The 57,671-nt window shown below is 59.3% G+C and carries 49 protein-coding genes and 1 tRNA gene (2 of these 50 cut by a window edge); 24 read left to right on the forward strand and 26 right to left on the reverse strand.

The features are described 5' to 3' along the window. Nucleotides 1-1,111: the 5' portion of a hypothetical protein gene (locus Q0601_RS12515; RefSeq protein WP_305290174.1), read on the reverse strand. The gene continues 134 nt to the left of window position 1, outside the view; only the first 1,111 of its 1,245 coding nucleotides appear in the window; the start codon lies at nt 1,109-1,111; the stop codon falls past the left edge of the window. Nucleotides 1,112-1,311: 200 nt separating this feature from the next. On the opposite strand from Q0601_RS12515, the gene Q0601_RS12520 reads away from it, so the two are divergent. Together Q0601_RS12520 and Q0601_RS12525 are read left to right on the forward strand one after the other, a co-directional pair. After that, complete coding sequence (locus tag Q0601_RS12520; RefSeq protein ID WP_305290175.1) at nt 1,312-2,133, forward strand: ABC transporter permease; 822 nt, start codon at nt 1,312-1,314, stop codon at nt 2,131-2,133. 93 nt (nt 2,134-2,226) lie between these two features. After that, a complete protein-coding gene (locus Q0601_RS12525; protein ID WP_305290176.1) occupies nt 2,227-3,033 on the forward strand; it encodes an FkbM family methyltransferase in 807 nt (268 codons plus the stop codon). Nucleotides 3,034-3,050: 17 nt separating this feature from the next. On the opposite strand, the gene Q0601_RS12530 is transcribed toward Q0601_RS12525, so the two are convergent. Together Q0601_RS12530 and Q0601_RS12535 are read right to left on the reverse strand one after the other, a co-directional pair. Beyond that, the gene (locus tag Q0601_RS12530) at nt 3,051-3,773 is read right to left on the reverse strand and encodes a class I SAM-dependent methyltransferase (RefSeq protein ID WP_305290177.1); all 723 of its coding nucleotides are present in this window, start codon (nt 3,771-3,773) and stop codon (nt 3,051-3,053) included. Nucleotides 3,774-3,910: 137 nt separating this feature from the next. Continuing rightward, nucleotides 3,911-5,890, reverse strand: coding sequence for a polysaccharide pyruvyl transferase family protein (locus Q0601_RS12535; protein WP_305290178.1), 1,980 nt, complete (start codon nt 5,888-5,890; stop codon nt 3,911-3,913). A gap of 414 nt (nt 5,891-6,304) precedes the next feature. Between Q0601_RS12535 and Q0601_RS12540 the strand changes: the two genes are divergently transcribed. The 5 genes from Q0601_RS12540 (at nt 6,305) to Q0601_RS12560 (ending at nt 13,006) form a co-directional block, all read left to right on the forward strand. Continuing rightward, a complete protein-coding gene (locus tag Q0601_RS12540; RefSeq protein ID WP_305290179.1) occupies nt 6,305-6,700 on the forward strand; it encodes a hypothetical protein in 396 nt (131 codons plus the stop codon). Between the two features lie 176 nt (nt 6,701-6,876). Next, nucleotides 6,877-8,604, forward strand: coding sequence for a type I secretion system permease/ATPase (locus Q0601_RS12545; protein ID WP_305290180.1), 1,728 nt, complete (start codon nt 6,877-6,879; stop codon nt 8,602-8,604). Further along, entirely contained in the window at nt 8,601-9,920 is a 1,320-nt protein-coding gene (locus Q0601_RS12550; RefSeq protein WP_305290181.1) for an HlyD family type I secretion periplasmic adaptor subunit, read from the forward strand. The genes Q0601_RS12545 and Q0601_RS12550 overlap by 4 nt, the downstream gene beginning before the upstream one ends. Nucleotides 9,921-9,923: 3 nt before the next feature. After that, nucleotides 9,924-11,981 (forward strand): autotransporter outer membrane beta-barrel domain-containing protein, encoded by a 2,058-nt coding sequence (locus Q0601_RS12555; RefSeq protein WP_305290182.1) that lies wholly within the window; start codon nt 9,924-9,926, stop codon nt 11,979-11,981. 197 nt (nt 11,982-12,178) lie between these two features. After that, nucleotides 12,179-13,006, forward strand: a complete 828-nt coding sequence (locus tag Q0601_RS12560; RefSeq protein ID WP_305290183.1) for a sulfotransferase family protein — start codon at nt 12,179-12,181, stop codon at nt 13,004-13,006. A 136-nt stretch (nt 13,007-13,142) separates the two neighbouring features. Here the strand turns inward: Q0601_RS12560 and Q0601_RS12565 are convergent, their stop codons facing one another. From Q0601_RS12565 to Q0601_RS12610, 10 genes are all read right to left on the reverse strand, one after another. After that, a complete protein-coding gene (locus Q0601_RS12565) occupies nt 13,143-14,540 on the reverse strand; it encodes a sulfotransferase family protein (protein ID WP_305290184.1) in 1,398 nt (465 codons plus the stop codon). 160 nt (nt 14,541-14,700) lie between these two features. Then, nucleotides 14,701-15,636, reverse strand: a complete 936-nt coding sequence (locus tag Q0601_RS12570; protein ID WP_305290185.1) for an NAD-dependent epimerase/dehydratase family protein — start codon at nt 15,634-15,636, stop codon at nt 14,701-14,703. Then, entirely contained in the window at nt 15,633-19,508 is a 3,876-nt protein-coding gene (locus Q0601_RS12575) for a glycosyltransferase (protein ID WP_305290186.1), read from the reverse strand. The genes Q0601_RS12570 and Q0601_RS12575 overlap by 4 nt, the downstream gene beginning before the upstream one ends. A gap of 144 nt (nt 19,509-19,652) precedes the next feature. Continuing rightward, nucleotides 19,653-20,573 carry a glycosyltransferase family 2 protein gene (locus Q0601_RS12580; protein ID WP_305290187.1) on the reverse strand — a complete coding sequence of 307 codons (921 nt, stop codon included), beginning with the start codon at nt 20,571-20,573 and terminating at the stop codon, nt 19,653-19,655. 4 nt (nt 20,574-20,577) lie between these two features. After that, entirely contained in the window at nt 20,578-22,725 is a 2,148-nt protein-coding gene (locus Q0601_RS12585) for a glycosyltransferase WbsX family protein (RefSeq protein ID WP_305290189.1), read from the reverse strand. A gap of 25 nt (nt 22,726-22,750) precedes the next feature. After that, nucleotides 22,751-23,641: a glucose-1-phosphate thymidylyltransferase RfbA gene (gene rfbA, locus Q0601_RS12590; RefSeq protein WP_305290190.1), complete on the reverse strand. Its 891-nt coding sequence runs from the start codon at nt 23,639-23,641 to the stop codon at nt 22,751-22,753. Continuing rightward, a complete protein-coding gene (gene rfbD, locus Q0601_RS12595) occupies nt 23,638-24,489 on the reverse strand; it encodes a dTDP-4-dehydrorhamnose reductase (protein WP_305290191.1) in 852 nt (283 codons plus the stop codon). Before rfbD ends, rfbA begins: the two co-directional genes overlap by 4 nt. Nucleotides 24,490-24,535: 46 nt before the next feature. After that, nucleotides 24,536-25,585, reverse strand: coding sequence for a dTDP-glucose 4,6-dehydratase (gene rfbB, locus Q0601_RS12600; RefSeq protein WP_305290192.1), 1,050 nt, complete (start codon nt 25,583-25,585; stop codon nt 24,536-24,538). Then, nucleotides 25,582-26,154 carry a dTDP-4-dehydrorhamnose 3,5-epimerase gene (gene rfbC, locus Q0601_RS12605; RefSeq protein WP_305290193.1) on the reverse strand — a complete coding sequence of 191 codons (573 nt, stop codon included), beginning with the start codon at nt 26,152-26,154 and terminating at the stop codon, nt 25,582-25,584. The genes rfbB and rfbC overlap by 4 nt, the downstream gene beginning before the upstream one ends. Beyond that, nucleotides 26,144-26,314: a hypothetical protein gene (locus Q0601_RS12610; RefSeq protein WP_305290194.1), complete on the reverse strand. Its 171-nt coding sequence runs from the start codon at nt 26,312-26,314 to the stop codon at nt 26,144-26,146. Before Q0601_RS12610 ends, rfbC begins: the two co-directional genes overlap by 11 nt. Before the next feature lie 276 nt (nt 26,315-26,590). Here Q0601_RS12610 and Q0601_RS12615 point away from each other — a divergent pair, with 276 nt between their 5' ends. Next, nucleotides 26,591-27,463, forward strand: a complete 873-nt coding sequence (locus Q0601_RS12615) for a helix-turn-helix domain-containing protein (protein WP_305290195.1) — start codon at nt 26,591-26,593, stop codon at nt 27,461-27,463. Nucleotides 27,464-27,717: 254 nt separating this feature from the next. On the opposite strand, the gene Q0601_RS12620 is transcribed toward Q0601_RS12615, so the two are convergent. Next, nucleotides 27,718-28,530, reverse strand: coding sequence for an IclR family transcriptional regulator (locus Q0601_RS12620; protein ID WP_305290196.1), 813 nt, complete (start codon nt 28,528-28,530; stop codon nt 27,718-27,720). A 213-nt stretch (nt 28,531-28,743) separates the two neighbouring features. On the opposite strand from Q0601_RS12620, the gene Q0601_RS12625 reads away from it, so the two are divergent. The 10 genes from Q0601_RS12625 to Q0601_RS12670 all read left to right on the forward strand — a co-directional run bounded on the left by Q0601_RS12625 (nt 28,744) and on the right by Q0601_RS12670 (nt 39,701). Then, a complete protein-coding gene (locus Q0601_RS12625; RefSeq protein ID WP_305290197.1) occupies nt 28,744-29,985 on the forward strand; it encodes an extracellular solute-binding protein in 1,242 nt (413 codons plus the stop codon). Between the two features lie 96 nt (nt 29,986-30,081). Then, complete coding sequence (locus tag Q0601_RS12630) at nt 30,082-30,987, forward strand: carbohydrate ABC transporter permease (protein ID WP_305290198.1); 906 nt, start codon at nt 30,082-30,084, stop codon at nt 30,985-30,987. Nucleotide 30,988: 1 nt separating this feature from the next. Next, nucleotides 30,989-31,816, forward strand: a complete 828-nt coding sequence (locus tag Q0601_RS12635; RefSeq protein ID WP_305290199.1) for a carbohydrate ABC transporter permease — start codon at nt 30,989-30,991, stop codon at nt 31,814-31,816. A 40-nt stretch (nt 31,817-31,856) separates the two neighbouring features. Further along, entirely contained in the window at nt 31,857-33,002 is a 1,146-nt protein-coding gene (locus Q0601_RS12640) for an ABC transporter ATP-binding protein (RefSeq protein ID WP_305290200.1), read from the forward strand. Nucleotides 33,003-33,060: 58 nt separating this feature from the next. Beyond that, on the forward strand, nt 33,061-34,263 hold the full coding sequence (locus Q0601_RS12645; protein ID WP_305290201.1) for a CaiB/BaiF CoA transferase family protein: 1,203 nt from the start codon (nt 33,061-33,063) through the stop codon (nt 34,261-34,263). Further along, entirely contained in the window at nt 34,260-35,411 is a 1,152-nt protein-coding gene (locus tag Q0601_RS12650; RefSeq protein WP_305290202.1) for an extracellular solute-binding protein, read from the forward strand. Before Q0601_RS12645 ends, Q0601_RS12650 begins: the two co-directional genes overlap by 4 nt. Nucleotides 35,412-35,424: 13 nt before the next feature. Beyond that, a complete protein-coding gene (locus Q0601_RS12655; RefSeq protein WP_305290203.1) occupies nt 35,425-36,195 on the forward strand; it encodes an enoyl-CoA hydratase/isomerase family protein in 771 nt (256 codons plus the stop codon). 11 nt (nt 36,196-36,206) lie between these two features. Next, nucleotides 36,207-37,379 carry a fumarylacetoacetate hydrolase family protein gene (locus tag Q0601_RS12660; RefSeq protein ID WP_305290204.1) on the forward strand — a complete coding sequence of 391 codons (1,173 nt, stop codon included), beginning with the start codon at nt 36,207-36,209 and terminating at the stop codon, nt 37,377-37,379. Next, nucleotides 37,379-38,140, forward strand: a complete 762-nt coding sequence (locus tag Q0601_RS12665) for an SDR family oxidoreductase (RefSeq protein ID WP_305290205.1) — start codon at nt 37,379-37,381, stop codon at nt 38,138-38,140. Before Q0601_RS12660 ends, Q0601_RS12665 begins: the two co-directional genes overlap by 1 nt. A 43-nt stretch (nt 38,141-38,183) precedes the next feature. Then, nucleotides 38,184-39,701 carry an aldehyde dehydrogenase (NADP(+)) gene (locus Q0601_RS12670; protein ID WP_305290206.1) on the forward strand — a complete coding sequence of 506 codons (1,518 nt, stop codon included), beginning with the start codon at nt 38,184-38,186 and terminating at the stop codon, nt 39,699-39,701. 166 nt (nt 39,702-39,867) lie between these two features. Here Q0601_RS12670 and Q0601_RS12675 read toward each other — a convergent pair whose 3' ends face one another. The 8 genes from Q0601_RS12675 to Q0601_RS12710 form a co-directional block, all read right to left on the reverse strand. Next, nucleotides 39,868-41,406: a sugar ABC transporter ATP-binding protein gene (locus tag Q0601_RS12675; RefSeq protein ID WP_305290207.1), complete on the reverse strand. Its 1,539-nt coding sequence runs from the start codon at nt 41,404-41,406 to the stop codon at nt 39,868-39,870. Between the two features lie 10 nt (nt 41,407-41,416). Beyond that, nucleotides 41,417-42,397: a sugar ABC transporter substrate-binding protein gene (locus tag Q0601_RS12680; RefSeq protein ID WP_305290208.1), complete on the reverse strand. Its 981-nt coding sequence runs from the start codon at nt 42,395-42,397 to the stop codon at nt 41,417-41,419. Nucleotides 42,398-42,421: 24 nt separating this feature from the next. Beyond that, nucleotides 42,422-43,372, reverse strand: a complete 951-nt coding sequence (locus Q0601_RS12685; protein WP_305290209.1) for an ABC transporter permease — start codon at nt 43,370-43,372, stop codon at nt 42,422-42,424. A 133-nt stretch (nt 43,373-43,505) separates the two neighbouring features. After that, complete coding sequence (locus Q0601_RS12690; protein WP_305290210.1) at nt 43,506-43,655, reverse strand: hypothetical protein; 150 nt, start codon at nt 43,653-43,655, stop codon at nt 43,506-43,508. A gap of 14 nt (nt 43,656-43,669) precedes the next feature. Beyond that, complete coding sequence (locus Q0601_RS12695) at nt 43,670-44,422, reverse strand: SDR family NAD(P)-dependent oxidoreductase (protein WP_305290211.1); 753 nt, start codon at nt 44,420-44,422, stop codon at nt 43,670-43,672. Then, complete coding sequence (locus tag Q0601_RS12700) at nt 44,419-45,597, reverse strand: aldose 1-epimerase family protein (protein WP_305290212.1); 1,179 nt, start codon at nt 45,595-45,597, stop codon at nt 44,419-44,421. The genes Q0601_RS12695 and Q0601_RS12700 overlap by 4 nt, the downstream gene beginning before the upstream one ends. Nucleotides 45,598-45,662: 65 nt before the next feature. Next, complete coding sequence (locus Q0601_RS12705) at nt 45,663-46,577, reverse strand: sugar phosphate isomerase/epimerase family protein (RefSeq protein ID WP_305290213.1); 915 nt, start codon at nt 46,575-46,577, stop codon at nt 45,663-45,665. Between the two features lie 20 nt (nt 46,578-46,597). Continuing rightward, complete coding sequence (locus tag Q0601_RS12710; protein WP_305290214.1) at nt 46,598-47,683, reverse strand: Gfo/Idh/MocA family protein; 1,086 nt, start codon at nt 47,681-47,683, stop codon at nt 46,598-46,600. 211 nt (nt 47,684-47,894) lie between these two features. Between Q0601_RS12710 and Q0601_RS12715 the strand changes: the two genes are divergently transcribed. Further along, entirely contained in the window at nt 47,895-48,902 is a 1,008-nt protein-coding gene (locus Q0601_RS12715) for a LacI family DNA-binding transcriptional regulator (RefSeq protein WP_305290215.1), read from the forward strand. A gap of 48 nt (nt 48,903-48,950) precedes the next feature. Here the strand turns inward: Q0601_RS12715 and Q0601_RS12720 are convergent, their stop codons facing one another. Beyond that, nucleotides 48,951-50,024 (reverse strand): tartrate dehydrogenase, encoded by a 1,074-nt coding sequence (locus Q0601_RS12720; RefSeq protein ID WP_305290216.1) that lies wholly within the window; start codon nt 50,022-50,024, stop codon nt 48,951-48,953. A 110-nt stretch (nt 50,025-50,134) separates the two neighbouring features. After that, nucleotides 50,135-51,205 (reverse strand): tartrate dehydrogenase, encoded by a 1,071-nt coding sequence (locus tag Q0601_RS12725; protein ID WP_305290217.1) that lies wholly within the window; start codon nt 51,203-51,205, stop codon nt 50,135-50,137. Between the two features lie 103 nt (nt 51,206-51,308). Between Q0601_RS12725 and Q0601_RS12730 the strand changes: the two genes are divergently transcribed. Further along, nucleotides 51,309-52,211 carry a LysR family transcriptional regulator gene (locus Q0601_RS12730; protein WP_305290218.1) on the forward strand — a complete coding sequence of 301 codons (903 nt, stop codon included), beginning with the start codon at nt 51,309-51,311 and terminating at the stop codon, nt 52,209-52,211. Here the strand turns inward: Q0601_RS12730 and Q0601_RS12735 are convergent. Further along, a complete protein-coding gene (locus Q0601_RS12735; protein ID WP_305290219.1) occupies nt 52,150-53,115 on the reverse strand; it encodes a LysR family transcriptional regulator in 966 nt (321 codons plus the stop codon). The genes Q0601_RS12730 and Q0601_RS12735 overlap by 62 nt on opposite strands. 200 nt (nt 53,116-53,315) lie before the next feature. Here Q0601_RS12735 and Q0601_RS12740 point away from each other — a divergent pair, with 200 nt between their 5' ends. Next, nucleotides 53,316-54,479, forward strand: a complete 1,164-nt coding sequence (locus tag Q0601_RS12740; protein ID WP_305290221.1) for a mandelate racemase/muconate lactonizing enzyme family protein — start codon at nt 53,316-53,318, stop codon at nt 54,477-54,479. A gap of 287 nt (nt 54,480-54,766) precedes the next feature. Here Q0601_RS12740 and Q0601_RS12745 read toward each other — a convergent pair. Continuing rightward, nucleotides 54,767-54,840 (reverse strand) — tRNA-Cys (locus tag Q0601_RS12745). 126 nt (nt 54,841-54,966) lie between these two features. On the opposite strand from Q0601_RS12745, the gene Q0601_RS12750 reads away from it, so the two are divergent. The 3 genes from Q0601_RS12750 to Q0601_RS12760 all read left to right on the forward strand — a co-directional run. After that, nucleotides 54,967-55,620: a protein-L-isoaspartate O-methyltransferase family protein gene (locus Q0601_RS12750; RefSeq protein WP_305290222.1), complete on the forward strand. Its 654-nt coding sequence runs from the start codon at nt 54,967-54,969 to the stop codon at nt 55,618-55,620. Next, a complete protein-coding gene (locus Q0601_RS12755) occupies nt 55,617-57,026 on the forward strand; it encodes a TolC family outer membrane protein (RefSeq protein WP_370656131.1) in 1,410 nt (469 codons plus the stop codon). The genes Q0601_RS12750 and Q0601_RS12755 overlap by 4 nt, the downstream gene beginning before the upstream one ends. Before the next feature lie 267 nt (nt 57,027-57,293). After that, nucleotides 57,294-57,671, forward strand: partial view of a hypothetical protein gene (locus Q0601_RS12760; protein ID WP_305290223.1) — the 5' portion only. 120 nt of this gene lie beyond the right edge of the window; the window shows 378 of its 498 coding nt (coding positions 1-378); its start codon is at nt 57,294-57,296; its stop codon lies beyond the right edge, outside the window.

Genomic DNA, 57,671 nt, shown 5'->3' on the forward strand with positions numbered 1-57,671 from the left:
AAGCGGCGAGATAGCGCGACTGGCGCGATGCCTCTGCCCGCGCGGTGTCATAGGCGGCCAGCGCGGCGGTATAGGTGCTTTCCGCGAATTCACGATCGACGGCAAGCGATTCATATTGCCCGACGACATCCGAAAGTGCCTCTCCGGTGGCGGTTTCCGAGCCGAATTTCTGCCGTTCGGCACCGATCTGTTCGCGGATCACGTCGATGCGCAACTGGGTTTGCTCGATCCGCGGATCGGTCGGCTGGGCATTGGCCTGCAAGAGGCCGATCTGCACGAGCGCCTCGGCAAGCTGTTGTTGCAGCGAGGTGACGACCCCCACCTGGCTTTGTACATCCGCGGTCGGATCGACCATCTGATGGCGGTTGCGAAAGGTGGTCACTGCCTGACGCGCAGTCTTGAGACGTTCCAGTGCCTCTTCAAGATCAACCCGGGCATAGCGCAGCGCATCCTCGCGCGCGACGTCATTCAATTCATTGATCAGAAGCGTGCTTTCGTCGTAGATCGCCTGGGTTATCGCCTGGGCATCCCGGGGATCGAAAGCCAGAACCCGAAGATCAAGCATCCCGTTATCGTAATAGACGCGGACCTTACGCTCCCATTCTTCCAGCAAATTCTCGAGGGACTCGCCGCCGGTATAGGAAAAGACCGGATCATTCTGTGCCTTGGACCATATCTGCCGCAAATTCAGCTTTTTATCGACCCTTGCCACAAGGTCGTGGCTTTGGATGAACTTGTACAAAATATCCGTATCGCTGCCGGAGTTATCGGTGATTCCGGCCAACGAGGTCAATCCGCCCAGCACTTCGCCCGAGGCGATCGGGCTGGTTTCACTGCGCACCGAGAAGCCCAGATATGAGGCATATTGGTCGGATGCCTGCGCCCACAGATACCATGCAGAGACCGCGATTGGCAGAATAACCCCCAGCACGAAGCTGAACAGGATCACGAAATGCCGGCGGTGCAGCCTGGCTTTGCGGGCGGTGGGCTGAATCGGCGGGTTGTTGGGCTGCGCAGGCGCAGCTGCAGGTGCCTTTTGGGCCGCCAGTTTCATTTCGCGCCGCTTCTGCACATTACCGGGAACCGGCTTACCGCTTTGGCCCTCTTTCACCTTTGCCCCTTTGCGCTGCTTTTCGCCCATAACGTCCCGGGAAGGTGGCGATTTCCTTCATGAACGTTCAGATCCGGCATGGAACGGTACTCGACGGGTGGTTGATCTCTGAACTGGCCTCATACATAACCTATCGTAACAGTTCCAGCACCGATACATCACATGATGTCGAATTTTTGAGCCAATAAGCCGCGATCCAGATGCCCAGCACCAGCACATCGGCACAAGAGAACCTGCTGCGGCCGGTCCACAAGCAGCGCAGTTTTGCCAGTTTCCGTGCCATCGGGGCGCTGATCCTGCGGGAGATGTCAACGACCAACGGCCGGACGGCGCACGGCTATCTGTGGGCCGTGGCCGAGCCCGTCGGGGGCATCATCCTGCTGACCATGATCTTCTCGATCGGTTTCAGATCACCGCCGATCGGGACCAATTTCGCGATTTTCTATGCGACCGGGCTTGTTCCCTTCATGGCCTATATGAGCATCTCGGGGAAGGTGGCCATGTCGATTCAGTATTCGAAGGCGCTTCTGGCTTATCCGGCGGTGACCTTCATGGATGCGCTTCTGGCAAGAGTCATTTTCAACTCGGTGACGCAGATCCTGGTGGCCTATCTTATTTTCACAGGGGTCTATCTCACGCAAGAGACCAGAACCGACCCGCAAATAACCGGCATCGCGCTGTCGATGCTGATGGCCTTTACCACGGCGGTCGGTATCGGTGTGATAAACTGCTTTCTGTTCGCGGCCTTCGCCTGGTGGCAATTCGTCTGGTCGATCCTGACCCGGCCTTTGTTCCTGATCTCTGGCCTGTTCTTCATCTTTGACAATGTTCCACAGCCATTTCAGGACTATCTGTGGTTCAATCCGCTGATTCATGTTGTGGGGCAGATGCGCAAATCCTTCTACCCGTCTTATGTGGGGGATTATGTCAGCCCCATCTATGTCTTCGGATTGGGGCTGACACTGATTGCCTTGGGCTTGGCGCTTCTGATCCGTTACCACCGGGATCTGTTGCATAGCTGATCGTTCCGGCAGAACTCGCGGGGGCGCGGCTTCCTTATTGATCTCGGGCAGCATGGCCGCTTAGAAGCAATCGTCATGCAGGAGAATTGACAGATGACGAACGCACCGCAAATGGCCGCGCGGATGGGGAACCAGATATATCTGAACTTCGGTTCTCAGAAAGCGGGTGAGTTTATAGCCTTTGCGTCGGGAAGCTGGCCGGGCCTGCAGAATATGAGATTTGATACCGACCCGGATCCGGATCTGAAGCGGGTCGTGTTCGATGATAAGACATGGGTGGTCCCCAAAAGCATATTCTGGAGCCATCTGCACAGAATGACACTTGGCTATCACGATTTTATCCTGGGAAAATACTCTTTCCCCGAGTTTTGCGAGATCGAAGCGGGCGATGTGGTCCTGGATTGTGGCTCTTTCATCGGCGGGCTGGCGAGTTCCGCCGCCGGCAAGGCAAGCCGCGTCATCGCGGTGGAACCGTCCCCCATCAATTACAAGGCCGCAAATCGGAATCTGAACGGTCTGGGCAATGTGACGCTGTTGCAATGCGGATTGTGGAATGCCTGCGGTACCCAGCAGTTCAACATCAGCGAAACGGCGATTGATGACGGTCTTCTGGTGCCGGACAAGGGTGAAATCGTCAGAACCGTCACTGTGCAGACGCAGACCGTGGCCGCGCTTGCGAGGTCAAACGACATTACGGTCTTCGATTTCCAGAAGATCGAAGCGGAAGGAGTGGAGCTTGAAATCCTGCTAGGCGAGGGCGGGCTGCTTGCCGACAAGATCGCGGTGGATTGTGCCCCGGAACGCAATGGTGAATCTCCTGGGGAAGACGTGACGGCCCTGCTTCAGCAGCATGGTTTCGAGACCCGCAAGAAAGGGATTGTCGTTTTTGGCAGGCGATAGCGAGGACATGATCATATTCATTGCAGCACGCATCCATAGACATCCTGATGATTGACCCAGCCACGATCCTGAAAATAGATCGGCGACAATCTGGTCTCGGCAAGAGCCGTGAAGATCGTTAGCGGAGATGTAAGGGCAATTCCGTATGTCTCGGAATGCGGATAAGGAGAGAAGGCGAAATCACCGGAGGCATATTCAGAAAGTACCTTTCGCACTCCTTCATCCGAGAGATTGTAGGTTTTCTCGCCTGCCGCCATGCGATCATGAACATAATTTCCATGTGCGGTAAAAACCAGCACCCCCGGATCACTGAGATGATCTCGCAGGTAGGACAGAACCCGAATTGCCTCGTCCCGTGGCAGATGAGTGAATAGAGAGCCGACCCAGATCAAATCGAATTTACCGCCCAATGGCGTATTTAAAGACGGATCCAGAACGCGGGCATCGACGCCAAGGATATCTGACGCTGAAGCGACCGCGTTCTTGTCGATGTCCATGCCTTTCATCTCTGCGTGCGGGAACGCAGCCTGCAACCAGCGAAGAACACGCCCATACCCACAAGCATAGTCTAGAACTCTGTGGTTGCTGCCAATTTCGACCTTCGCCGCCGAGAGAACCTGCAACACCGCTTTCAAAGCGTTCTTGCCGGTATTCAGGTAGGTTGCACGATTGCCTTTGGCCATTCCGTCACGTTCGGAAATTTCCTCGTTCACAGCCACACTATTGATATCGATGATCACAGCCCGTTCTCCCTTCTCGTTTCAAGGTTCCGATACCGGTGCCTTAAAAGCAAGTCCCAGGGATTGCGGGGTTTGGCGCATGGCAAAGCCATGGCCCGGTACGGGAAAATTCAGGCCAGGCGTGCGGAGAATGGAGGTTACAGCTTTGTTTCCCAAATTGATCTGGGATTGTAATGGACATCCCGGAACCGGCGAAAAACCGTGTCATACGTATGCATGCGGCTGAACAGTTCCGAAAGGATGGCCGAGATCGCGTGCTTTCTGTCCGGCATGGCAGCAAGTCGTTTCTGCATGTTCGCGATAAGATCTCCGCCACCGATCTGAAAAGCCGAAATTCCGTCGTAAAGCCGGGCCTGTGATGTGACGGCGCGATAATTCAGCTCTTGCCCGCGGCGGCCGGTTGCCCAGTTCTCGGTTTCATACAGCTTCACGGTGTTGACAAGCACCGATCCGGTCATGGCCAAGGCGCGAACGGTTGGGTTATACGCATGATCCGCGAATGTATCGCAGGCCGAGATCAGCCATCGGCTGTCCAGCTCCTGTCGCAGAAAATCCGGTTCTTTGGCCCAGATGGTCCTGAAGCGCGTAAATGCATCCGATGTCTCGATCCCGCGCCGGATCAGGCAGATAAGGGCGGCATGATAGAAGAGCAATTCGGATTTGGTCGAGAATTCCTCGCGCAGCGTTTCAATATGAGAGGAAATGTCCGACACCTTGGCGCGTGGCGGCGAGGGGGCGGTGCCGGGCACGATCCGGGCTTTCATCTCTTCTATGCGTTCTCCGCAAAGCCGGTGCAGATCACGCAATCCGGTAATGGGTTCTTGCGGGTTTGCGGGGCGGGGGGCGCCTGCCAGAGCCAGAATTTCCGGGGGCAATCGATAGATTTCATTTCTGAAGTCCGGTCGCGACGCGCCGATCTTTCCCGGAAAGCTTCGCAGCATTTGCAGAAGACTGTTCCGCACCGCATGATCTCCGGCATGATAGGCCGTCACAAGTGGGGCGAATATCGTATGCGGTGGCGGTTCTTTTCCCAGCCCGTCGCCGGCGATCTGGCTATATTGGAATCCCTCGGCGCGCATGAGAGTGTTCGTGCAATAAGCTGCGAAATGCGCCGCGGCGGGAACCGGCTGGCCCGGAACGGTTCCAAGCAGTTCGGGAACCGGGGCCGGTTGGCCTTTCTGAATAGCGGCGAAATAGTACCCCGCCTGTTGCAATCGCTCTGCGACCGGTTCCAACGCTGCCCGAAGTTCGGATGCGGTGCCCTTGGGATCGTTCAGAAATCCAGCGGCATCTCCGGCGATGGCATTATGGTCATCGAAGCCGCGTACCGGGGACAATCCCCCCAGCATGGCCGAAAGCCCTTCATTCTTGTAGGAATTGCCGGGAAGCTGGATGACTGGCGTTCCGACGGCCACTGCCATGATGGCCATGTGATAGCGGCCGCCAAGCAGAAAGCGGCATCGCTGCAATGCATGGGCCGCGACCATATAAGATACCCCTGGGGGGATGGTTGCAAAACCGTCTTCGCCCCAGTGTTTCCGGCCAAGTTCAAGCAGCTTCCTGTCCGCCGCCGTCGAGATCATGACCATCGGCACAAGGCCAGTTTCCCGCTTTAGCAGATCGGCGGCCATGAAGATGTCCTGATAGGTTTCATCTCCGGCCCAGCCTGTGCCGGTCACCGCAAAATGCTGCCCGGCGGGAATATCGATGGTTCCCGGCAGCGGGCGGGTCAGAAAGGCGGCGTCCGGGATATGAAACACCTTCCGGATACCCGCGTTTTGCGCCGCATCGAATGAGATATTCTCGCGTACAGCCACCAGATCGAAACTGTTATAGGCCGCCGCCATGACCTGCGTGAATGACTCATCGCAGGAAAAGATCGTCTGGTTCACTGCCATAACCGGCTTTTTCCAGGCGTGTTTGGCAACGAAGGGAAGAAGCAGCAGCCGTGCGCCGCACACGAAATCCGTGCCTCCCATCGTGCCTTCGGCCTGGAGAAACACCAGATCGGAACTCCTGACCTGACCCGCATATCTGCCGTATCGCTCGAAAGTGAGCCGTTCGAGATAGTCCAGAGACCTGCCCGCGGACGGCCCGCCCGTGCAGACATCCGTCATGGCATCATGGATATCCTGCCGGGATTCCGCGTCAATCCGGCGATCTATTTCATGCCTGAGAATTAGGGGGACGAATGTCAGATTTGGCAAGAATTCAGTTTCAAGTTCCCGGTTCAGAAGTTCCACCAAACCCCAACTGGTCGCCTGACAACCCCAATTCTGACGAAATCCGGTAAAATTGACAATTGCAATCTTTCGTGCCTGATAGCTATTCAAGTTTCATTTCCATACTTTTGGATGATGTCCGGGGGCGACATAATTCTGTCACTTTTATCGGGCTGCCGACTGCGGCCGCCGGTGTTATTTCGTAAAAACAAAAAACAATTGACTTCACAACCATAGCAAGAGAGACTTCAATCGCTCAATTCCTAAAATTGAGTGTTATGCGAATGAATCAACAAGGGGTATGAACCAATGCTTGGTGGACTTCTCTCACCTGTAAGCGGAGTTCTGGGCTCCCTCTTCGGCGGCGTCTCGTCACTTTATGACGGAGTTCAGGGCGTTGTTGAGGGGCTGGCTCCCGGATCGATGGACGGAACGACGACGACAGGGAACCTGTTGAACGACAATGGCGCAGTTAGTGATCTGCTTGATAACCTTGCCGAAGGCGACATCACCGGTGGCATCTCCGATGTCTATGCCAATGTAATTGGCCCGGGCGGAGTTGTGCATAACCTGGCTGATGGCGGCGGTCTGGGCATCGAGGGGCTGCTGGGCAACACCCTTGGCCTGGCGGATGGTATCCTGGGCAGCGCCGATGGTTTGACCGATGATTTGCCGATTTTGGGAGGCTCAGGCTCACTCCTTTAAGGTGAATGCTTCAGTTAGATATTTAAAAGGTCCGGGCGAAACTTCATGTTCGGGCCTTTTAATTTGAGATGCAGCTGCGGCGGAATGTATTTGACATCCAATCCGCCTGGGCTTTTTTATGGAAGCCGCCTGATGTTTCGCCATGCTCTGGAACAGTCCGACGTCCATAGTTGCCGATGTCCGTAGTTGAGGCACAACATATTCAAGAAGCTGATAATGATGCGCAGGGGAATTACGTTCTCCATGCGCTGAAATCCCTGCGCACATATTTTATTTTCGCGGGTATTTTCTCTTGCGTGATTAACCTGCTTTATCTCAGTTCGCCGCTCTATCTGATGCAGGTCTATAACCGCGTTCTGGTCAGTCAAAGCATTCCTACGCTGGCGATGCTGACCCTCATTCTCGTGCTGTCTCTTGGTGTGATGGGGTTGCTGGATGCTTTGCGGGGCAAGTTGCTGGTACGCTGCTCGGTCCTGCTGGACGATCGGCTGGCCGGGCCGGTTTTTGGCGCATTGGTGCGCAAGGCGGCCCGACAGGGCATGTCCCCCGGCGCGCAGACCCTGCGCGAGTTGGACGAGTTCCGGGCCTTCGTGACCGGGCCGGGCATCCATTTCGCCTTCGATCTGCCTTGGATCCCGATTTATCTGGGGCTGCTTTACCTGATCCATCCGATCCTCGGCCTTGTCGCCACGATCGGCTCCGCCCTGTTGTTGCTGCTGGTCTTTGTCAATGAAAGACTGACCAAGACCGCGCTTGAGACGGCGCAATCCTCGTCGCGGCGCGCTTTCGTCTTTACCGACAATATCATGCAACATGCCGATGTGATTCATGCCATGGGCATGTTGCCATCCGTCGAGCGGCACTGGCAGGGCAACCGCGGCCGCATGCTGGCACAACAATCCCTGGCCAGCGATCGAAATGCCTCGGTCACCGCCAGCATCCGTTTCGCGCGGCTGCTGCTGCAATCGCTGCTGCTGGGAACGGGGGCGTGGCTGGCCATCGATCATATCATCATGCCCGCAACCATATTCGCTGCCAGCATCATTATGGGTCGCGCGCTGGTCCCGGTCGAGCAGTCGGTCGGAGCGTGGAAACATGCGGTCGCGGCAAGATCGGCCTATCGACGGGTCAGCACATTGTTGCAGGAAAACCCCGATCTGCAGGTTCGCACGATCGTTCCCAGCGAAGAAACCGCGCTTGAGGTGGATGACCTCTCTTACCGGGTCGAGAACCGCAAACGCCCGATTCTGGACAAGCTGTCCTTCAGCATCAACTCGGGCGAGGTTCTGGGGATTGTCGGCCCAAGCGGATCGGGAAAAAGCACGCTGGCGCGGTTGATGATCGGGGCCCTATCGCCCTCGGAAGGCCGCTTGCGCTTCGGCGGCATCAATTACGAGCATTGGGATCGCGGAGAGTTCGGGCGCATCGTCGGCTATCTGCCGCAGGATGTCGGGCTGTTCGCGGGCACTGTGCGTGAGAATATCGCCCGCTTTCAGGATGTGGCCGTTGATCAGATCGTCGAAGCCGCCAAGCTGGCCGGAATTCACGAACTGATCCTTGATCTGCCCAAGCAGTACGACACCATGCTGGGTCCGGGCGGGCTGGGCCTGTCGGGCGGACAGCGCCAGCGACTGGGTCTGGCTCGCGCCCTGCTTGGCAAACCCCGGCTGCTGGTGCTGGATGAGCCGAATGCGCATCTGGATATTATCGGCGCGCGTGCGCTTAGCGAGGCGCTGTTCGTCATGAAGGCGCAGGGCAGTGCGATTGTCGTCATCACCCATCAACCTGCCGTTCTGGAAACCGTGGACACGATCATGTCGCTTGATGACGGGCGGATCAGGCGGCTTGGCCCGCCCGAGCAGATACTGGCCGGTACATTGGAAAAAATGGGGGAGAGTGAATGAGTCAGCCCGCCTCCGTTCCGCAACTGGCGGAATACCGCGATCCGATGCGCCCCGCGATCTGGGGCTGCGTCATCGTGGCGGTTTTTCTGCTGGTTTTGCTGGTTTGGGGGAATTCTGCGCGGCTGGCCAGTTCCGCTTTGGCTGAAGGCAGTCTGCAGGTGATGGCGCAGCGTCAGTCCGTCCAGCATCCTCATGGCGGGGTGATCTCGCAGATTCACGTCATCGAAGGCCAGACCGTGGCCCGGGGCGAGTTGCTGATCGAACTCGATGAAACGGAGGCCCGCGCCTCGCGCAATATCGCCGAATCCGAGGTGATTGCCTTGCAGGCATTGCAGGCCCGGCTGGAATGCGAGCGTGATCAGAGCGATCCGTTATCCTGTCTGCAGGAATTTGCGGATGGCAAGGAGGATCATCCGGAAATGGCCGCGGCACTTGCGAATGAAACCGCGCTTTTGCAGACCCGCGCGCGGAAATTCCGGACCGAGACCGGGATGCTGACTTCGCGCGTTTCGCAGTTGCGCGAACAGATCAGCGGTCTGGACGCACAGTCTCAGGGGCTTGCGCGGCAACGCAAGCTGCTTGAGGAAGAGTTGGAAACTGCGCATAAGCTGCTGGATTCGGGCTTGACCTCGCGCAACCGCACCCGGGAATTGGAGCGTGCCATCGCGGGCGTGATCGGCGACGAAGGGTCCCGCAGCGCCGAAATCGCCAGCGCCAGGCAGGAAATCTCGGAGGCAGAGCTTGCCGTTGCCCGTCTGGAGGACGAACGGATCAACGAGATCACCGACCAGTTGCGGAACACCCGCTCGGCGCTGGCCGAAGCCCAGCCGCGTCTCGATGCCGCCATTCTGGTCGAGAAACGCGGTAAGATCCTTGCCCCCGTCAGTGGTCAGATCGTCGGCCTTTCGGTCTTTACCGAAGGGGGGGTCATTCAAGCGGGACAGCAACTGATGGATATCGTTCCGGACGATAACCCGATCATTGTCGAGGCTCGTCTGCCGCTGTCGGATATCAATGGTATCGCAGTCGGGGACAGCACCGATATCCGTCTGACCGGCATCCCGCGCAAGGATCGCCCGGAACTGATGGGCGAGATCATCAGCATCTCGGCCGACAAGATGACCGACAGCCAGTCCGGCCTCAGTTACTTTTCTGTCCGGATCGGGCTGGATGCCGATGAGATCCGCCGGTCGCAAGTCCCGTTACGGCCGGGAATGCCCGCCGAAGTCGTCATTCCAAAAGGATCGCGCACGATGGTCAGCTATCTGCTTGGCCCTCTGCTGGATGAAATCACCCATGCCTTTCGAGAGGAATAAGCCATGGCCAGTCATGACATGAAAGCACAGCCCGAGGCTCGTAAGCGCATGGAATTGCGAAACGGCAGTGGGCAGGGTAACGGAACATCCGCCGAAGCCGGTCTGGTTACGCTGGCTGCCGGTGCCATTGGCCTGGGCCTGACCATGCTTCAGCAAAGCGAGGCAGAGGCCGCCACGATAGAGCCCGATACCGCGCCGAAGCCTGTCCCGAATGCGACCGATAGCCCGGACGCGGCACAGCAGATCGCGGCGCCCATCTCGGAAGCCGAAGCGCCTTTGCCGTCGCAGAATGCCGTCCAGGTGGATATTCCCGTTGTAGAGGTTCCGACCGCCGCCGAAACCGGGGCAGTACAGGCAGAGGCGGTAACACCTGCCGATTCCGTAGGTGAAGCGCCGATTCAGACGGCATCTGCCGATATGGCCGCCGGTGTTCCGGCGGATCATAGCGGGCAGGCGGGATCGGGCGGGCAGTCGGTGACTGTGACCGCGCCGGTCGATAAGGTGATTGATCTCGGTGAGTCGGCACCAAGTGACGGGGGCATCGAATCCGGCAAGCCAGCGCCACTTCCTGCCCAGGATAAGCCTTCCGAACCGGCCGACGTTGCGGATAATCCCGAAACGCCCGAAGTGCCGGATGATAGCACCGAGATCGTAGCGGAAACGCCCGACGCCGCTCCGGCCGAAAATGACGAAGCTCTGGACGGCGTCGGCGACGCGGTCGGAGGGGTTGTCGGAGGTGTCGTGGATGTCGTCACTGATCTGACCGATTCGCTTACGAATGAAGATGGCACGATTCCTAATACTATCGGGGCCGTCGGGGACACGATCGAGACCGTTACCGACACGGTTGTCGATGTCGTGGATGTCGTTGTCGGCACGGATGGCCTTCTGGACGGGTTGACCGATACGGTCGGGGAATTGACTGGCGCCTTGGGCGACGGGGACGTTATCGGTGCCGTAACCGGCACCGTGGATGTTGCTCTTGATACTGTGGGCAAAGCAGTTACCGGCGTGACCGATGCGCTATTGGGCGACGGTGGTTTGACAGATGGCGTCCTTGAGACGGTCGGAGAGACTGTGGCGACGGTAGGCGATACCGTAACCGACGTGCTGGATGCCGTGGTCGGGCAGGATGGATTACTGGGCGGGATCACCACTGCGCTGGACGGCCTGACCGGCCCTGACGCCGAGGGCGATGGCAGTACGGCGGTCGTCGCGGATATTGTCGGCGCGACCGTCGGAACGGCCTCGGCCGCCGTCACCGGAGTTGCGGATGCGCTGCTGGGCGATGACGGTGTCGCCGAAACCTTGACCGAGACAGTTGGGGAAACCGTCGCGACGGTGACCGGAACCGTGACCGGCGTTGTCGATACGGTCATCGGGCAGGATGGGTTGCTGGGCGGGCTCACTACGGCGCTGGGTGGTCTGACGGGAACTGGTGCAGATGAGAATAACGGGGCGACCGAGGTTGCCGCCGATCTCGCTGAACCGGCCGTGGAGACTGCCTCCACTGCCGTCACCGGAGTTGCGGATGCGCTGCTGGGCGATGAAGGTGTCGCCGAAACCTTGACCGAGACGGTTGGGGCAACCGTCGCGACGGTGACCGGAACCGTGACCGGCGTTGTCGATACGGTCGTCGGGCAGGATGGGTTGCTGGGCGGGCTCACCACGGCGCTGGGTGGTCTGACGGGAACTGGTGCAGACGAGAGTACAGCGGCGACCGAGGTTGCCGCCGATCTCGCTGAACCGGCCGTGGAGACTGCCTCGACAGAGCCCGTCGAGATTACCGGGCCTGCTGAGGTCGCAGAGACCGTCGAAACAGCGGCGGCCGACACCGGCGATCTCGGGACAACCGATACGGCGGATATGGCGGTCACGCCGCCCGAGGGCAGTCAAGGGCCGGATATCTTCGCCGCGATTGATCAGATCCTTGATGGCTCGAACGGATTACTTGGGGGCCTGCTGCCCAATGTCTCGTTCATTGGCCAGCCGGTCATGGAGGACGATTCCGGGCCGCATGTCGATGATGCGAATGGGTCGCTGCTGCATGGCCTGATTTAGCAACAGGTTTTAACCACAGGAAAACATCTGGGCCGCGCGATCTGTCATACCGGTTCATGCACTCTTTTACCTGCCGGGCCTGCGTGCCGGCCAGTGAAACTTTGGAGTCGGATCGGCGCGCCCCTAGCGGAGGCAGCTCAAGTTCTTTACATTCGGGCCTGCAAGAAAGGTTCTGATAAGAAAATAGAAAGAGTGTGATGAGAACACCGAACCTCTTTATCATTGGCGCCCAGAAATCCGGCACGACCTATCTGGCCAATGTACTCGCCCGTCATCCGGACGTGTTCTTCTGCTCTCCCAAGGAACCGCTGTTCTTCTCGAAACCGGAAATCGACCAATCCCGGTACGAGCGGTATCTGGAAACCAATTTCGCCGATGCCCGGGACGAAAAATGGGTCGGCGAAGGTTCGACGACCTATCTGCAATGGCCACGGGCGCTGAAGAACCTGAAGTCCTTCATTCCCGACACGCCGAAAATTATCGTCTGCATGCGCCATCCGACCGAGAAGGCGGTTTCCTTCTACATCCATAATTGGCGGCGAGGGCGCTATGCCCGGGATATCCGGATCGGCGACACCGCCGCGATGCCTGTCAGCCTTTCTTCAACGAAAACCAGCTGTTATGCTTCTTCTCTGACGCGCTGGCTTGACGCCTATCCGCGCGAGGCTTTCTGCTTTCTGAAATTCGACCAGCTCAGGGATGACCCGGCGGGCTTCGTCCGCAAGGCGACTGCGTTCCTGGAGATCCCCGAGCGTGAAACCGTGTTGCGTAAAACGGTCAATGCGGGGTTCAGCCTGACTTGGCGCGGCGACAGCCTTGTCATCGACGACCCCGACGCGCCACCAGAGGGTCGACCGGAATTCACCCGCACCGAGCTTGAGGATATACATGCGCTGATGCAGGAAGACATCGCCGAGACCGAACGACTGACCGGACTCGATCTGGACGAGTGGCGCAAATTTCCCGCATTCGCGGCGACTGACCGTCAAAGCGTCGAGACTGCGACATTTCCTATGAACCGATGACGCGGGAACCATCCCGAATGAAGCTATCCATGAAGGCGGCGATGGTTATCCTTTCCTGTCCGGCGGCGCGCATCAGGCCATTGGCGATCCTGCCGGGAGAAGGCGTAGCTGCGTCATCGGGATAATCCGACAGGGATTACTTCCGCAGGCTTCTTATCCCGTCGGTAAATCTTCGCAACGGCCGTGTGACGCGCCAGGATCTGCTGTTATGCAAGGCCGCGATCTCATCGCGTAGCTGATTTGCGACCTCCTGAAGCTCCGCCTTCTCCGCGTCATTTCGGGCCTCTGCCTTCGACAGAAGCGCAGCCCCTTCCTGTTCGCGCTTTTCACTTTCGGCCAGAAGACGCGTTACCTCGGATAATTCCCGGAACTGAACCTGCAAGCGGCTGTCGAATTCTGCTGACCGTGCCTCGGTCGCACTTCTGGCGGCTCGCTCACGTTCGATCTCTTTGTTGAGACGCTGAATTTCAGCAGCATCCTGCTGGCGTTCGGCAAGAAGCGCAGCATGGACTTCATCCAGTTCCAAAACCCGGGATTGCGTTTGTTCGAGTTGAGTCTCAAGCCGCTTAACCTGCTCGTCGCGCTCAGCCATGTCCAGACGCAGATCATCAATGCAGGCAGTCATGGTTGCCTGTTCCTTCGTAAGCGTATCTGCCTTGTCCAGGCCGCTTTTTATGATCTGCGCAAAGTTCGGGGCCGCCCTATCAAGTGCGCCGCGGAGCGCGTCAAGACGCTTGTGATCTTCGCTATTCTCGCCATCGGAAACCCAGCGCTCCAGAATTTCATAGGTATCGCGAACCCAGGTCGAAAGCATCGGGCTTTGAAGTATCTTCCCGGGCATTTCCTTATGATGTTGCAGGTCGCTTTCCAGAAACGCTTCGACCTCGGTCGCGGCCCCCAAAGAAAAGCGCGGCAGACTCAGGTCCAGCGCCGTCTGGATTTTTTCCGCGACCCCGGTCCAATCCGTCAGAAGCTGAGTGAAACTGGTGAAGCAGCGCGGTCGATTGCGGGTATTGGCCTCGGCGTCAAGAATATGCCGCAGCCAGATCAGATGGCTAAGCCCCCTCGTGATCCCGTTTCGCTTGGCCAGTGAGGCCGCGACCTCCAGCGGGTTGCGATGGGTCAGAACATATCCGGGCGTTGCGCCGACCTCATGGAACACATCCTCCCAGAACGGGACTAGCCGGCAAATACGCGGATCCTTGAGTACGAACAGGCGCGACTGGCCGAATTCATCGGTCATCGTCTTGACGGCACGCTCGTGGAATTCCCGGGCGGGGGGGCTGGCGGACCAGCTTGCGGGCATTGGCAGCCAATCATCCCAATGCGTTCCCGCCGATGCGAAAAGTTCGGTGTGAAGCCGGTAAAACTTGCCGGATTCGAAATAGCCCTTTTCATTACTTTCATTGGGGGCCATGAGCGTGGCGGGGCCTTCGCAGCCAAGGATGTTCAGCACCCCCGAAAGCGCAGAGGTGCCTGAACGGTGCATTCCCAGAACAACTACGGCGGTACGATCTGACGTCTTTTTGTTCATATGGAGCTACATCCTAGGAATGGGAGGGATGCGTGGCGAAAGCGGGATCTATCAATTCCACCGGAAATTATCCTGCTGTCCGGATCAGCTTTCATGAAAGGACGCGAAGGGGCACTGTCGCCGTGGTGGCATCCCGCATGGATGATCAGTTTTGTCATTCTCATTCCTTCCGTTCCCGCAGGATATTCCAGAGCTCCGTGATTCCGGTCTCGAGCCCTACCTGCGGTGACCAGCGCGTCACCCGCCGAAACTCGGTCGTGTCAAGTACGATGGCGTCGACGTCAAACCCCCGGGCAGGCTTGTATCGCAATGCGAGATCGGTGCCGGTCACGCGGCGGATAGCGGCAAAGATATCGTTGATACTATACCCGGTGCCAGAGCCGATATTATAGGATCCCGAAGAAAGTTCTGGGGCGGCAAGAGCGATGCAGATCGCCGATGTGACATCATCGATATGAATGTAATCCCGCACGACGGAGCCATCGCCCCAGACCTCGGGCGCGCGCCCGGCGTGAATATGCCTAAGATAATTGGCAATGATCCCGACCGTGGCGCCGCGTAGCTGGAACCGCCCGTAGGGATTGCCGATCCGCAGGCTGATTCCGGTAAAGCCTGCCTTTCCGGCCACAAGGCGCAGGTAATTCTCGATGGCAAGCTTCGAGACGCCATAGCCTGACAATGCCCCGCCCGCCGCATTTTCCGGCACCGGCAGGGTTTTGGGATCGCCATAGACCGTGCCGCCGGATGACGCAAAAATCACCCGCGATATACCGGCCTGACCGGCGGCCTGAAATATAGCGACCGAGGGCGCAATATTCTCGGCCGCATCTCGCGCCATGTCAGTCATCGAAGAGGCCGGTGTCGTGGTGCAGGCCATGTGAACCAGGGCCGTGGCACCGGTAAAAGCCTGTTCTATCCCGGTAATATCCGGAAAGGCGAAGGGGCGTGTTTCGACGCCCGCAAGCAAGTCTGCCACCGCAGTGAGCCGATCCGGCAGATCAAGCACGCAGACCTCGTCTCCGTCAGAGCGCAGCCGCCGTGCAAGCGCCGTGCCAAGAAAGCCCGCTCCGCCCGTGATGACAATCCGCCCGGTCATTTGGCCGCTGCCGCATTGCGGTGAGTATGGGTATAAAGCAGCACCGGCAGCCAATCGTAATGGCTCACGCTGCTTATGTAGCGCCTGACGCCGGCCGGAACGAGCCCCATCTTTCTCAGCCGTGACGTCAGTGGTGCGTCAGCATGACGGCCGGCGATCATCAGGGTTCCTCCGGGTGCCAGTACCCGCGCGGTTTCTGACAGCAGGCGATCATCGTCAATTGCGCCCGTCGCATCGTTCAGCAGGATAAGTTGCAGGCGTGAATCCGCCAGATCGATCCGCCCGTTCCGGGCGATGTCCTGCGTCAGTTCTTCGGCATTGCAGACCCGTCCCTGAAACTGTTCGCGCCAGAAGGCTTCAAGGGCGGCAGGCACATTGACCCCCAATGCGGGCAGGCGGCGATAAAGCAGAATCGATTCCGCCAATACCCGATGGATCGCGCGCGCGCGCCGGTCGGCGCCGCAATCCGGACAGGCGGCCGCACCGTCGAGATCCACAAATTCCACGCTTTGCCTGCCACAGGCATTGCAGTGATAGACCTCACATCGCGCGATCGCGTCAAGCGCGGGCAGATCTTCAAGTCTGGGAGGATGCAGCGCGCCCATATGTTCATCAATCCGATGGAATAACCCGGGGCGCGTCTTGTTGAACAGAGACATTATCCCCGGAACTTCACCCAGTTCCCAACCGCAGCTTTCGACATAATAGGAAAATTCCACATCGGTCGAATTATGCGGAACCGCGTCCGAAAATCCGCCGATCTCATCGATCATTTTCCGGCGCAGCGCGAAGAAGCCGCCCTGCACATGGCTGAAGCTTCGATCGAGATTGTTCAGGGCGAACTCCTGATTGCGGAACTTGTCCCAGAGAGCCTGAGCCTTGGGGTAATCGCGCCCGAAGAGATAAGAGGGCGAGTAGCACAGCGTTCCCGCCTGACCCACCCGGGGATGGGCGTTCATGTAACGAATGAAGGCCGTCTCCCACCCGTAGCGGGTGGTTATGCCTTCCTTGCCGCAGACATAGATCGCATAATCCGATTTCCCCTCGGCAAGGCAAAGATTGGTGCCGGGACCAACCATCGCGTTGTCGCGGTTAAGCAGGATCGTGATGTTGTCGCGCTCGCCGTAAAGTTCCATCAACTGCGCCAGAGCAGGGGCATCGCTGCCATTGTCGCAGATGATCAGATGGAAGGGGAGCGACGTATATTTGTAAAGCCGTCGGATCACCTCGGATGTCTGGGCGAGGTTGTTCCAGCTGACGATCATCAGATCGATGGTCTCGCCCGCCCAGACACGGATCAGGTTATCGACGAGATGTTCGGAATTGTAATCCTTGCGAATGCGTTCGGCGGCATTCTCGATCATTGCGGCCACGGCAACGTCAGGCAACATGTAATAGGCCCGGATGCGCGCCGCGAGGGCCTCGGGCGTGGCGTCGCTGACAAGGCCGGTGATGCCGTCCTCGATCAGATCGGGAATCCCCGACAAATCCGTGGTCAGCACCGGCAGGCCCGCAGCCATGGCCTCCATCAGCACGGTCGGGATGCCGTCCATGTCGCCATCGGCGGCGCGGACTGAAGGACATGCGAACAAATCGCTTTCGCGGTAAAGTGCCAGCATCGCATCGCGCCCCTTGACCGGGCCGCAAATCGCGACATTGGAGATGCCCTCTTCGGCGATGACTGCTCGGTAAACCTCTTCCAGTTCGCCATAGCCGTAAAGCTCGATGCGAATATTGTCCTGTTCCAGAAGCTTCCCAGCCCGGATCAGGTGGATCAGTCCCTTTTTTTCGGTGAAGCGATGGATGGCAATGATCCGCCGGAAGGGGCGCTTCTCTCGCCCTTCCTTCCAGCCCTTGGCGTAAAGCCGGGGATCGCAGCCATTCGGGCTGATCATCATCTTGCTGTCGGGCACGTTACGCGCCGCCAGATACTGGCGATGGAAACGCGACGGAACAAAGACCTTGCGGCACCAATCCGAATGCGCCACCTCGCCGATGCGGTTCATCGCGTCATTGCGGTAGCGGAAAATGTCCTGCGCATGAGCGATGAAGGTGAACGGGATCTTCGCCGCCTCGCAAGCCGGCCAGACCATATCCGTCACGGTCGGGTAAACGAAGTGGGAATGCACGATGCTGCGCCCGGTCCCGGTCAATCGTTCGGCCAGATGAGCGGCGTCGCGCACGGTCTCCCATTCGATGTCGAAATCGGGTCTGAAATCCGGATAAGGCGACTGTCTGCAGAAGACCCGCACATCGAAGCCCTGTTCGCGAAGAAGTCGCAGCTCATTGAGTACGAAAGTTTCCGAGGGCACCGGGAAATGCCAGCAGAAATAGGCTACTTTCATCGTCTCCCGCGGTTGCGGCGTCAGATCCCGGCGGGCCGGCAACCTGAGGCGTTGCGGTTCTGGTGCATGGTCGAGACCTTCATAGGCGCTGCGCAACTGGTTGATATAGGCAGTCCGGTCGAAGCGCGCGATAGCCTTTGCCCGGGCCGCCAGACCCATCCTGCGCAGTCCCTCGCGATCCGAAGCCAGCTTGCGGATCGTGTCGGCCACGGCCCCTGTATCGCCGACCGGGACGACAAAGCCGGTTTCCCCATGTGCGACGAATTCAGGCGGCGCACCATGGTCATAGACGATGGCAGGACGGCCCGCAGCCATGCCTTCAAGTACCGTCCGGCCGAAAGATTCCTGAAAATGCGACAGGCTGAGGACGATATCGGTTTCCGCGACCGCCTGTGCAGGGGTTTCACGGTAGCCAATAAGCCTGAGATTGGCGGAAAGCTCGCCCGCCTGGATCTTCGCGGCGATAATGGCCGTATGCTCATTTTCCGGGCCGATCAGACGGAAGGATATCTCTGGCAGGGCGGCCAGTTCCTGTGCCACACGCACGAAATCCCAAAGCCCTTTCTTGGGAAGATTCGAGCTGATCAGGCCAACACGAAGCCCGTCACCTGCCGTCGCAGGTGACAGATGCGCCAGTTCTCTGAAATCGACGGTATTGTACACCAGAGCCGCTTCACGACCGGGCTGCGCAAAGCCCGAAAGTGTTGCCATGGAGTTCACGATCACGCGGTCGCAGCTGTTCCATACCTTCTCGACGATCGCGTCGGCGGATTCACCGATCATGTTCAGCAAGGCGTCATCATGGCGGATCAACTCGCGCACATGGATGATACTCCTGACACCCATCCGCCTTGCCGCAATCAGCGGTTCGCGCAGGACGATGGTATTGGTATGGACCACATCCACGGTTTCATCGGCGATAATCCGGGAAAATTGCGCCGTCACTGCGTCATTCACCGGTGTGCCGTCGCGCCACCAGCCATAGGACAGGATGTAAGCGGCGACGGATTTCGTGCGCAGGGTTTCGAAATAAGCCGGATTATCGGCGCCCGGCACGGTCACGATCACATTGAAATCAAGCGCATTCAGACCGTCCAGCATGTCAAGCAGGCTGCGCTCACCGCCGAAAAGCTTGTCACCCGCTATGTGACTGCACAGCATGACCACAGGCCGGCCCGGGCGTGTTGCGACGCCGCCCGCTACCCGGCGCAATCCCGGGACTGCTCCCGTGGTGACCGCTCCGGCGGCGGAAACCTCGAACGCCTGCCGGCCCTCGGCCCGGCCATGGCGGATATAATGCAGAACCGGATTGAGCTTGTGCCGCGCGACATCGCTGTTGATGCGCAGATATCGGTCGCTATCAAATTTCGGACCGGGGCTTCGGTTAAGCCGATGGCCAAGCCAGAGATAATGTTCCAGCGGATCCATCCCCAGCAATTTGACGTCGCCATTGCGTTCAAGATACCAGTCAGGATCGAACAGGCCGGATGCGAGGAGCTCGCTTTTTTCAGAGTTTCTGGAAGACATTTCCTACCCCGTTCACTCTGTCACTCCATCACGTGGCGGTCATTGCTGCAAGGCAGCTTCTGCTTAGTGGATACGGTTGAAAGGATCCACAACATATCGCAAAACCGGGCCGCAGCCGTCATCTGCCGCAGGGCATTCTTGTTGTCAGCCGGTAGGGTTGATCAGCTTGGGTGCAAAGGGAAAGCCTGCGGCGCCCCCATCCTTTTCGCGCCGCATATGGCCCTCATAACCGCATTCGCGCAGAACATGCTCGAAATAGCCCGGCCAGTTCGCCTCGCAGGGGAAAAGTGGGTTGGGCGATGGTTTGCCCTGCAATCCACGGCGCAGAAAACGGCGGGTCGTCTCTTCCAGTTCGATCGAGGTGACATGACCCAGTGACGAGAAGGAATTCGTGTCATGCAGCCGGTAAAAATAATGCGGTTCCTGGACTACGACCGGCTCGGTGAAAAAGAGCGCCTGCAGCAGGAAATCCCAGTCATGACAATATTTCAGCGGCTGGAACGGGCCGGCCTGTTGGTAGAGATTGCGTGTGAACAGAAGATTGCCGGTGGAGATCGCGACATTGGCCCGCATCAATGCGAAACCGGTAGTGGGATCGCGATCAAATGCAAAAAGCTGCCGCAGCGCGAAGAGACGGAAGAATTCGTCTATCTCGGCGGCGGGATCCGCCTCGGCCAGCACCTCGACCAGCGAAAATCCGATTTCCGAACCGGTATCCGCCAGCGCTGCCATCAATGTCGCGATCCGGTCGGGATGATAACGATCATCGGAATTGATCAGCGAAAGATGGTTGCCCTGCGCGGCGGCGATGGCGCGGTTGATCGTGGCATGCGCGCCCAGATTGTGTTCATTGCGCAACAGGATCGTGTTTCGAAACCGCTGCGCGAGCGGGCCGGACAGCAGATCCTGCGCGCGCTCCCAGGTTTCGTCGGTCGAGCAATCATCGATCAGAACCAGCTCCAGCGCGTCATAAGTCTGATCGTGGATCGATTGCAGGCAATCGGCCAGATAGCCCGCGTGGCAATAAGTCGGCACAACAACGCTGACAAGAGGATCTGCCGTCATGAGCCTAGCCCACCAGCAGAACGATATCCGGGCAGACCGCCAGGGCGTGTTTCGGGCGGTAGGGATCCGGGATCAGGAATTCCACCTCATAGCGTCCGGCCGGCACATCTTTGAAGCTGGCATTAAGCGTAAAGCCGCAATCCTTTGCGCCGGAATCCAGCGACAGGGCCGCAACCACATCCGGGCGGTCTTCACGATTATGGATTGCCGCGACATAGCGGCGCTCGGGCGCTTCTGTGTCACGCAGGGCGATCATCGCCGTTGCCGCACCGCGCCCGCCGATCAGGAACCAGCCGCGCATTGCAAGCCCCTGCCAGCGTGCAACGGGCAGGTCGGTTCCGGTTCTGACCGGATGACCGTTCAGCATGTCGATTCCAGTTGGCTGGCCCGTTTGCCGTTCGACTTTCATCAGCGGTGCCGCGACAGGAACGAAGACCGAGGCGTCGCCGCCCCAAAACCCCCGGCCACGCCGCGCGACCAGAGCGTCAAGCGCCCGATTGGCAGCGATAAGGCTTTCAACGCAGCGTCGGGTTTCCGCCAAGGGATCGGGCTGCCCATCGGGTGGTGGCCGCAGTGGTGCAAGCGCAAGCGCCTTTGGCGTAAGGGCGTCGCGCATCGCAGTCAGGGCCTGTGTCCCGCTTTGGCGATCGGGTTCCAGACAGGCGCCGCTGGCCCAGTCATTCCACGATCTGACAAAGACGAAGCGCTGCCCTTCGGGCAGTTGGTCGCGCGCCTCGGCAGCCAGATGACGCATCCACAGGCCAAACAATTCTGGCCGCGCGCCAGTGAAAACAGTTCCCCGAAGGCCATAACGGGGCGTATCGTCCCAGCCCGGCATGGCGGTCCGGAAGCGCATATGCCCGGCCGCTGGCCGGGAAATCTCGCCTTGCACAGCATCGGCATAGTCCTGGATGTCGCCCTGCCATCCCGGAGCCATACCAGGTTCGCTCTGCTCTCCCGCAGTCGCCGCAAGGCCGACAGGCGGATACTGACAGCTGCTGTCGCCGCCGTAATCATGCGGATTCATATCGGGCTCGGTTTCGACGATACAGACATGCAGATCCGGGAATCCTTCGTTCCGCATGATCTCGCGCCATCGGCGAATGGTTTCGGGAGGGCTTTTCAGGGATGAAATGCCGCGGATCAGAAGAAGCGGGGCGTCGTCAATGCTGATATAACGCGGCGACCGGAAATATTTCAGGCAGGACCGGATGAAATCATTATCGTCGCTATAACTATGCGCATGCGGCGAGACGGTTTCCCCATCTTCACCCGAGGGCGCGCGCAACCGGCCTTCATTCGCCCAGCACAGGCAGAAGCCAAAATCGTAATCCTGCGTGACGTGGCGGTCGATGGGCAGGGTCATCCGGGCCTGCCCGGCGGCCCAGTGATAGTCATAGCAAAACCCGCTCAGCCCATGATCTTTTGCAATCGCGATCTGGCTTTGCTGAACTGCATCGACCCGCAGATCGTAAAAACCGCCGTTTCCCGGCAATCTGGGCTGGGCGTGCCCGTCAAATAGAGGACGCGCGGCAGCGACATCCGCCCAATCGGTTGTGTCCCGGCCATACCAGCCATCATGCAATGCATAGGGATAGAATTGCGATCGATAGAAGGCCAGCACCATTACCGGCGCGGATGCAGGTGCGTTGTCCAAAGTCGATTCAAGCAGGCGGCCGCGCTGGCGCAGCAGATCCTCCTCGCGCTTGGGAACTCCGTTGGCGCGGCGGGTAACGATGCGCTGCAAAAGCCCCCGGTCGATCCCGGCCAGATTGGAAGAAAACGGCAAGGCAAGGCCCGTGCCGCGGATTTCGATGCGCAAGATATCGGCAATCCGGGCTTCGCCCGGTCCGGCCTTGCGAAGGTGATCCAGCAGCCGTTGCGCGGCCGGTTGCGTCATGTCGCGCAAAGGAACGGAAAAGCCCGCACGGACCGGCCGTTTCAACAGCCCGGCGATATCTTCGCGAAAGATGGTGCTGACCGTGGTCAGGACGGGTTCGCCAAACAGGGAAATCTCCAGCTCGATCGGCTGTTGAGGCTCGGAGGCCGATAGCACCCAGCCATAAATCCATTCATCGGTGAATCCGTCAACCGCACCACGCCAGGCCGGGCCTTCGGTCAGTTGGTTCAGATCCCAGGTGATTTCCGACATGTGCCCCTCCTGTAGTTCCCGGATCTTATGTCCGAATAAGGCCCGACAGATAGGCGCCATATTCATTCTTGCCGAAAAATGCCGCGCGTTCACGCAGAACGGCAGCACTGATCCAGCCTTTTTCAAAAGCGATCTCGTCAAGACTTCCGACCTGCAGGCCCTGACGCAATTCCAGGGTGCGGACGAAATTCCCGGCATCAAGCAGGCTTCCATGCGTCCCGGTGTCGAACCAAGCATAGCCGCGCCCCATAAGTTCCACCATCAACCTGTCCTCGGCCAGATAGAGTTCCAGAAGCGAGGTGATCTCCAGTTCACCCCGGGCCGAGGGCTTGATCGATCTTGCCTTTTGCGGGGCCGTTCCATCCATGAAATACAGCCCGGTAACGGCATAGTTCGAGGCCGGTTTCGCCGGTTTCTCGACAATGCTTTCGACCTTTCCGGCTGCATCGAATCCCACCACACCATAGCGTTCCGGATCCGAGACGCGATAGCCAAAGACGGTGGCGCCGGTCTGATGGGCCGTAGCAGTCTCCATCTGCTCGGTCAGGCCATGTCCGAAGAACATGTTGTCCCCGAGAATCATCGCCGAAGCGTCGCCGGCAAGGAAATCCTCGGCCAGAAGATAGGCTTGGGCAAGCCCGTCGGGGCTATCCTGAACCAGCCAGGTCAGGCCGATGCCCCACTGGCTGCCATCCCCCAGAGTGCGACGGAACTGTTCCTGATCATGAGGCGTGGTGATGATGGCAATCTCGCGGATGCCGGCCAGCATCAGTACGGAAAGCGGATAATAGATCATCGGCTTGTCATAGACCGGCAGAAGTTGCTTCGACACGCCGATGGTGATCGGGTAAAGCCGTGTGCCCGATCCGCCGGCAAGGACTATGCCCTTGCGGGCCGGAAAGGGAGCTGTTGTCATCGGATCGCCTCGAGTTCGGTTAACGTCTCATGGACTGCCTGTTTCCAGTCAGGGCGGTCAAGTCCAAAACCGGCAAGGCCCGAACAGTCCAGCCGGGAATTGAGCGGCCGTTTCGCCGGGGTAGGATATTCCGAGCTTGGGATATCCTTTATCGTGCAATCCAGTCCGGCCTGCGCCATGATCTCGCGGGCAAAGTCGGCCCAGGACGTATCGGGCGCCCCCGAAAGGTGATAGGTTCCGGATTTTCCGGGCGCTGTTGCAAGTTGTTCCGCGATGGTCAGACAGGCATTCGCGATGGCGCGCGCCGGGGTAGGTCCACCGATCTGGTCGGCCACGACGGTCAGGCTGTCACGCTCGCGCCCAAGCCGCAGCATGGTTTTCAGGAAATTATTGCCATGGGCGGAGAAGACCCAAGAGGTACGCAGGATGGCATGGATCCCTCCGGCCATCCGGACAGCTTCCTCGCCCCGAAGTTTCGAGCGGCCATAGGCGCCCAATGGGCATGTCGGGCTATCGGGAGCAAAGGGCGCTTCACCGTTGCCGCCGAAAACGTAATCGGTGGAAATCTGGATGAAGGGAATCCCCAGATCGGCGCATTCCGCCGCCATGGCGGCAGGAGCGTCCCCATTTACCACAGTCGCCGCAGCTTCCTCGGCCTCGGCCCTGTCCACCGCAGTCCAGGCCGCGGCATTGATCACGGCTTGCGGCGCATGGACACGGATTGCGGCGGCACAAGCCAGGGGATCCGACAGATCGGCATCCTGTCGGCCCAGAAACAGGGCTTCGGGCCGCAGATGCTGCAATTCAGTGGCAACCTGCCCGCTGCAGCCAAAGACAAGAAGCTTCATGCGGGTTCTCCGATCCCATCCGCAGGGCCGCAGGTCTTCCCGCTGGTCACGCCTTCACCCCCAGCCTTTCACCGATCCCCTTACGGGCCTGTAACGGTTTCCACCAGTCCTCATTGTCCAGATACCATTGCACAGTCCGCGCAAGCCCTTCCTCGACCGTGACCGAGGGCTGCCATCCCAGTTCCTCGCGGATACGTCCGGGCGCGATCGCATAGCGGGCATCATGGCCGGGACGATCGGTGACAAAGGTGATCTGGTCCGCGTAAGACCCCTGCGCCTTCGGCCGCTTTTCATCAAGGATCGCGCAAAGCGTCTGCACGAGCTCCAGATTGGTCCGCTCATTCTCGCCACCGATATTATAGCTGCGGCCGACGCGGCCTTTCTCCACCACCAGCAGAAGCGCATCGGCATGATCCTCGACGAAAAGCCAGTCGCGGATGTTCGAACCATCCCCGTAGATGGGCAATGGCTTGCCGGCCAGGGCATTCAGGATGATCACCGGAATTAGCTTTTCGGGGAAATGATAGGGTCCATAATTATTCGAACAATTGGTCAGGACAACCGGCAGGCCATAGGTTTCATGCCAGGCCCTGACCAGATGATCCGAAGCCGCTTTAGATGCCGAATAGGGGCTGCGCGGATCATAGGCGGTATCCTCGGTGAACTTCACCAAAGGATCGTTCGGCAGGGAACCGAAAACCTCATCCGTCGAGATATGATGGAAGCGAAATCCTTCGGGCCGACCTTCGCTCACCCAGAAATCGCGCGCGGTCTCCAGCATGTTATAGGTGCCGGTGATATTCGTCTCGACGAAAGCGCCCGGCCCGTCGATCGAGCGGTCGACATGGCTTTCGGCGGCCAGGTGCATCACCGCGTCGGGGCGATGCGTGATGAAAATCCGGTCAAGCGCCACCCGGTCGCGGATATCGGCCTGCTCGAAGGCGTAAAGCGGGCTTTCGGCGACGTTTGCCACATTTTCAAGGCAGGCGGCATAGGTAAGCGCATCCAGATTGACGACGTGATGGCCCCGCGCGATTGCCAACCGGACTACAGCGGATCCGATAAATCCGGCTCCGCCGGTGATCAGCAGCTTCATTTCGTCATCGTCCATGTGAAGGGGGTATCGAAGCCGGCCAGTTGGGGGGCGGCGCTGTCCTTGGTGGAAAGCACGGGCTGCACGCCCGATGGCAGCGGCCAGTCGATGCCGATATCGGGATCATCCCAGCGAATGGCGCCATCGCAATCCGGGGCATAGAAATCGGTGCATTTATACTGCACCTCGCAATCCGGGGTCAGGGTCAGAAACCCATGCAGGAAGCCTTTCGGCACCAGGAACTGCCGCATGTTTCCGGCGCTTAGCTCGACCCCGGTCCATCGGCCGTAATGCGGCGAGCCAAGGCGGATATCGACCGCCACGTCGAAAATCGCCCCACGGCTGCAACGCACCAGCTTATCCTGCGCATGAGGCGGGCTTTGGTAATGCAGACCGCGCAGCGTGTATTGTGCCGCCGAGAAGGAATGATTGTCCTGCACGAAGGGAAGATCGAAACCGGCCGAAGCCATTTGTGCCGCATTCCAGGTTTCCGAGAACCAGCCCCGGGCATCACCGAACCTGACAGGTTCGGAGACAAAGACATCAGGCAACGAGGTGGGGTCAATTTTCATGATCGGTCAGCAAAAACAATTGTTCGGAATAATCGCGGCCAGACCCCGGCAGGGGAACCGCACCGGCGGTGAGCTTATCAGGAGATTTGCGGGACATAAAGCCTTCGGCCGCCGGGATGCCAGCGACGATCCCGTTGCGCAGGCACTGTGCTTTGCGCATTCGCCTGTCATTTTAATGACGTGACGGGGGAGAGACATTTTTATGAGATGTTCCATTTTCGAAACAAGTTATGGAAAAACGTTAGGTGACGATATGGAAAATAGATCAAATATTATCGATCTTCTTGCCCATCGCACTGATTTGTCGGAAACATCGACAAGTGCCAGGTAGTTCACGGTGGTTGGTTATGTTTAAAAAAAACACGTTTCAGAGGTCTTAAAAAACTGTAGCTCATCGCTTGCGGGATCTGGGCTGACAGCATCCTGGCGGCGGTCGATGCTGAAATATGGCATTGATCCTGCGGATGATTATCGCCCGGAACGATTGACACAATCCGAATTGTCATTGCGACAAGAAGCGTTAGGGGCATTTCTGAATATCGCAGCCCCTCAGCTTGATCAGCTTTTCAAATTGGTGGGCAGGGACGGGCAAGGCATTCTTCTGACAGATGCCGAAGGCGTTGTGATTGACCACCGTGTGCATGATTCCGACAGTGTTCAGTTTCAGGAATGGGACCTTTGGAATGGCGCCGATTGGTCCGAAGCGGCACAGGGAACGAACGGAATTGGCTCCTGCCTGGTGGAAAAGCGCAGGATTTCCATTCACCAGGATGAACATTTCCGGGCGCGCAATATCGATCTGTCCTGTATGAGCACACCTATCTGGGGACCGGATGGGCGACCGCTTGCGGTTCTTGATGTTACCTCAACCCGCTGCGAGCAGAATATACAATATAATCGGCTTATTCTGTCGCAGATCACGCATATCTCCAAGATCATCGAGGCAATGTATTTTCGGGCCTCTCATCCGAATTCTCGGGTTATTTCCATCTCGAAAGACGGCGGTGATCCGGCAGCACTTCTGGCTGTGGATAAGGACGATATTGCCATCGGCGCGACCCGCACCGCGCGTCGCGCTTTGAATCTGGATGTGGAAGGGGACATCAGGAATATTCCCGCAGCGGAGCTTTTAGAGTTCAATGAGGATAACCCGGAGCTCACTTTGAATATGACTGATCGCGCCGTTTTGCTGCGCGCTCTTGCTCGTTCCGGAGGGAAAGTCTCGGAAGCGGCGCGTATTTTGGGAATAGGACGAACGACAATGTACAGGCGTATGTTGCGAGCGGGGTTGAGTAGAACATCCGATTGATCAGAGCCCTGCCGTTGCAGGGCCCTGTTGTAAGAGGGCGAATCGTTTTATATGCGTTTCCTTGCCTGGCCAGTGGCGGCGGGACCGCCTCTGTAGGGCTTGACCTCAGGCCAGTGTACAGAGCAATGCATGCTGGTTATGAGCCAGAGAAACTCCCGACATTTCTGGCTGAGTGCCCGGCAGATATAGCACATGCGGCCCGTTCGCTGATTTTTGGCAATCGATCTTGTCACGGGGCGGATGGGTCACCCGAATCACGTCCTGCGCATTCCGATGCCTTCCGAGATCAGATTTGCGGTATTCTGTAGCATATGCTGGACGTCTTCCACCTGTACAGTGATGTTGTTCTGGCTGAGAAAGGGGACAGTAAGTGCCGCGACCGTTGTGCCATTCAACCCGAAGATCGGGCAACTGACGTCAACGACCCCGGCCGTTGTCTGACTGGGGTTCATGTAATGCCCTGTGGCCCGGATGCCGTGAAGTTTCTGCTTGAGTTCTTCCGCAGTCAGCCCGGAATCATCATTCTGGAGCATTTCCTTGGTCATCTGAGCGGCACTTGTGCTTTGCGCGAATGCCGTCAGGACCAGGGCAGAGGTTCGTTCCGGCTTCATCACGAAATGGGTGCCCAGCTTTACGCCGAAACTAAGCGGTTCCGGGCTGTCGACCTGCGCAATGACCAGAATGCATCCCTGATGGTAAACGACGAGATGTGCGGATTGCCGACTGTCTTCAGCCAGCTTCTGCATCAACGGCAGGGCGACCTGCAAAAGCAGCTTGGTCGGCGGATGCCGGTGTGACAGTTCGAACAGTTTAAGCGTCAGCTGATAGGATCCATCGCTGTCCCGGCTGAGATAGTTCCGCCGTTCGAGAACATTCAGCATGCGGAAAATCTCGGTCGTGGTGCGGTTCAGCCGCTTGGCGATCTGCTGTTGAGAGATTCCTTGCGGCGAGTCCGAGATCAGCTCGAGAATGTCCAATCCCTTTTCCAGCGCGGGTGCGGCATAGCTGCCGGCCTGAGATTTCTTGCCGCCGCTCGCATCGACATCTGCATTTTCGCTGGCTGTCATTTTTACCTCACCATTCTGAACGCCGGGCCGGGACGGCCTCGGTGCATGTTGGATAGCAGCATTTCCTGCAAGTTGTCCCGTTCTGCAAGATAGGAAAATTTTACTTGTAAAAATTAATTTTAAATATTAAACGGCAGGATGCGAGGTGGCAACAAGGTCGTGATCTGGTGTTCTGCCTGAAAATTGCGTCTCGCCAAATGCAAGGGGGGAAACATGATTAAGAAATTAAGCGGATACCGGATGGTGCCTGTAATCGGCACTGCTGCCATCGCTTTGTCGCTGACCCAGGTGTCGGCGCAGGAGAAGACCGTGATCACATTCTCGGCGTCGCATTTTGCCGAGGTGGGGCGCGGTGACGCGCTGCGCGAGTGGGTTGCGAAATTCAATGGCAGTCAGGACGAGATCGAGGTCCAGCCCATCACTATCCCGTTCTCTTCCTATGCTTCGACGATTTTTACCCAGATGGGCGGGGGCGCGGGGCCTGATCTGGTCAGGTTCGATCTGCCGGAATTTTACGCGGCGGCAAATGCCGGCCGGTTGCTTCCGATGGATGACGTCATCGATGATGCGCAATATGACTTCACCAGCGCCGATGCCTATATGAAGGTGGACGATACGCGCTTCGGGGTGGTTTTCGACAGCGCCAATTACGCGTTGATCTACAATGCCGATCTGCTTCCTGGCGGAGAGCCTCCGAAGGATATCGACGAATTTCTGGAATATGCCAAGGCCGCGACAGGTAACGACAATTACGGTTTTGCGTATCGAGCAACAATGGCGGAACGCGGCGGTGTCTGGTATGATGTTACTAATTTCGTTTACGGCTTCGGTGGGCGCTGGTCGCTTCCCGATGGTACGCCCACTTTCAACAGTCCCGAGGTGGTTGCGGGAATCGAGGCCTACAAGCAGGTATACGATGCCGAAGTGATCCCGCGCGGAACCGATGCCGCGACCTACCGGCGGATGTTCTGGGAAGGCCGGGTTGCGATGGAGATCGACAATGGCGGCGTCGCCACGATCCTGACCGCGCAGGGTGCCGGTAAGCCGATCCACGCCTCTGCCTCACCCTTTCCGCATCCCGAACAGGGGATGATTCTTGCGCCTGTAACGATCAACGCCAACACCAAGGCGCCAGACGCGGCCGGAACGTTTTTGAAATGGGCGCTAGAGCCGGAACAGCAGCAGGAGTTGCAGCAGCTTCTGGGTGCGGCGAATGTCGCAACGGTAGTCGAGCGTAGCGACGAGGAACTGGCCGCTAATCCATGGCTTGCCGCCTATGATGCGCAGACCCCGAATTCTGTTCCGGCGCTTGCCCAGGGGCTGGAAGAGAAATCGCCCGAAATTCAGCAGATCGTGGTCGAGCAGGTGCTGCGGGTGCTTCAGGGCGGGGTCAGCCCGCAGGACGCGATGGATCGGGTCCAGGAGCATGTTGAAACCCGCATGCTCCGGCGTTGAAAGCGGCTGGCGAGCCTTGGCAACAGGGCCTGCCAATCCTTGCAGAATTGATTTTCGTACCCTCGCTCACGGACCTTTGGCATTATGCGCAATTCGGTGAAGATTCAGACAAGGCGCAAGGATCCGGCGCGTTTCCTGCCCTATGCCTTCATTGCTCCTCTGGCGGCTTACCTGCTGATCTTCCATGCATACCCTCTGATGCAGGAATTTATCCTCAGCACGACCTATACATCATTGCTGGATCCGTCTCTTCGCGAATTCGTCGGTCTCGACAATTATCGTGACGTGCTGGGAGATCCCGAATTTCACAAAGTACTGCGCATCACCGCAATCTATACCGTGATCTGTGTATCCGGCGGAGTCGGTCTTGGCCTGCTGGTGGCGCTGCTTCTGGATTTTAATTTCCGGGGGCGTGGAATTGCCCGCGCGCTTGTCACCATTCCATGGGCCGCTCCGCCGGTCGCAGTCGCTTTGATTTTCATCTGGATGTTCAATGCGCAATTCGGTATCTTCAATGACATCCTGTCCGGGCTGGGCATCAGTGCCGAACCGATCAACTGGCTGGACGATCCGCAGCGGGCGCTTCCAGCGGTTCTTTTCACGACGATCTGGCAGATATTTCCCTTTTCATCGGTCGTCATCCTGTCGGCGCTTCAGGGCGTCCAGTCCGAGCTGCGGGAAGCCGCGATTATCGATGGGGCCGATAAACTAAGCGTCTTCAAGGCCGTCGTCTGGCCGACGATCAGGCCCACGGTCGCGATTCTTGCGCTGCTGCTGACCGTGTGGTCCCTGCGCCGGTTCGATGTGATCTGGGTGATGACCCAAGGCGGTCCTCTGGGCGAGACGAACACGCTGGTCATCGATCTGTATCGCCGCGCCTTCGTTTATCTGGATCTCGGTCATGCGGCGGCTGTCGGCGTCATCGGTGTCTGCACCGCGCTGGTTGTGACCTTCATCTATTTCTGGTTGTCGGCACGTGCCGACCGGGCAGCGGGGAAATAAGATGAACCGATCCTGGGCCTTCCATTTTCGCATCCTTGCCGTTCTGGCGGTTTTGGGAATAGCCGCCTTTCCGGTTTACTGGATGGCGGTTACCTCGATGACCTCTTCGGAGGAGCTTTTCGCCGGCAGTCCCCGCCTGCTGCCCGATCCGGCGCAGATTGGCACTTATGCTCGCGCGCTTGTCTCGACCCCGCTGCTGACTTGGCTTGGTAACAGCCTGATCATTGCGCTTGGAACGACGGCGCTGTCGCTGCTGCTTGCGATCCTGCCTGCCTATGCATTGTCGCGGATGAGCTTTCGCGGCAAGCTGCTGCTGGCGCTGGGCCTGTTCGTGACCCAGATGCTGCCCGAGGCGATGCTGGTCGTGCCGCTATACGACATCTTCTCGCGTTTCGCGCTGCTGGACAGCCTGACCGGGCTGATCCTTGCGAATACCGCTTTTGCCGTGCCGGTGGTCACCTGGATCCTGAAGGGCGCCATCGACGGCATCCCGACCGAAATCGAGGAAGCCGCGCGGATCGATGGCTGCTCCCGCGTTGGGATCGTGCTGACGATCGTGCTTCCGCTGATCGCCCCGACACTGGCCGCGGTCACGGTGATCGCCTTCTTTCAGGGCTGGAATGAATATGTCTTCGCGCAGACCTTCATTTCGGATGAATCCCTCAAGGTCGCCTCGGTAGGGCTGGCCAGTTTCGTAGGGGAATTGTCCACACCTATGGATACCGTCACGGCCGTGGGGCTGACCTATACGCTTCCGGCGGTCGTCTTCTACCTTCTCGTGCAGCGCTACATCGTGGCGGGCATGACCAGCGGGGGTGTCAAAGGATGATGCCGCCGCGTTCCGGAAATTTGTCAAACAGGCACTGATCATGGCTCTCAGGTTTCAGAATATCAAAAAGAAATTCGGAGATCTTACGGTCATCCGAGACATCTCTCTGGATGTGGGGGATGACGATTTTCTTGTCCTTCTTGGACCGTCGGGCTGCGGCAAGTCGACCCTGCTGCGGATGATCGCGGGGCTGGAAGAGGTGACTTCGGGCGAGATCCACCTGAACGGCAGACAGGTCGAGCATTTACCGCCCAGTGACCGTGACATGGCTTTCGTATTTCAGTCCTATGCTCTTTATCCGCATATGACGGTCCGGCGGAATATCACCTTCCCGCTGATCATGCGTGAACATAAATGGTGGTTCCATATCCCGCTTGTCGGTTATCTGGCCAAGCGACGGATCGAAGCCAGACCCGACATTCGCGAACTGGTCGCGATAACCGCCCAAACTCTTGGCCTGACGCAGGTTCTGGACAAGCATCCGCGCACCCTGTCGGGCGGCCAGCGCCAGCGGGTCGCGCTTGGCCGGGCGATGGTGCGGCAGCCTGCGGCCTTTCTGATGGACGAACCGCTGTCTAACCTGGACGCGAAGCTGCGTACCGCCATGCGGGCCGAGATAGGCCGCCTGCATCACCGCCTTGGTGGCACCTTCGTCTATGTGACCCATGATCAGGTAGAGGCCATGACGATGGGCACCAGGATCGCGCTGCTGCGCGGCGGTGACATCCAGCAATTTGGAACGCCGCGCGAGATATATGAACGTCCGGCGAATACCTATGTCGCCCGGTTCATCGGGACACCGCCCATGAATCTGATCGAGGCGCAGTTTCAGGGCAATAGTCTCCGCATCGGGGACCGGCTTCTGCGGCTACCGGAAACCGCGCCGCGCGGTGATGATCGCAAGGTCTGGCTGGGTATCCGCCCCGATGCGATCTCGTTGACCGCCGCCGATGCGGCGGATGCGTTGCCGGCGCGGGTGACGCTGGTCGAACATGCGGGGGCGGAATCGCTGCTGGCCTTCGATCCCGGGAATTTACGCGTCGGTCATGATGAGGATGGGCAATCCGAGATCATGGCCAGCCAGAGCGGTTACAGCGACATTGCGGCAGGCGATCGGGTCGGGCTGATGCTCGATATCGCCCAGGCCTCGTATTTCGACATCGACAGCGGGCTGCGCATCGACTGACTCCTGTCGTCCGGCACCTGCCGGATTTCCATCCTCCGATCGATCAGGGAATTCCGAATTGACCAAAAATATCTTGTCCGGTTACCGCGTTCTTGACTGCTCCATCGCCATGGCGGGCCCATTCGCGGCCCAGCGTCTGGGCGATCTGGGGGCGGATGTCATCAAGATCGAACCCATCAGCGGCGAATGGCAGCGCCATGTATCCGCCGGCGGTGCGCGCGGGAACAAGATCAACGTCTCGTTCCTGTCACTGAACCGCAACAAGCGCTCGCTTGCGGTCAATCTGAAGGATGCCGAGGGCAAGGCGCTTCTATTGGATCTGGTGAAGACCGCCGATGTCTTCATCCAGAATTACCGTCCCGGGGTCGCGGACAGGCTTGGGGTGGATTACGAAACCCTGTCGAAGCTGAATCCCCGGCTCGTCTATGTTTCGATGTCGGGTTATGGCGAGGACGGGCCTTATGTGAACCATCCCGGTCAGGATCTGATCCTGCAGGGCTTGTCGGGGGCGATGCTGTCTGCCGGACGCGCGGATGAGGCGCCGACCGCGGCGGGCCAGTTCCTGGTCGATGCCGTTGCCGCCTCCACTGCCTTCGAGGGCGTTCTTGCCGCGCTTCTCCACCGCGAACGGACAGGAGAGGGCCAGAAGGTCGAGGTGAACATGCTTGATGCGATTACCACGCTTCAGATGCAGGAATTGTCAGTCTATCTTCAGACCGGCAAACCGCAGGAACGTTCGTCCGAACCTCATGCCCATGTCTATATCCGTGCGCCTTATGGTGCCTTTGCGACTTCGGATGGTTACATTACGCTTGCCTTTCCCCCCTTGAAGACGCTTGGCGAGGTTATCGGTGAACCGGCATTCCTGAACATGGATGACGAGACCGACAGCTGGGCACGGCGCGACGAAATCTTTGCCCTGACGCGCGAGAAGCTGTTGCAAAGATCATCGTCGGACTGGCTTGAGCTGTTCCGGGCGGCGGATATCTGGTGCGGTCCCGTCTATAGCTATGCCGATCTCGAAAATGACGCACAGATTCGGCATAACGGGACGATTGTCGAATATGATCATCCGACCGAGGGCCGGGTGCGTACGCCGGGCTTTCCCTATAAATTCTCGAAAACGCCGCCGGCCATTAACCGCCCGACGCCGCTGGTCGGACAGCACAGCGCAGAGGTATTGCGCGCCCTTGGCTATGACGACGCCCGGATTCAGTCGCTTTCCGCATCGGGTGCGATCCATCTGGGGGATAGCCAATGAAGCGTCACTACAAGGGCCTGACCTGGGATCATCCGCGCGGTTATAACGCGCTGGCCGCCGCCGCGGCGCGGTTGTCGGAACTTGACGATCTGGCCATCGATTGGGACAAGCAGCCCCTGGAAGGATTCGAAAGCGCGCCCATCGCGGATTTATGTGAGCGTTATGATCTGGTCGTGCTGGATCATCCGCATATCGGCGAAGCCTTCGCGCAGGACTGCCTGATGCCGATCGACGCGGTCCTGCCTGCCGACGCATTGGAAAAAATTTCCAACGCGGTGATCGGGCCTTCGCTTCAGTCGTATCACTACGAGGGCAGGTTATGGGCGCTGCCGCTGGATGCCGCGACGCAGGTTGCTGCATTGCGTCGTGATCTGCTGGACACAGCCGTGCCGACGACCTGGCCAGAAGTGCTGGACCTATCGAAATCGGGAATGGTTGCCATGTCGGCAGCTGGCCCACATGCCTTGTTGAGTTTTGGGTCTGTCTGCGTGGCGCTGGGCGCATCTCCGGGGCTGGATGACGCCTATATCGGCACTGAGCCGGGGCTGGATGCGCTGGACGTCCTTGCCGGGCTTTATGCGCAGACACCGGCTGCTGTTCTGAACCTGAATCCGATCGGCATTCTGCAGCTGATGGCGACCAGCGACGAGGTGGCCTATTGCCCGTTGATCTACGGCTATGTGAATTACGCCGCGCCGGACGATCCGGGGCATCGTCCGATCACGTTTGCCGATGCACCTGCGGGGCCGGGGGGGATCGGCTCGACTCTTGGTGGGACCGGGCTTGCGGTGAGCCGCCGCACCGAGATCTCGGACGCGCTGGTCCGGCATCTGCTATGGCTGATGTCCGAAACCGCGCAATGCGATTTCATCCCCGCGCATGACGGCCAGCCAAGCCTGCGCCGGGCCTGGGCGGACAAAACGGTAAACGCACGCTGGGGCAATTTCTATCTCGATACCGAAGCCACGCTGGAAGTGGCTTGGGTGCGGCCACGCTTTGACGGATATATCGCCTTTCAGACCGCCGCGTCGGCCCTGTTGCGCGAGGGTTTCGCGACTCGTCGCCCCCAACGCGAACTGCTTGATCATCTGAACCGGCTTTACCGCAATCACCGCCCGCAGGCCGGCAGGCCCAGTGCGACGCTTTGAGCATGAGGACGACATGAGTGAGAACATTCTTTTCGAGATCAGCGGTCATGTGGCGCAGATCACGCTGAACCGGCCCGCCAAACTGAATGCAATGACGCCCGAGATGGCCGATGCCCTGCTGGATGCGGTGGCCGAATGCAACGCGAGCGAGACAATCCGTTGCGTGGTTCTGACCGGCGCGGGCGAGAAATCCTTCTGTGCAGGCTCGGATATCCGGGAGTTGGACGGCTACGACACGCCGTGGAATTTCCGCAACCGGCCTGATTACTGCGATGCGATCCGCAAGCTGCTGAAGCCGACTATCGCGGCGATCAACGGCTATGCCTTTGGTGGAGGTCTGGAAATGGCGATGAGCTGCGATATCCGCATCGCCTCGCCCCATGCAAAGCTTGCATCGCCGGAAATCAGGCTGGGATGGATCGGAGGAGGTGGAATGGCCGCCTTTCTCTGTCATTCCGCCGGCATGTCCAATGCGGCACTGATGCTTCTCACCGGGGAACCTATCGAGGCTGAGCGCGGTCTGGCCTGGGGCCTGATCTCTGAAATCGTGGCAGGGCAGGATCTGTTGTCGCGCGCGCATGAACTGGCGTCGATCATTGCATCGCGCGCGCCGATCGCGGCCGAGACGGCCAAGCTGAACCTGCGTGCCGCGCATACGATGCCGCTTGAAAAGGCGATCGAATACGAGCGTGATCTGCAGACCATTTGTTTCGCCACGGCGGATGCGCAGGAGGGCCGCCGCGCCTTTGCCGAGAAGCGCGTTCCGGTCTTTCAACGGAAATGAGGCCCGATATGATGACTCCTGAACAAGTTCTACCGCAGGACGGTTATCGCGGAACGCTGCTGGCGCGGATATGGGATCCCCGCCATCAGGGACCTTCGCTGGTCGCGGTGCGGGAAACCGGGCTGCATGACGTCACGGCGCATTTTCCCACCACCAGCCATCTTTACGCCCTGCCTGATCCGGCGGCGGCACTGAATGCGGTTGCGGGCGAGCGGATCGCCTCGCTTGCCGAGGTGCTGGAGCATTCGCGCCCCGACGCAGCGGGCGGCGACCGGCCCTACCTGCTGCCGCCTCTGGATCTGCAGGCGGTCAAGGCTGCGGGCGTGACCTTTGTGGTCTCGATGCTCGAACGTGTCATCGAGGAGCGGGCGCGGGGCAACGCTGCCGATGCGGCCGATATTCGCGCCCGGGTGCGCCAGATCGTGGGTGACGATCTGGCCGCGCTGCGCCCCGGCTCTGAACAGGCGGCCGAGATGAAGCGGGTGCTGGTCGAAAAGGGGATGTGGAGCCAGTATCTGGAAGTCGGCATCGGACCGGATGCCGAGATATTCACAAAGACCACCGTGTTCGCCTCCGTCGGGTTCGGCGCTCATGTCGGCATACACCCGCAATCGGTCTGGAATAACCCCGAACCGGAGGTGGTTCTTGCGGTTTCGCCCGATGCCCGCATTGTGGGGGCCACATTGGGTAACGACGTCAATCTTCGCGATTTCGAGGGGCGGTCGGCGCTGTTGCTGTCGAAAGCCAAGGATAACAATGCCAGCTGCTCCATCGGCCCCTTCATGCGATTGTTCGATGACAGCTTCGGGCTGGACGACCTGCGCCGGACCGAAGTCGAGATGCGTGTCGAGGGCAGGGACGGCTTCGTGATGGACGGATCGTCGTCGATGGCGCAGATCAGCCGCGATGTGACCGATCTGGTCGGGCAGGCGATGGGGGCGAACCACCAATATCCCGACGGGATCGTTCTGCTTACCGGCACGATGTTCGCGCCGGTCAAGGATCGCGATGGTGCAGGGCAGGGCTTCACGCATCATCGCGGCGATCTGGTCGAGATTTCCGCGCCTATGCTGGGTTGTCTGGTCAACACCGTCGAAACCTCCGACCGCTGTCCGCCCTGGAATTTCGGGCTGCGGCAGTTGATGCGCAGCCTTGTCCGGCGCGGACTTCACGACGCGATCTGATGGCCACGGATTTTGATCTGACCGGCGAATTGGCGCTGGTGACCGGTTCGGGCAGCGGGATCGGTCTGGGTATCGCCCATGCTCTGGCGCAGGCGGGGGCACGGGTTCTGCTGCATGGGCGCGACCGCGAGAAACTGGAAATTGCAGCGGGGCAATTTGCGCCGGACCGGATCGCGGGTTGCGCCTGTTTCGATATCGCCGATGAAACCTCGGTTGCGAAAGGGTTCGGCGAATTGCCGGATATGGGGCACATGATCAGTATTCTGGTCAATAATGCCGGATCGCAACTTCGCCAGCCCATGCTGGATATGGATCCGGTTGACTGGCGCCGCATTGTCGACATCAATTTGACCGGAGCATTCCTGGTATCCCGCCACGTGGTGCCGGGGATGCGGCAGCGAGGGCGCGGTAAGATCGTTAATATCACCTCGCTGACTGCGGAGGTCGCGCGCCCCGATGTCGGCCCTTATACGGCGGCCAAAGGGGGGCTTCGGATGCTGACCCGCGCGATGGCTGTCGAATGGGCGCCCTATGGGATCCAGGTCAATGCGATCGGGCCCGGGCATATCGTCACCGAGATGACTGCCGCGACGCGGGCGCAACCCGATTTCGAGGCATGGGCGCGGCACCGGACGCCCGCCGGACGATGGGGTGAGGTTCGGGATCTGGACGGCGTCGCAGTGTTTCTTGCCTCGCGCGCGTCGGATTTCGTGACGGGCCAGACCCTATATGTCGATGGCGGTTTCCTCGCCGCTATGTAATCTTCACTCATATCGACCCTTCACCGACAAAGGATGACGCATCATGACCTTCACCCCCCACGGCAAGCATCTGATCGCAGGTGAATGGATCGCGACCGATCAGCGTTTCAAATCCGAACCCGCCCATGGTCCGGCGCATGAATTCAGTATCGGGACCGTCGATCTGGTGGATCGCGCGGCACAGGCGGCCGAGGATGCCTTCTGGACCTATGGCTATAGTTCGCGGGTAGAACGCGCGGCGTTCCTTGACGCCATCGCCGATGAGATCGAGGCGCGCGCGGAGGCCATTACCGAAATCGGCACGCAGGAGACCGGCCTGCCCGAAGCGCGGCTTCAGGGCGAACGCGGTCGCACGACAGGTCAGCTTCGGCTATTCGCCGAACATATCCGCAAGGGCGAGTATCTGGATCGCCGTATGGATCCCGCCTTGCCCGACCGGCAGCCTGCGCCGCGCCCCGAAATCCGGCTGGTGGAGCGTCCCATCGGGCCGGTCGCGGTCTTCGGTGCCTCGAATTTCCCGTTGGCTTTCTCGACCGCGGGCGGTGATACCGCTGCCGCCTTGGCCGCGGGCTGCCCGGTTGTGGTCAAGGGCCATTCCGCCCATCCCGGCACCGGAGAGATTGTCGCCGAGGCGATCCTTGCCGCCATTGACAGGACCGGGATGCCGAAGGGTGTCTTCAGTCTTGTTCAGGGCGGCAAGCGCGACGTGGGACAGGCTTTGGTCCAGCATCCCCTGATCAAGGCGGTGGGTTTCACCGGCTCGCTTGCGGGCGGGCGCGCATTGTTCGATCTTTGCGCACAACGGCCCGAGCCAATCCCGTTCTTTGGCGAGCTTGGCTCGGTCAACCCGATGTTCCTGATGCCGGAAGCTATGGCAGCGCGGGCCGAGGATATCGGCAGCGGCTGGGCGGGATCGCTGACCATGGGTGCTGGTCAGTTTTGCACCAATCCCGGCATCGCCGTGACCATAGATGGTCCGGAAACTGACCGTTTCATTGCCGCGGCAAAAGCAGGTCTGGAGAAGACCGGCCCTCAGCCGATGCTGACCGAAGGCATTGCGGCGGCCTATCGCGACGGCAAAGAGCGTTTCGAGTCCCGCAATTCGGTGAAGCCGGTCCATGTGACCGAATCCCCGGGACGCGAGGCCAACCCGAATCTTTATGAAACCACCGCCGAAGCCTATTTGCAGGACCGCGCCTTGGGCGAAGAGGTGTTTGGCCCGCTTGGCCTGATCGTCCGGGTGGCATCGGTCGATGAAATGGTGACACTCGCTAAGGGTTTCGAGGGCCAGTTGACCATGACCCTGCACATGGATGAGGGAGATCTGCCCCATGCGCAGAAGCTGCGGCCCGTTCTGGAACGCAAGGCCGGACGGATTCTGGTTAACGGCTTTCCGACCGGGGTCGAGGTCGTGGATTCCATGGTTCATGGCGGGCCATATCCGGCATCGACCAATTTCGGAGCGACCTCGGTCGGCACTTTGGCGATCCGTCGTTTCCTGCGCCCGGTCAGCTATCAGAATTTCCCCGAGGCGCTGCTGCCCGAGGATTTGCGTCAGTAAAGATATCACGCAGAGGCTCGCTGGCCATGTCGCTATGGATCGGAGCGGCGTCGGGAGTGCAAGATTCCGCGCAGGAAGAAACTGCGCGGGAGTTGCGGCAGATCAGGTGGAAAATCTCGGATCACTCTTCTTTAGCCTGCCCAAAGCCGTTATGCACGGCTCCTGGTCATTGCTGTTTTTCGTATTCGCTGAAGGCGAGCCGAAGCAGATGCGCTTCCTGCATGTCGTCACGTTCAACGATATCGGCCAGCCGTCCTTTCGACAGAACTGCGACACGGTCGCAAAGGGCGATGATCTCTGGCAGTTCCGATGACGCCACGATCACGGTAAGGCCGTTTTCAGCAGCCCGGCGGATGATCTCGTAAATTTCTGATTTCGCGCCGATATCAACACCATGCGTAGGTTCGTCAAGCAGCAGAAGGCGCGACCCGGACAGCAAGGCGCGGGCAAAGACCACCTTTTGCTGATTCCCGCCCGACAAGGTGGTGATCGGCTGCCTGTCATCCCTCATGCGGACGGCCAGTGCCTTCAACTCGGCGGCGGTTCGTTCCGCTTCGCCGCGCGGCGAGACCATGACGCCGCCCCCGGATTTTCGCAGGGACGAGGCGGATGCGTTGCGGCGCACGGAATGCTGCGGAAGGATCCCGGCGGTCTTGCGCCCCTCTGGCACAAGGGCGACACCGGCTTGCAGCGCCTGCGCCGGTGTGCGGGGCGCATGGTTCCGGCCGAATAGTTCCATATTGCCGCGAGACATGGTTCTTGCCCCGACGATGATCTCCAGAAGCTCGGTCCGCCCGGCACCGACAAGGCCGAACAATCCGAAGATCTCTCCTTGCCGGATATCGAGGCTGATCCCCGAAACGTGGTCACGATCGGCCAGGTTCCGGACCCGCAGCGCAACCTTGTCCGACGGGTTGGTCCGGGGACTATAGGCGAACAGGCTGGCCTTGCCTGTCATGTCCGCGATGATCTGTTCTTTGGTCGTGCCGGCCGGGCGGCGGTCCGAGACGATTGCACCGTTGCGCAGGACCAGCAGACGATCGCAGATCATCATCGCCTCTTCCAGGCGATGGGTGATGAAGATGATCGAGATGCCCGCAAGCCGCGCCTTTCGCACATAATCAAGGAAGGTCGAGACTTCATGCGGTGTCAGTGAGGAGGTCGGCTCATCAAGAATGAGAAGCCGCGGATTCCGTGCGGCTGCGCGGGCAATTTCGACCAGTTGCTGCTCTCCGGTGCGCAATGATCCCGCCAGCCGGCCCGGATCGATGTCGCTGGCACCGACCGCCGCCAGCATTGCTTTGGAGGCGGACCGCATCGCGGCGAAATCGACCAGGCCCAGACGGTTTCTGGGCATGCGGCCCAGAAACAGGTTCTCGGCGACGCTCAGTGATCCGACCACCGATAACTCCTGATGGACAAAGGCAATGCCTGCCTCGATCCCCTCGGAAATCGAGGCAAAGCGACGCGGGGCATCGGCAAAGACGACACGCCCTGCCGATGGTTCCAGCGCGCCGGCGACGATATTCATCATCGTCGATTTGCCGGCACCGTTCTCGCCCAGAAGCCCGATCACCTCGCCGGGGGCGACAGAGAGCGTCACGGCTTCCAGTACCTTTGTCGCGCCGAAGCTTTTTCCGATCTCTTCCAGCCTCAGCAGCGGAGCGGACGGATTGCTTGCGGCCATGGATATGCCAGCCACCATGCCGACCCCTTTACTCGACCTGATCGGGGGTAAGCAGGTTCCCCTCGACCGAGACGACATCGGCATCCGGAACGGTACCATCGACCAGATGGTTGAACATCATCACCGCGCCGTCGAAAGCTTGCTGGAACGGTGCCTGATCCAGCAAGCCCACCATCTCGCCGGTTTTCAGATACGCAATATTCTCGGGCGTATGGTCAAATCCCACCACGCCGATCTTGCCGACAAGATCCAGATCGCGCACCGCCTTGGCCGCGCCATAAGGCCCGCCCGCCGTGACATAGACCATCTCGAGATCGGGATGGGCGGTCGTCATGTCCTGGACCAGACTATAGGCCGCAACGGCCTTGTCACGATTCTCGAACGGGCCGACGATCTCGATATCCGGGGCGTGCTCCTTCAGATAATCCAACGCGCCATCCATTCGCGCCTGATGCTGTGTCGCGCCGAAATAGCCGGTAATGACTCCCAGCTTGCCGTCGCCCTCCATTTTCTCGGCCAGAAAAGCGCCGATCTGCTGTCCGGCGGCATGTCCGTCCTGACCGATGAAGGTCATGCGCTTCGACGGCTGTGCACCTTCGGCGATGATCGAGATCACCGGCACGCCTTCATCCACGGCTTCGTTGATGATCCGGGCGGTACCATCGAAGATCGGAACGACCACGATACCGTCATATTGTTGCACCAGCGCCGCCTCGATTCCGGCGACGACCGCTTCGGCGGCCAATTCGTCACCCAGATCGATGAAATCGACCGTGCCGTTGAATTGCTCCAGATAAGTATTGGCCGCATGCGCGCCTTCGGTCACCGGGGTCCAGAACGGATTGTTCTGGAATGACAGGAATGCGATGCGCTTTTCCGTATCAGCCGCCTTTACCGCAGTGATCGTACCACCTTCGGGGATGTCCTGCGCCAGAGCTGCCGAGGCAAGCGGCAAGCCGGCCGCAAGCGAACAGGCCAGGACCGCGCGCGCCATGAATTTCGTTAACATTTCGGATTTCCTCCCTGATATCATTCAGTCATCTGTCTCGGCGCCGCGTCGCAGCCCGTCGATACCCACGGCCAGGATGATGATCAGTCCCTTTGTCACCACCTGCCAATAGGCTGAAATGCTTAGCAGAACGAAAGCGTTGTTCAGCAACGCCATCAGCATTGCGCCGATCAGGACCCCGATGATCGAGCCCCTCCCGCCGCTCAGGGCGGTTCCGCCAAGAATCACCGCGGCAATCACATCCAGTTCGTAGCCCATGCCCAGATTGGGATCGGCGCTGGCAAGGTTGCCGGCGAGAATGATCCCGCCCAGTCCGGCCAGAAGGCCCGAAAAAGCGAAAACGACCATCCGTGTCCGGGCGATATCTATTCCGGCGAGCCGGGCAGCCTTGGGATTGTCGCCGACCGCATAAACCTCGCGGCCGGTCACGGAACGCGATGCGGCGATATGGACGATGACCACCAGGGCGAACATCATCACCACCGAAACCGGAATGCCCGAGACGCGGCCCGCGCCCAGCCATTCGGCCCAGCCCGAATAAGGTACCGGAATGCCGCCGGTCAGCAGCAGGGCGATGCCGCGGGCCACGGACAGCATACCCAGCGTGGCAATGAAAGGATTGATGTGAAGCCGCGTTACCATCGCCCCGTTCAGCAGGCCGGCCCCCAGACCGGCCGCCAGTCCTGCCGTCAGGGCCAGAGCATCGGATCCGGTCGCTTGCATCACCAGAGCCGAGCAAACCGCCGACAATCCAATCACCGAGCCGACCGAGAGATCTATCCCCCGCGCGATGATGACCAGCGCCTGCCCAAGGGCGACGATGGCGACGACCGAAGCTTGCCTGCCGACATTCATCAGGTTGCGCTGCGACAGAAAGTAGTCCGTGGCGAAAGCAAGATAGATCGCCACGGCAAGCAGCATGAGCAGCACCGATATTTCACGCTGGCGTAGCAGGGTTTTAAGGTCGAAAGTCATTTCAGCATTCTCCAGAATCGCCCTGCATCAGGTTTTGCAGACTCGCGCCGCCTATTGAAATTCCTGGCATCCCGCTGCCTTTTGATCGAAGAGGGACGCGGGGGGATTTCAGGCGTATCATGGGGCCGGCAGGTCATGCTTCGCCCCTGCCAACCGCGCCCTCTGTCACCAGCGCCTCGATCTTGATGACATCCGCTCCCGGATTGCCCGGACGCTGCGCGGCAAAAGGTCCGGTCATCGAGAACGAACGATTTAGGAGAGTGATTTCACTGGAAATACCCATAAGTGGGAGACTCCTTATTGCATCGTCCAGCCACCATTGACGGCAAGGCTTTGTCCGGTGATGAAGCCCGCTTCCTCGGACAGGAAGAAGCGGATGGCAGCGGCGATGTCTCCGGCGTGACCGCGCCGTTTGATCGCTTGACGGTCAAGCACCATGGCGCTGTAGCCTTCCGGGTCGGGATGGATCTTCTCGGCATCGGTGGGGAACGCGCCGGGAGCAATGGCATTCACGGTGATGCCCCATTTTCCGAATTCCCGTGCCCAGGCCCGGGTCAGCCCCAGCAATGCGCCTTTTGACTGAATATAGGGCGCAAGGTTTTCCCACTCGCCCGACAGGGTGATAGAGGTGATGTTGATTATCCGGCCCCAGCCTTGCTTCCGCATCCCGGGCAGCGCCGCAAGCGTGCAGATCAGTGCCGCCTCAACATTGATCGCATGGATCTGAGTATGTTCCGCGAGGCTGTATTCCTCGAAAGCTTTCGACGGATAGATGGCGGCGTTATTGATCACCGCGTCCAGTGCCCGGTCTACCGTCAGTTGGGCGAGCAGGGCTTGCAGACCGGGTTGATCGGCCAGATCGGCCTCGATCAGATGAAGCTGCGATTGCAAGGGCGCCGGGGTATCGGCAAGCAATGCTTCGTTCTTGCTGTGGTCGCGGTCCAGCGCATAGACCTCGGCCCCGGCGTTCAGCAACTCCAGCGTGGTCTTGTGGCCCAGCCCGCCCGAAGCCCCGGTATAAAGGATACGCCGCCCCTTTAGCCCGCTCATGCCCGCCCCTCCAGTTTTCGAAAATTCCCGCTGGGGGCAGGATAGTCCTCGTCCGGCTGACCATGAATCGCGCGGATGCGCGCCTCGGCCCGGACGACCGCATCCTGATCGGGCAGGATCACGAAACGGCTGTCATAGCTGCGTTCGTCGCCGTGCTCCAACCAGATCATCTCATCCCGTTCCCGCGCGGCCAGATTGCCCAGGACGTGATGCGACGACGGTTCGATTCCCATTGCATATTGCCCCGCCTGAAGGTTCTGCCATTGATACTGGCAGGGGAACTGGTCCTTGTGGGTAACGACCATGAAGCCCAGCCCCAGCCGGTCATTGACCAGCGCCACCGGCACTTCGCCCTTACCGTCCGCGACCAACTCGTGCTGCCAGACCTGCTCATGGAAATCCCGCTGCGGCGCGGGCAGGCGGCGATAGCCTGTGCCCTGATCGCGATAACTGTCGGCATGTGCCGCCCAGACGGTTTCCGCGATGGGTGCCAGATAACGCGCGTCTTCCTCCAGTACCGGATGACCGATGTTGATGTGGTAGCAATACATGTGCGGCGTGCGGTAAAAGCCGCGATTCACCACCCGGTCGGACAGATGAATTTCATCGCGACCGACCTCGACCTCGATGCGGCGATGTAGTTCCAGATGCTCGCCGAAGACAGCGGCCTGGGTGACGACGCCCTCGGCCCAGAGGAAGCAGCGGTCGCCCTCCCATCTTTCGCCATATCCGGTCAGATGCGCGGGGATCGCGCCCGCGCGCCCGTGCAACGAATGCGAGGCGGTTCTGCGGGGACCGTATATGTAGCTGTCAGTGGAGACTTCGTTCATGAACAGGATATGGTCCAGGCCGCATGTGACCATCAGGCCGGAAAAATTGCGCATCCAGCCAAGACCGCCTTCGCCTTCGTATTCGGCCAGCGATGGGTGGCGGAAGCCTGCAGGCGAGTGCCAGCCGATCGCGCGGCCATTATGATCGCAATCGGCGATATCCATGCAGCGATCGACCAGCACCGTGAAGCGAAGGCCCGAGCCGGTGCGGAATTCCAGCAGCCGGTTGCCGCGTTCCAGCCCGTTCTGCAATTTCGTCAGCCGCACGCCTGCGGCATGGCTCAGACCACCGCTGCGGGCCTCGATTTCGCGGCGGGTGAATGTCTTTCCGTATAGTTCAACCATTCTCTGTCCTGATCCGTTTCACGCACCGTTGCGGCCGGGCGGCGCGGGCGCCCTGCCTGTCGGTTTCAGCAGCCGTTTTCGCGCAGCCTGGCGTCAAGGAAAGCCTTGGCGCGGGGCACATCCGCCTCGTCCAGATGTTCAATGATCATCGGGATATTGGGATGCTTTTGCGCCAGACGCTTCAGGTAAAGGTCATAGTTCAACTCGCCCAGACCCGGTGCGGGCAGCTCGATCTCGCCCACGCCGCGGAAAGTGTGGCTTTCGGCGGCCGAGCTGTCGCCGATATCCGAATGTTTCTCGGATTTGTCGTCGCCTGACCGTTTCACATCCTTGGCATGGCCGATCAGGATCTTGTCGGACAGCGCGTCAAAGACCCGATTCAGTGTCTGATCCATCTGGTCGATATTATGGGCTTCGAAATAATTGGTCGGATCCATCAACAGGCCCAGACCGGGATGGTCGACCTCGGCGAATATGCGCAAGGTTTCCTCGACCGATCCGATGACGTTGTTTACGTAGGTTTCCAGCAGAAAGACCGCGCCATGATCCCAGGCGAATTGCGCAAGGTCGGTGATGACGGCGCGGCAATCGTCCCAGCCTTCCTCGGTCTTGTTCTTCGGATGGTGGACCCAGTCGCTGTCGGTTGCGAAAGTACCGGTTTCCGAGATGACATAGGGTGAACCCAGATATTGTGCATGGGCCAGAACTTCTTTCAGCCGGTCCAGCCGCGTCTTGCGCGCGGCCGCGTCGGGATGAACGATATTGGTATAGGCCGAGATGCAGCTTACCGGCAGGTGATGATCCCGGAACGTGTCGCGGATAGTGCGGCATTTATCCGGCGTGACCTGCCCGTCGGAGACGTCGATATCGGTGAAATGCAGATCAAGCTGCACCGTGTTGAAATCAAGCGCGCGAATCTTCTGCGCTGTGGTTTTCAGGTCATAGGGGAAATACCCTGTGAAGATGCCGGTTTGCATCATTGTGCTGTTCTCCTCCCGGTTCAGTCTTGTGAGATGTCGAAATCGATGCTGCGTCCCTGCGCGATCGAGCGATAGGCGGCCTCGATCAGTGCCATCGTGCGAACATTGTCGGCCACGGAAAGGGCAGGGGCGGTGCTGCTGTGGATCGCCCATTGCAATTGCTCCATCACGCCGATGAACGCATGCGGGAACCACATCGTGTCCCATTCCGGACTGACCCATTGCCCGCCGGTTTCCACCTGCGAGGCATAGGACAGGGTCGAAGGAACGCCGGTCGGCCAGCCGATCGAGCCCTTGGCAACGCCCTTCGTCCCCTCGACCCGCCAGGTGATCTGCTGGTCGTCATCATAATTCTGGGCACGCGGTCCCGACCAGACATCCTCAAGCGAGAGCGCCAGAAGCCCCGAAGGGAAGCGCAGCGTGGTCACGACGATACCGTCTTCATGCGCGAATTCGGTGCGGGGATCGGTGCGGGTGATCGTCGTCACCTCGGTGGGTTCGCCGAACAGGAACCGCAAGGCATCCAGATGATGCACGCTCATATTCGCCAAGGTCAGCCGGTCGTAATCCTGAAGGAAACCCTGCCAGTGCGGAATCGCATGCATGTCGATCTGCGCGAAGACCGGCTCGCCAAGGCTGCCGCGGTCCAGAAGCTGTTTCAGTGACCGGATCGACTGATCGTAGCGCATGTTCTGGTTGACCGACAGAATCTTGCCTGCCGCCCTGGCCTCGTCACGTAATGCGCGCGCCTCATCGAGTGACAGGGCCAAAGGCTTCTGCGCCAATATCCCCTTCACATGCGGCTGCCGGAGGGCAAGGCGAATCAGGGCGGGTTGCAGATGCGGCGGATAAGCGATGTCGACGATCTGGATCTGCGGATCCTCGATCAGTGCTTCGGGCGTATCGTGGGTTACCGGGATGTCATAGCGCTTCGCCAGATGTTCCGCCCGTGACCGGCTGCGCGAAGCGATGGCCGCAACCGGGAAACCTGCAAGCTGATAGGCCTTCAGATGACATTCCGCCATGATCATCCCGGCGCCAATGGCACCGATCCTGAAATCGCGGCAGCGTATTTCGGGATCCGGTTGCAGATCCGATGCAGTCATCCTTTCCTCCCTGATGCGGGACCCTCCCGGTCCCGGAGCTGCCGGGAAGCTGACAGTCGATCTGCACAAAAACAATCATCATAATCAATCATAAAGCATCATTTAAAATCATTTTTTGGATAGCGTTCGAAATCATAAATATAAATGATATAATTTGATGGAATCACGCAGGATAATCCGCCAACCTGCATTAACAAGGATTTCCGTTCATATGCGCACCACCATCGCTGAAATAGCCCGCAAGGTCGGTGTCTCGACCGCGACAGTCGACCGGGTTCTGAACGACCGCGAAGGCGTTCGTCCCCGCACGCGTGAGATCGTTTTGCGTATTGCGCGCGATCTTGGTTATTTCGGACCGCAGACCGATATCACAGCAACGGGCGTCAGGATCGATTTTGTCCTGCCGGCGGGCCGCAACAGTTTCATGCGACAATTGCGAACGCATCTGATCGGCGAGGCGGAAGGGAAGCCCGATCTGACCATTTGCATCCACGATGTCGAGGAATGGAGCAGCGGCCGTGTTGCGCAGAAATTGCGGGAACTGCACGGCCAGACAGACGCTATCGGGGTCGTGGCTCCTGACCGTCCGGAAGTGCGCGAGGAACTGAACAGACTTGCCCGGACCGGTATCAAGATCGCGACACTGGTGTCGGACCTGCCCTCGGTCGAGAAGGTCGGATATGTCGGGGTGGATAACCGCGCCGCGGGGCGGCTGGCGGGGCTGTTGCTGGGGCGGCTGATCGGCGCGGGCACGCGGCGCGATGTGGCCTTGTTGGTCGGGCTGCGCGCCTATCGCGGCCACGAGGAGCGAGAGATGGGCTTCCGTTCGATCCTTGCCGACGAATTTCCCGATCTGCGGATCACCACCTATGCCGAAGTCGGCGACAATCGGGATCGTGCCTATCACGAGATGCAGCGGATCCTGAATTCGGGGCAGGTTGCCGGGATCTACAATGTCGGATCAGGGAATCAGGGGGTCGCACAGGCGTTGCACGAGGCCCGGACAAGCCGGAAGACGGTATTCATTGGCCACGACCTGACCGATGCCACGCGTATCATGCTGATCGATCGCACCATGGATGCGGTAATCGACCAGAATGCGCGGGTCGAAGCGCGAGAGGTGATCAGGCTGCTGACCGATGCCGTCCGCAACGTGACGAGCAGCCTCTATCTTCCGCGCCTTCAGGTGATCTTCCGCGAGAATATTCCCGAAATCTGAGCTGCCGCCGATTGTTCCGCCCCGGCATTCGCCGGATCGGCGTATCGCTTACAGATTTGCGCCCCGGATCGCCTCGCAGACCGCATCCGTGACCTGCCGGGTGGTGGCCGTGCCGCCTACATCCGGTGTCATCACGCCATCGGCGCAGACCTGCTCGACCGCGATCATCAGGCGTTTGGCGGCGTCCACCTCACCCAGATGGTCCAGCATCTGCGCGGCGGTCCAGAAGGTCGCGACCGGATTGGCAATGCCTTTGCCCGTAATGTCGAAGGCAGAGCCGTGGATCGGTTCGAACATCGACGGGTAGCGGCGCTCGGGATCGATATTTGCGGTCGGCGCCACGCCCAGACTACCCGCCAGTGCGCCCGCCAGATCCGAAAGGATATCGGCATGCAGGTTGGTCGCGACGATAGTATCCAGGCTTTGCGGCTGCTTGACCATGCGTACGGTCATCGCATCAACCAGCATCTTGTCCCAGCTTACATCCGGAAACTCTTGCGATACTTCGGCGGCGATCTCGTCCCACATCACCATACCATGGCGTTGGGCGTTGGATTTGGTGACCACAGTCAGAAATTTGCGCGGGCGGGACTGCGCCAGTCTGAACGCGTAGCGCATGATGCGGGTGACGCCGACACGGGTGAAGATGGCGACTTCGGTGCCGACTTCCTCGGGTAATCCCTTATGAGCGCGGCCGCCACTGCCCGCATATTCGCCCTCGGAGTTCTCGCGCACGATCACCCAGTCCAGATCGCCGGGGCCGATGTTTTCCAGCGGCGAATGGATGCCGGGCAGAATTCTGGTCGGGCGGACATTGGCATATTGATCGAAACCCTGACAGATCGGCAGGCGCAGACCCCAAAGTGTGATATGGTCGGGCACATCCGGCGCCCCGACGGCACCGAAGAATATGGCGTCGAAGGTTTTCAACTGCTCGACACCATCTTCCGGCATCAATGCTCCGGTTTTCTTGTAACGGTCGGACCCCCAGTCGAAACTGGTTACGTCAAAGCTGAAATTGCCGTCGCGCCGGGCAAGCGCCTCCAATGCCTGAAGCCCTGCTGCGATGACTTCGGGGCCAATCCCATCGGCGGGAATGGCGGCGATCTTGTATTCTCTCATGGAAACTCCCTTGATTTATTCCGAGCGCAGATCACGACCCAAATGGCCGGTGGCCGGATATCATGCGGCGAAGGTCCGGTTTTCCGATAAACCCGACCTGAACCGGTATCTCAGGCAAGCGCGTCGGCGATGGCTTTTCCGCAGGACACCGTATCGGATGTTCCGCCCAGATCACCCGTGCGCAGCGCGGGTTCGGACAGCACCCGCTCGATGGCGGCGACGATTCCGGCGGCGGCTTCGGGATGGCCAAGATGATCCAGCATCATTGCGCCCGCCCAGATCTGCCCGACCGGATTGGCGATGCCTTTCCCGGCGATATCGGGCGCAGATCCGTGGACCGGCTCGAACAGCGAAGGGAAGGCATGTTCGGGGTTGATATTCGCCGAGGGCGCGATACCGATGGTTCCGGTGCAGGCAGGGCCGAGATCCGAGAGAATGTCGCCAAACAGATTCGAGGCCACGACGACATCGAAACGATCCGGATGCAGCACAAAAAGCGCGGTCAGAATGTCGATATGATATCTGTCGACACTGATATCGGGATAGTTTCCCGCCATCTCGGCCACGCGCTCGTCCCAATAGGGCATGGTGATCGAGATGCCGTTCGACTTGGTGGCCGAGGTCAGCTTGCCGCTGCGCTTTTTCGCCAGTTCAAAGGCATAGCGCAGGATGCGGTCGACGCCGGTCCGCGTCATGACCGTTTCCTGCATGACCACCTCGCGCTCGGTTCCGGGGAACATCCTGCCACCGATCGACGAATATTCGCCCTCGGTATTCTCGCGCACGATCATCATATCGATATCGCCCGGTTCGCGCCCCGCCAATGGCGAGGAAACCCCCGGCATCAGCCGGGCAGGGCGCAGGCTGACATATTGATCGAATTCGCGCCGGAACTGGATCAGCGAGCCCCATAACGAGATATGGTCGGGGACGGTCTCGGGCCAGCCGACGGCACCAAAGAACAGCGCGTCATGGCCGCCGATCCGGGTTTTCCAGTCATCGGGCATCATCTGGCCGTGTTTCGCGTAATAGTCGCAAGAGGAAAAATCGAAATCGTCGAAATCGAAACTCAGGCCATAGCGTCTGGCGGCGGCTTCCAGAACACGGATGCCCTCGGGCACCACCTCCTTGCCGATGCCGTCACCCGGGATGACGGCGATTTTCATGCGGTTGCTGGTCATTGGATTCTCCTTGCCTTGGCGGGCAGAATAACTGCTGATATGAATGCTGAGAATTTCCTTATATTCATTTCATTATTGAATTTTGTGAATAGATGAGGCGCATATGACCGGAGAATCCGACATCCAGTTTTTCGCGGTATTGGCGCAGCGGAACAGCCTGTCCGAAGCCGCGCTTGAACTGGGGTTGACCGCATCGGCAGTCAGCCGCCGTCTGGCCCGGATCGAGGACCGTCTTGGCGTCAGACTGGTGAACCGCACGACACGCCGGTTGAGCCTGACGAGTGAGGGCGAGGCGTATCTTGCTGCCTCATTCGATATCATCAACAGAATTGCGACCGTCGAAGAAGCGATCGCATCCGCGCGGGGCGAAGCGCAGGGCCTGCTGCGGATCAATGCGACCTTTCAGTTCGGGCGCAAACATATTGCGCCAGCGATATCGGCATTTTGCCTTGGGCACCCGAATGTGCAGGTTCAACTGGTTCTGACCGATGCGCCGCTGAACATCATTGAAGAAGGCTTCGACCTGCAGATCCGCTTTGGCGAGCCGACAGCGACGCGGCAGGTGATGGGATTGTTGCTGCGCAATCGCCGCCTGCTGGTGGCCTCGCCCACCTATCTTGAACGGCTTGGCGCTCCGGAACGGCTGGCGGATCTGACGCGACATTCTTGCATCGTCCTGCGCCAGGAACATGCGGCCTATGATGTCTGGCGCTTCGGTAGCGACAAAACTGTGCGCGTGATGGGCGGGTTATCCACCAATGACGGAGAAACAGCCGTCTCATGGGCGCTGGACGGGCATGGGATCATGTTGCGTTCCGAATGGGATATCGCCCCGCATGTCCGCTCGGGGCGTCTGGTCGTCGTGCTGCCGCGATATTTTACCCGTGCGGATGTGATGGCCGTTTACCCCGAGCGGCTGAATCTATCCGCAAAAGTCCGCCTGTTCATTGATTTTCTGCGCGATCGGATCCGGGCGCAAGCCGATTTGCTGCAACTTCCGGGATAGTTTGCGCTTCGCGGCACGCCAGTTCCCAGAACTCTTCCGCCATCTCTGACATGCGGATGCGCGGACGGAAAAGGGATATTTGAACCTCTGCTGTCCAGTCCTTTGTGCCCGCCAGGGTCAGCGGTCCTTGCGGCCCGATATCCGAGCTGACCAGACTTTCAGGAACCCACGCCACACCCTTGCCATCCGTGGCAAGCGCCTTGAGAACCATCGCCAGATGAGAACTGAACACCGGCGTCAGATGCAACTCGGTTGTCCGGTTGAAGAGATTAGATTGCAGGATCCGCCCCATACCCGATGTCTGCTCGAACATGATGGCGGGAACGGGTGCTGCGGCAGATCCCGGCAGGCGATGCAATGGCTGCCCGCCATGATCCTTTGCGCTAATGGGAATCAGGCGGTCCTGCGCAAGTCCGATATGCTGAAACTCAGTTACCGGCAGATTGATCTGGCTGTCGGGATGATGATGGCATAACAGAAACTGGGCACGCCCCGACAGCATGATCCTTTCGCATTCATTCATGTTATCCGACAGTAACCGGATCGGCATGGTCGATGCCGCCGCCCCCAGTTTCTGTACCCACTGGGGAAAGAAGATGAAGGAAAGCGCATGCGTCGCGGCAAAGGTCAGCGTTATCGTCGCGGCGCGGACCAGTTCCAGTTCCTGCTGAACCCGTTCCAGCCGACGCATCACATCTGCCGCGGTCTCCAGCATGATCTTCCCTGCCGGGGTCAGTTTCAGCCGGTGTGTGCTGCGGTCGATCAATGTCGAACCGCACCATTCCTCCAGCGCCCGGATGCGGCGGCCAAAGGCGGGCTGCGTGATATGTCGCAACTCGGCGGCGCGCGAAAAATTCAGCACGCGCGCCAGAGCCTGAAAATCGGCCAGAAGATTCGTGTCCATGGATCCTCGTGCGGTGCATATATTGCATATCGATAACGCTATTTCAGCTGAAACACAAAAAAATCCTCTGCTTAAGCTATGCCGATTTGGCACTGTTATAGCCCGGATCGGCATTGGATTTTTTACCACGATTTGCCTTAGGAACGGCTGCGATAACGTACCGTTAGACAAATGCATCATATGTCCGGCAGGAGGAAATCATGCGGATCGTCGATATTTGCGAAGTAACCAAACCCATCGCGTCACCCATCCGCAACGCCTATATCGATTTCAGCAAGATGACGGCCAGCCTCGTTGCGGTTGTCACAGATGTGGTGCGTGACGGGCGGCGTGTGGTGGGCTACGGCTTCAACTCCAACGGCCGTTACGGGCAGGGTGGCCTGATCCGCGAACGGTTTCGGGACCGTATTCTTCAGGCCGATCCCAAGAGCCTGTTGAACGATGCTGGCAGTAATCTTGACCCGCACAGGATCTGGGCGGTGATGATGGCGAATGAAAAGCCGGGCGGGCATGGCGAACGCTCGGTCGCGGTCGGCACGATCGATATGGCGGTCTGGGATGCGGTGGCCAAGATCGAAGATAGGCCGCTGTTCCGGCTTCTGGCAGAGATGAACGGGCGCGAGGCGAATCCAAAGGTCTTTGTCTACGCGGCGGGTGGTTATTATTATCCGGGAAAGGATAATAACGCACTCCGCGCCGAGATGCGGGGCTATCTTGATCGCGGTTATAACGTCGTGAAAATGAAGATCGGCGGTGCTTCCATTGACGAGGACCGCGCCCGGATCGAGACTGTACTGGACGAGATCGGGCCGGACGCGCAGCTGGCCGTGGATGCGAATGGCCGCTTTGATCTGGAAACCGGGATCGCATATGCCAAGATGCTGCGCGATTATCCGCTGTTCTGGTACGAGGAAATCGGTGATCCGCTGGATTACGCGTTGCAGGCGGCGATTTCGGAATTCTACGATCCGCCGATGGCAACCGGAGAGAATCTGTTCTCTCATCAGGATGCGCGCAATCTGCTGCGCTATGGCGGCATGCGGCCGGATCGTGACTGGCTGCAATTCGACTGTGCGCTGTCCTATGGGCTTGTCGAATATTTGCGGACGCTGGATGTGCTGCGTCAATTCGGCTGGTCTCCATCCCGCTGCATCCCGCATGGAGGGCACCAGATGTCGCTGAACATCGCGGCCGGCCTGGGGCTGGGCGGGAATGAAAGCTATCCCGACCTGTTCCAGCCTTATGGCGGGTTTCCGGATGGGGTAAAGGTTGAAGACGGGCATATTGTCATGCCGGATCTTCCCGGTATCGGATTCGAGGGCAAATCCGACCTGATCAAGGTCATGCGCGAACTGGCGGAGTAACGGGCTTAAAGACATTCTGCCGGATATCCGTGATCCTGCGAAGCCGAATGACTGCTATCGTCACGAAACTCTCATCCGACCTTTGATGTCCGAGCGCCTTTCCTCAATCCTTATCGGATCAGATAGGTGACAGCGATCGTGATCGGACATGCCGGCATGTTCCGACCGATGACAAGAGCCCCGATTGGTCCTAGCGCCGGGCCGTTCCGCTGCGTGGATGCGAACGGCCCCATGCTAAGCCAAGTGGTTTCTTGGCATTTTCTTAATCCAATGATGTCAATGTGATTTGGAGGCGGGTACCGGAATCGAACCGGTCTTCACGGATTTGCAATCCGGTGCGTAACCACTCCGCCAACCCGCCGTCGTCGAGAGTGCGTCTCCGATAAAGGATTGATGGGCGGCGTGCAAGTCTGGAATGACTGGCGTTGCCCACCTATGTGAAACGTGGCAATAAGCCACGAGAACTGGTCGAGCAGGGGTTCCGACAATGATCGATTTTGCCGCGCGGCGCACCATGATGGTGGATACGCAGGTTCGCCCGAATGATGTAACCAAGTTCCCGGTGATTGAAGCCATGCTGGCGATTCCCCGGGAGGAATTCGTGCCTCCATCGCTGCGCGACGTCGCCTATTCCGGCGAGAATCTGACTGTCGGCGAAGGCCGTGTCATGCTCGAGCCGCGGACGCTGGCCAAGCTTGTCGATATGCTGGATATCGAGCCTGACGATCTGGTGCTCGATATCGCCAGCGGTTACGGCTATTCGGCCGCTGTCATCGCTCGCATGGCGGAAGCGGTCGTCGCCATCGAGGATGATCCCGTCATGGCGGAAGATGCGGAAAAGCGCCTTGCCGATGCCGGGGTGTTCAATGTCGCCGCGCTTCATGGCGATCTGACGGAAGGGAACGCCAAGCAGGGGCCTTATGACGTCATCCTGATCGAGGGCGCGGTCGAAGAGGTGCCGGGAACGATCCTTGACCAGCTTAAGGAGGGGGGACGAATCGGCGCGATATTCATGGAAGGTTCGCTTGGGGTCGCCCGGATCGGGCATCGTCTGAACGGGCGGATCAACTGGCGCTACGCATTCAACGCCCACGCGCCCGTTTTGCGGGCATTTACAAAAGAACGGGGGTTCAGCCTGTGAAAATTATTCCCAATCTCGGGCGGGTGGCAGCAGCCGTGACGTTTTCGGTAAGCCTTGCTCTTCCGGCGGCAGCCGATTCTCTGGCCGATGCGATGGTTTCCGCCTATCGAAGCTCTGCCCTGATCGAACAGAACCGTGCGGTTCTGCGGGCCGCGGATGAGGATGTCGCCAGTTCTGTGGCGCAGCTTCGCCCGGTTCTGCAATGGGTGGCAAGCCATCAGGTCAGCCGAACCGAAGGCAATCACGGCAGCATTCGTTCCAGTTCGCTGATGATCGGGGCCGAGATCCCGCTTTATGACTGGGGCCGCTCGCAATTGGCGATCGATGCCGCGAAAGAGCAGGTGCTTGCCACGCGGCAGGCTTTGGTCGGGATCGAGCAGGATGTACTGCTTCAGGCGACGAATGCCTTCTTTTCCGTGCGTCAGGCGACCGAACAGGTCGCGTTGCAGGAAAATTCCGTTCGGGTGCTTGGTCAGGAACGGCAGGCGGCACAGGATCGTTTCGATGTCGGTGAGATCACGGTGACGGATGTTTCACTGGCCGAAGCGCGGCTGGCCGCGTCGCGCGCGGCGCTGGCGGCCGCCGAAGGCGATCTGGAGGTTGCGCAGGAACAATATCTGGCGGCAACCGGCAAGCAGCCTGGCACATTGGCCGCCCCTCCGCCATTGCCGACATTGCCGGCCAATGTAGAGGCGGCGCGGGCCGTTGCCCAGAAGAACCATCCGGCGATCAAGCAGGCGCAGCGTATGGCTGCGGCGGCAGAACTGGGGGTTGCCGCAGCGGGGGCCGAGCGTAACCCGAATCTTTCGGCAAATGCCCAGGTCGGTATAGGGCGCGATTACGAGCGGGATACCCTTACTGGGTCAGGGGATTATGAAACCCGGGGGAGTGCCTCGGTCGGCCTGGAGCTTAGCCAGACGATCTATTCCGGAGGCCGTTTGCCGGCCCAGCACCGCAAGGCGATGGCCTCGCGCGATGAAGCGCGGGCGGTGCTGTTGAACACGGCGCGAGACGTCAATGAACAGGTCGGAACCGCCTGGGCCAATATCTCGGTGGCCGGCGCACAGCTTGGTGCGATCGACGAACAGATCGCTGCCGCGCAGCAGGCATATGAAGGCGTGCGCGAAGAGGCTCAGCTAGGCGCCCGGACAACGCTGGACGTGCTTGATGCAGAACAATCACTTCTGGAGGCGCGGGCCGACAAGATTTCCGCAGAGGCCAATCTTCAGTTAGCACATTATCAACTTTTGGCCGCTATGGGTTTGCTTACGGTAGAAGACCTTAAGCTGGGAATTCCCACATATGACCCATCGGAATACTATAAATCGGTACGCGACGCGCCTTACACCAGCAAGCAGGGTGAAAGCCTGGATCGCGTCCTGCGCGCAATCGGGCGCGAAAACTGATATCGGGGCCACGCGCTGTCTGCGCGTGGCTGACACCTGCTTTTTCCAGAAATGCGCCCTGTGATGTCACGGGGCAGGCAAAAAAACCGCGCCTCCTTGTCCGGGCGAGCAAAGCGTGACGGGGCGCTAGCCTCGCAGACGGTTGTTGAACAACCCGTGACAGACGGTCCGCCGCAGGCGGCAGACAGGTCAGCGGGTCCGAAATGGCCGGTTTGGCTGGTTGGAAAAAACCCGGAACATAACGGAAATGAAACCATCGGTCGGGATATGTCCGGCACCGATGTCGTCACGGACAGTCTGTCCGCTGACATGGTCGGCGATGCCCGGGCGACTGCCGTACCGAATTCCTGCAACGAAATTGAAGAACCCGCATCATCTTTGCGCGATGAGGACAAGAATGTTCGCCCGTCCCCTGCGGGCGTTGTGAATGACGCCACTGACATAAGAGAGGAAAACCAGATGCAGACGGCAAAACAACTGACCCCCGTTTCCGAAACCGAAGAGATGGAAAAAATCGATCTGCGTGACCGGGTCGCGCTAAAGGAAGGCGCGGGCGACAAGGGGCAGAAAAACGCTCCGGCCAGCATGGCATCGCTTTTCGGTCCGGTGATCGAAGACGATGTCAAAGGCGTGCGCAGTCAGATT

Origin of the sequence: Paracoccus wurundjeri, from assembly GCF_030678915.1 — a bacterium.
GTDB lineage: Bacteria > Pseudomonadota > Alphaproteobacteria > Rhodobacterales > Rhodobacteraceae > Paracoccus > Paracoccus onubensis_A.

Coding starts and splice junctions, on each gene's coding strand:
- Q0601_RS12520 (WP_305290175.1), top strand. CDS start 1,312: ATGCCCAGCACCAGCACATCGGCACAAGAGAACCTGCTGCGGCCGGTC.
- Q0601_RS12525 (WP_305290176.1), top strand. CDS start 2,227: ATGACGAACGCACCGCAAATGGCCGCGCGGATGGGGAACCAGATATAT.
- Q0601_RS12535 (WP_305290178.1), bottom strand. CDS start 5,890: ATGACGGATGTCTGCACGGGCGGGCCGTCCGCGGGCAGGTCTCTGGAC.
- Q0601_RS12540 (WP_305290179.1), top strand. CDS start 6,305: ATGCTTGGTGGACTTCTCTCACCTGTAAGCGGAGTTCTGGGCTCCCTC.
- Q0601_RS12545 (WP_305290180.1), top strand. CDS start 6,877: ATGTCCGTAGTTGAGGCACAACATATTCAAGAAGCTGATAATGATGCG.
- Q0601_RS12550 (WP_305290181.1), top strand. CDS start 8,601: ATGAGTCAGCCCGCCTCCGTTCCGCAACTGGCGGAATACCGCGATCCG.
- Q0601_RS12555 (WP_305290182.1), top strand. CDS start 9,924: ATGGCCAGTCATGACATGAAAGCACAGCCCGAGGCTCGTAAGCGCATG.
- Q0601_RS12560 (WP_305290183.1), top strand. CDS start 12,179: ATGAGAACACCGAACCTCTTTATCATTGGCGCCCAGAAATCCGGCACG.
- Q0601_RS12565 (WP_305290184.1), bottom strand. CDS start 14,540: ATGAACAAAAAGACGTCAGATCGTACCGCCGTAGTTGTTCTGGGAATG.
- Q0601_RS12570 (WP_305290185.1), bottom strand. CDS start 15,636: ATGACCGGGCGGATTGTCATCACGGGCGGAGCGGGCTTTCTTGGCACG.
- Q0601_RS12575 (WP_305290186.1), bottom strand. CDS start 19,508: ATGTCTTCCAGAAACTCTGAAAAAAGCGAGCTCCTCGCATCCGGCCTG.
- Q0601_RS12580 (WP_305290187.1), bottom strand. CDS start 20,573: ATGACGGCAGATCCTCTTGTCAGCGTTGTTGTGCCGACTTATTGCCAC.
- Q0601_RS12585 (WP_305290189.1), bottom strand. CDS start 22,725: ATGTCGGAAATCACCTGGGATCTGAACCAACTGACCGAAGGCCCGGCC.
- rfbA (WP_305290190.1), bottom strand. CDS start 23,641: ATGACAACAGCTCCCTTTCCGGCCCGCAAGGGCATAGTCCTTGCCGGC.
- rfbD (WP_305290191.1), bottom strand. CDS start 24,489: ATGAAGCTTCTTGTCTTTGGCTGCAGCGGGCAGGTTGCCACTGAATTG.
- rfbB (WP_305290192.1), bottom strand. CDS start 25,585: ATGAAGCTGCTGATCACCGGCGGAGCCGGATTTATCGGATCCGCTGTA.
- rfbC (WP_305290193.1), bottom strand. CDS start 26,154: ATGAAAATTGACCCCACCTCGTTGCCTGATGTCTTTGTCTCCGAACCT.
- Q0601_RS12610 (WP_305290194.1), bottom strand. CDS start 26,314: ATGCGCAAAGCACAGTGCCTGCGCAACGGGATCGTCGCTGGCATCCCG.
- Q0601_RS12615 (WP_305290195.1), top strand. CDS start 26,591: ATGCTGAAATATGGCATTGATCCTGCGGATGATTATCGCCCGGAACGA.
- Q0601_RS12620 (WP_305290196.1), bottom strand. CDS start 28,530: ATGACAGCCAGCGAAAATGCAGATGTCGATGCGAGCGGCGGCAAGAAA.
- Q0601_RS12625 (WP_305290197.1), top strand. CDS start 28,744: ATGATTAAGAAATTAAGCGGATACCGGATGGTGCCTGTAATCGGCACT.
- Q0601_RS12635 (WP_305290199.1), top strand. CDS start 30,989: ATGAACCGATCCTGGGCCTTCCATTTTCGCATCCTTGCCGTTCTGGCG.
- Q0601_RS12640 (WP_305290200.1), top strand. CDS start 31,857: ATGGCTCTCAGGTTTCAGAATATCAAAAAGAAATTCGGAGATCTTACG.
- Q0601_RS12650 (WP_305290202.1), top strand. CDS start 34,260: ATGAAGCGTCACTACAAGGGCCTGACCTGGGATCATCCGCGCGGTTAT.
- Q0601_RS12655 (WP_305290203.1), top strand. CDS start 35,425: ATGAGTGAGAACATTCTTTTCGAGATCAGCGGTCATGTGGCGCAGATC.
- Q0601_RS12660 (WP_305290204.1), top strand. CDS start 36,207: ATGACTCCTGAACAAGTTCTACCGCAGGACGGTTATCGCGGAACGCTG.
- Q0601_RS12665 (WP_305290205.1), top strand. CDS start 37,379: ATGGCCACGGATTTTGATCTGACCGGCGAATTGGCGCTGGTGACCGGT.
- Q0601_RS12670 (WP_305290206.1), top strand. CDS start 38,184: ATGACCTTCACCCCCCACGGCAAGCATCTGATCGCAGGTGAATGGATC.
- Q0601_RS12675 (WP_305290207.1), bottom strand. CDS start 41,406: ATGGTGGCTGGCATATCCATGGCCGCAAGCAATCCGTCCGCTCCGCTG.
- Q0601_RS12680 (WP_305290208.1), bottom strand. CDS start 42,397: ATGTTAACGAAATTCATGGCGCGCGCGGTCCTGGCCTGTTCGCTTGCG.
- Q0601_RS12685 (WP_305290209.1), bottom strand. CDS start 43,372: ATGACTTTCGACCTTAAAACCCTGCTACGCCAGCGTGAAATATCGGTG.
- Q0601_RS12690 (WP_305290210.1), bottom strand. CDS start 43,655: ATGGGTATTTCCAGTGAAATCACTCTCCTAAATCGTTCGTTCTCGATG.
- Q0601_RS12695 (WP_305290211.1), bottom strand. CDS start 44,422: ATGAGCGGGCTAAAGGGGCGGCGTATCCTTTATACCGGGGCTTCGGGC.
- Q0601_RS12700 (WP_305290212.1), bottom strand. CDS start 45,597: ATGGTTGAACTATACGGAAAGACATTCACCCGCCGCGAAATCGAGGCC.
- Q0601_RS12705 (WP_305290213.1), bottom strand. CDS start 46,577: ATGATGCAAACCGGCATCTTCACAGGGTATTTCCCCTATGACCTGAAA.
- Q0601_RS12710 (WP_305290214.1), bottom strand. CDS start 47,683: ATGACTGCATCGGATCTGCAACCGGATCCCGAAATACGCTGCCGCGAT.
- Q0601_RS12715 (WP_305290215.1), top strand. CDS start 47,895: ATGCGCACCACCATCGCTGAAATAGCCCGCAAGGTCGGTGTCTCGACC.
- Q0601_RS12720 (WP_305290216.1), bottom strand. CDS start 50,024: ATGAGAGAATACAAGATCGCCGCCATTCCCGCCGATGGGATTGGCCCC.
- Q0601_RS12725 (WP_305290217.1), bottom strand. CDS start 51,205: ATGACCAGCAACCGCATGAAAATCGCCGTCATCCCGGGTGACGGCATC.
- Q0601_RS12730 (WP_305290218.1), top strand. CDS start 51,309: ATGACCGGAGAATCCGACATCCAGTTTTTCGCGGTATTGGCGCAGCGG.
- Q0601_RS12735 (WP_305290219.1), bottom strand. CDS start 53,115: ATGGACACGAATCTTCTGGCCGATTTTCAGGCTCTGGCGCGCGTGCTG.
- Q0601_RS12740 (WP_305290221.1), top strand. CDS start 53,316: ATGCGGATCGTCGATATTTGCGAAGTAACCAAACCCATCGCGTCACCC.
- Q0601_RS12750 (WP_305290222.1), top strand. CDS start 54,967: ATGATCGATTTTGCCGCGCGGCGCACCATGATGGTGGATACGCAGGTT.